The sequence below is a fragment of the Streptomyces sp. B15 genome, from assembly GCF_018070605.1.
Taxonomy (GTDB): Bacteria; Actinomycetota; Actinomycetes; order Streptomycetales; family Streptomycetaceae; genus Streptomyces; species Streptomyces smyrnaeus.
In genome coordinates this window covers 1-56,080 of the sequence record NZ_JAGPXJ010000035.1, presented here as the reverse complement: position 1 = coordinate 56,080, position 56,080 = coordinate 1, and the positions used below count along the sequence as shown (strand labels likewise).

51 protein-coding genes and 4 pseudogenes (1 of these 55 cut by a window edge) are annotated in these 56,080 nt (G+C 72.3%); 29 read left to right on the top strand and 26 right to left on the bottom strand.

Features of this window, described 5'->3' with window-relative positions:
• A protein-coding gene (locus KBY19_RS17800) for an electron transfer flavoprotein subunit beta/FixA family protein (protein ID WP_099878038.1) crosses the window boundary here: on the top strand, positions 1-549 show its 3' portion. It extends 243 nt beyond the left edge of the window; 549 of the gene's 792 nt are visible here — the last part of the coding sequence; its start codon lies off the left edge, out of view; the stop codon is at positions 547-549.
• Between the two features lie 87 nt (positions 550-636).
• The gene (locus KBY19_RS17795) at positions 637-1,599 is read left to right on the top strand and encodes an electron transfer flavoprotein subunit alpha/FixB family protein (RefSeq protein ID WP_099878035.1); all 963 of its coding nucleotides are present in this window, start codon (positions 637-639) and stop codon (positions 1,597-1,599) included.
• Between the two features lie 105 nt (positions 1,600-1,704).
• On the opposite strand, the gene KBY19_RS17790 is transcribed toward KBY19_RS17795, so the two are convergent.
• Complete coding sequence (locus tag KBY19_RS17790; RefSeq protein WP_099878032.1) at positions 1,705-2,154, bottom strand: subtilase-type protease inhibitor; 450 nt, start codon at positions 2,152-2,154, stop codon at positions 1,705-1,707.
• Between the two features lie 384 nt (positions 2,155-2,538).
• On the opposite strand from KBY19_RS17790, the gene KBY19_RS17785 reads away from it, so the two are divergent.
• Entirely contained in the window at positions 2,539-3,816 is a 1,278-nt protein-coding gene (locus tag KBY19_RS17785) for an aldolase/citrate lyase family protein (RefSeq protein WP_210966152.1), read from the top strand.
• A gap of 142 nt (positions 3,817-3,958) precedes the next feature.
• Here KBY19_RS17785 and KBY19_RS17780 read toward each other — a convergent pair whose 3' ends face one another.
• On the bottom strand, positions 3,959-4,852 hold the full coding sequence (locus KBY19_RS17780) for an alpha/beta hydrolase (protein ID WP_099878025.1): 894 nt from the start codon (positions 4,850-4,852) through the stop codon (positions 3,959-3,961).
• A 206-nt stretch (positions 4,853-5,058) separates the two neighbouring features.
• On the opposite strand from KBY19_RS17780, the gene KBY19_RS17775 reads away from it, so the two are divergent.
• On the top strand, positions 5,059-5,709 hold the full coding sequence (locus KBY19_RS17775; RefSeq protein WP_185016175.1) for a TetR/AcrR family transcriptional regulator: 651 nt from the start codon (positions 5,059-5,061) through the stop codon (positions 5,707-5,709).
• A gap of 117 nt (positions 5,710-5,826) precedes the next feature.
• Here the strand turns inward: KBY19_RS17775 and KBY19_RS17770 are convergent, their stop codons facing one another.
• Entirely contained in the window at positions 5,827-6,351 is a 525-nt protein-coding gene (locus KBY19_RS17770) for a MarR family winged helix-turn-helix transcriptional regulator (protein WP_210966151.1), read from the bottom strand.
• 292 nt (positions 6,352-6,643) lie between these two features.
• On the bottom strand, positions 6,644-7,648 hold the full coding sequence (locus tag KBY19_RS17765) for a LacI family DNA-binding transcriptional regulator (RefSeq protein ID WP_099878017.1): 1,005 nt from the start codon (positions 7,646-7,648) through the stop codon (positions 6,644-6,646).
• 289 nt (positions 7,649-7,937) lie between these two features.
• Between KBY19_RS17765 and KBY19_RS17760 the strand changes: the two genes are divergently transcribed.
• Positions 7,938-8,882, top strand: coding sequence for an ROK family protein (locus tag KBY19_RS17760; protein WP_099878013.1), 945 nt, complete (start codon positions 7,938-7,940; stop codon positions 8,880-8,882).
• Positions 8,883-9,160: 278 nt separating this feature from the next.
• On the opposite strand, the gene KBY19_RS17755 is transcribed toward KBY19_RS17760, so the two are convergent.
• Both KBY19_RS17755 and KBY19_RS17750 read right to left on the bottom strand, forming a co-directional pair.
• On the bottom strand, positions 9,161-9,487 hold the full coding sequence (locus tag KBY19_RS17755; protein WP_099878010.1) for a hypothetical protein: 327 nt from the start codon (positions 9,485-9,487) through the stop codon (positions 9,161-9,163).
• A 241-nt stretch (positions 9,488-9,728) separates the two neighbouring features.
• Entirely contained in the window at positions 9,729-10,604 is an 876-nt protein-coding gene (locus tag KBY19_RS17750) for an AraC family transcriptional regulator (protein ID WP_099878007.1), read from the bottom strand.
• Positions 10,605-10,666: 62 nt separating this feature from the next.
• Between KBY19_RS17750 and KBY19_RS17745 the strand changes: the two genes are divergently transcribed.
• Both KBY19_RS17745 and KBY19_RS17740 read left to right on the top strand, forming a co-directional pair.
• On the top strand, positions 10,667-11,236 hold the full coding sequence (locus tag KBY19_RS17745; protein ID WP_185016171.1) for a TIGR03086 family metal-binding protein: 570 nt from the start codon (positions 10,667-10,669) through the stop codon (positions 11,234-11,236).
• Between the two features lie 248 nt (positions 11,237-11,484).
• The gene (locus KBY19_RS17740) at positions 11,485-12,531 is read left to right on the top strand and encodes an NUDIX hydrolase (RefSeq protein ID WP_185016170.1); all 1,047 of its coding nucleotides are present in this window, start codon (positions 11,485-11,487) and stop codon (positions 12,529-12,531) included.
• 64 nt (positions 12,532-12,595) lie between these two features.
• Here the strand turns inward: KBY19_RS17740 and KBY19_RS17735 are convergent, their stop codons facing one another.
• The gene (locus tag KBY19_RS17735) at positions 12,596-13,954 is read right to left on the bottom strand and encodes a dipeptidase (protein WP_210966150.1); all 1,359 of its coding nucleotides are present in this window, start codon (positions 13,952-13,954) and stop codon (positions 12,596-12,598) included.
• Between the two features lie 405 nt (positions 13,955-14,359).
• Here KBY19_RS17735 and KBY19_RS17730 point away from each other — a divergent pair, with 405 nt between their 5' ends.
• Complete coding sequence (locus tag KBY19_RS17730) at positions 14,360-15,709, top strand: geranylgeranyl reductase family protein (protein WP_185019297.1); 1,350 nt, start codon at positions 14,360-14,362, stop codon at positions 15,707-15,709.
• A 44-nt stretch (positions 15,710-15,753) separates the two neighbouring features.
• On the opposite strand, the gene KBY19_RS17725 is transcribed toward KBY19_RS17730, so the two are convergent.
• Complete coding sequence (locus tag KBY19_RS17725) at positions 15,754-16,209, bottom strand: nitroreductase family deazaflavin-dependent oxidoreductase (protein WP_099877991.1); 456 nt, start codon at positions 16,207-16,209, stop codon at positions 15,754-15,756.
• Between the two features lie 202 nt (positions 16,210-16,411).
• Between KBY19_RS17725 and KBY19_RS17720 the strand changes: the two genes are divergently transcribed.
• The 3 genes from KBY19_RS17720 to KBY19_RS17710 all read left to right on the top strand — a co-directional run bounded on the left by KBY19_RS17720 (position 16,412) and on the right by KBY19_RS17710 (position 19,277).
• Positions 16,412-17,122, top strand: a complete 711-nt coding sequence (locus KBY19_RS17720) for a TetR/AcrR family transcriptional regulator (RefSeq protein WP_210956542.1) — start codon at positions 16,412-16,414, stop codon at positions 17,120-17,122.
• A gap of 252 nt (positions 17,123-17,374) precedes the next feature.
• Positions 17,375-18,571, top strand: coding sequence for a sensor histidine kinase (locus tag KBY19_RS17715; RefSeq protein WP_210966158.1), 1,197 nt, complete (start codon positions 17,375-17,377; stop codon positions 18,569-18,571).
• Positions 18,572-18,611: 40 nt separating this feature from the next.
• Positions 18,612-19,277 (top strand): response regulator transcription factor, encoded by a 666-nt coding sequence (locus tag KBY19_RS17710; protein WP_099877986.1) that lies wholly within the window; start codon positions 18,612-18,614, stop codon positions 19,275-19,277.
• Between the two features lie 42 nt (positions 19,278-19,319).
• On the opposite strand, the gene KBY19_RS17705 is transcribed toward KBY19_RS17710, so the two are convergent.
• From KBY19_RS17705 to KBY19_RS17695, 3 genes are all read right to left on the bottom strand, one after another.
• A complete protein-coding gene (locus KBY19_RS17705; RefSeq protein WP_099877983.1) occupies positions 19,320-19,784 on the bottom strand; it encodes a DUF4442 domain-containing protein in 465 nt (154 codons plus the stop codon).
• 37 nt (positions 19,785-19,821) lie between these two features.
• Complete coding sequence (locus KBY19_RS17700; RefSeq protein WP_210966149.1) at positions 19,822-20,658, bottom strand: alpha/beta fold hydrolase; 837 nt, start codon at positions 20,656-20,658, stop codon at positions 19,822-19,824.
• 139 nt (positions 20,659-20,797) lie between these two features.
• Positions 20,798-22,057: an MFS transporter gene (locus KBY19_RS17695; protein WP_099877977.1), complete on the bottom strand. Its 1,260-nt coding sequence runs from the start codon at positions 22,055-22,057 to the stop codon at positions 20,798-20,800.
• A gap of 17 nt (positions 22,058-22,074) precedes the next feature.
• Here KBY19_RS17695 and KBY19_RS17690 point away from each other — a divergent pair, with 17 nt between their 5' ends.
• From KBY19_RS17690 to KBY19_RS17680, 3 genes are all read left to right on the top strand, one after another.
• On the top strand, positions 22,075-23,307 hold the full coding sequence (locus KBY19_RS17690; protein WP_099877974.1) for an ROK family protein: 1,233 nt from the start codon (positions 22,075-22,077) through the stop codon (positions 23,305-23,307).
• 4 nt (positions 23,308-23,311) lie between these two features.
• A complete protein-coding gene (locus KBY19_RS17685) occupies positions 23,312-23,875 on the top strand; it encodes a GNAT family N-acetyltransferase (RefSeq protein WP_099877971.1) in 564 nt (187 codons plus the stop codon).
• A 172-nt stretch (positions 23,876-24,047) separates the two neighbouring features.
• Positions 24,048-24,362: an SHOCT domain-containing protein gene (locus tag KBY19_RS17680; RefSeq protein ID WP_099877968.1), complete on the top strand. Its 315-nt coding sequence runs from the start codon at positions 24,048-24,050 to the stop codon at positions 24,360-24,362.
• A 28-nt stretch (positions 24,363-24,390) separates the two neighbouring features.
• On the opposite strand, the pseudogene KBY19_RS17675 reads toward KBY19_RS17680, so the two are convergent.
• Positions 24,391-24,549: pseudogene (locus KBY19_RS17675) on the bottom strand (ATP-binding cassette domain-containing protein); the annotation flags it as partial.
• A 74-nt stretch (positions 24,550-24,623) separates the two neighbouring features.
• Here KBY19_RS17675 and KBY19_RS17670 point away from each other — a divergent pair.
• Positions 24,624-24,915, top strand: a pseudogene (locus tag KBY19_RS17670) (ABC transporter substrate-binding protein); the annotation flags it as partial.
• 223 nt (positions 24,916-25,138) lie between these two features.
• On the opposite strand, the gene KBY19_RS17665 reads toward KBY19_RS17670, so the two are convergent.
• Together KBY19_RS17665 and KBY19_RS17660 are read right to left on the bottom strand one after the other, a co-directional pair.
• Positions 25,139-25,762, bottom strand: coding sequence for an ATP-binding protein (locus tag KBY19_RS17665; RefSeq protein ID WP_307843540.1), 624 nt, complete (start codon positions 25,760-25,762; stop codon positions 25,139-25,141).
• Positions 25,763-25,904: 142 nt separating this feature from the next.
• Positions 25,905-26,216, bottom strand: a complete 312-nt coding sequence (locus KBY19_RS17660; RefSeq protein ID WP_099877965.1) for a hypothetical protein — start codon at positions 26,214-26,216, stop codon at positions 25,905-25,907.
• 126 nt (positions 26,217-26,342) lie between these two features.
• Here KBY19_RS17660 and KBY19_RS17655 point away from each other — a divergent pair, with 126 nt between their 5' ends.
• Complete coding sequence (locus KBY19_RS17655; protein WP_210966148.1) at positions 26,343-27,494, top strand: PLP-dependent cysteine synthase family protein; 1,152 nt, start codon at positions 26,343-26,345, stop codon at positions 27,492-27,494.
• A gap of 50 nt (positions 27,495-27,544) precedes the next feature.
• Here the strand turns inward: KBY19_RS17655 and KBY19_RS17650 are convergent, their stop codons facing one another.
• Positions 27,545-28,033: an SRPBCC family protein gene (locus KBY19_RS17650; RefSeq protein ID WP_210966147.1), complete on the bottom strand. Its 489-nt coding sequence runs from the start codon at positions 28,031-28,033 to the stop codon at positions 27,545-27,547.
• Between the two features lie 108 nt (positions 28,034-28,141).
• Positions 28,142-28,993: a DeoR/GlpR family DNA-binding transcription regulator gene (locus KBY19_RS17645; protein WP_099877957.1), complete on the bottom strand. Its 852-nt coding sequence runs from the start codon at positions 28,991-28,993 to the stop codon at positions 28,142-28,144.
• Between the two features lie 331 nt (positions 28,994-29,324).
• On the opposite strand from KBY19_RS17645, the gene KBY19_RS17640 reads away from it, so the two are divergent.
• Positions 29,325-31,733: a hypothetical protein gene (locus tag KBY19_RS17640; RefSeq protein ID WP_210966156.1), complete on the top strand. Its 2,409-nt coding sequence runs from the start codon at positions 29,325-29,327 to the stop codon at positions 31,731-31,733.
• Here the strand turns inward: KBY19_RS17640 and KBY19_RS17635 are convergent.
• Together KBY19_RS17635 and KBY19_RS17630 are read right to left on the bottom strand one after the other, a co-directional pair.
• Positions 31,703-34,204, bottom strand: coding sequence for a right-handed parallel beta-helix repeat-containing protein (locus KBY19_RS17635; RefSeq protein ID WP_185016163.1), 2,502 nt, complete (start codon positions 34,202-34,204; stop codon positions 31,703-31,705). The two genes, KBY19_RS17640 and KBY19_RS17635, sit on opposite strands and share 31 nt — an antisense overlap.
• A gap of 182 nt (positions 34,205-34,386) precedes the next feature.
• The gene (locus KBY19_RS17630) at positions 34,387-34,983 is read right to left on the bottom strand and encodes a hypothetical protein (protein ID WP_221506183.1); all 597 of its coding nucleotides are present in this window, start codon (positions 34,981-34,983) and stop codon (positions 34,387-34,389) included.
• A gap of 529 nt (positions 34,984-35,512) precedes the next feature.
• Here KBY19_RS17630 and KBY19_RS17625 point away from each other — a divergent pair.
• The gene (locus KBY19_RS17625) at positions 35,513-36,925 is read left to right on the top strand and encodes a family 2B encapsulin nanocompartment shell protein (RefSeq protein WP_099877948.1); all 1,413 of its coding nucleotides are present in this window, start codon (positions 35,513-35,515) and stop codon (positions 36,923-36,925) included.
• Positions 36,926-37,012: 87 nt separating this feature from the next.
• The gene (locus tag KBY19_RS17620; RefSeq protein WP_099877945.1) at positions 37,013-38,398 is read left to right on the top strand and encodes a family 2B encapsulin nanocompartment shell protein; all 1,386 of its coding nucleotides are present in this window, start codon (positions 37,013-37,015) and stop codon (positions 38,396-38,398) included.
• Between the two features lie 99 nt (positions 38,399-38,497).
• Here the strand turns inward: KBY19_RS17620 and KBY19_RS17615 are convergent, their stop codons facing one another.
• A complete protein-coding gene (locus KBY19_RS17615; RefSeq protein ID WP_210966146.1) occupies positions 38,498-40,888 on the bottom strand; it encodes a phosphoketolase in 2,391 nt (796 codons plus the stop codon).
• A gap of 149 nt (positions 40,889-41,037) precedes the next feature.
• Between KBY19_RS17615 and KBY19_RS17610 the strand changes: the two genes are divergently transcribed.
• The 3 genes from KBY19_RS17610 (at position 41,038) to KBY19_RS17600 (ending at position 44,366) form a co-directional block, all read left to right on the top strand.
• Complete coding sequence (locus tag KBY19_RS17610; protein WP_185016158.1) at positions 41,038-42,384, top strand: helix-turn-helix domain-containing protein; 1,347 nt, start codon at positions 41,038-41,040, stop codon at positions 42,382-42,384.
• Between the two features lie 96 nt (positions 42,385-42,480).
• Positions 42,481-44,004: an aldehyde dehydrogenase family protein gene (locus KBY19_RS17605; protein ID WP_185016157.1), complete on the top strand. Its 1,524-nt coding sequence runs from the start codon at positions 42,481-42,483 to the stop codon at positions 44,002-44,004.
• The gene (locus KBY19_RS17600) at positions 44,004-44,366 is read left to right on the top strand and encodes a DUF779 domain-containing protein (RefSeq protein WP_185016156.1); all 363 of its coding nucleotides are present in this window, start codon (positions 44,004-44,006) and stop codon (positions 44,364-44,366) included. The genes KBY19_RS17605 and KBY19_RS17600 overlap by 1 nt, the downstream gene beginning before the upstream one ends.
• A 136-nt stretch (positions 44,367-44,502) precedes the next feature.
• Here the strand turns inward: KBY19_RS17600 and KBY19_RS17595 are convergent, their stop codons facing one another.
• Positions 44,503-45,177, bottom strand: coding sequence for a DUF6643 family protein (locus KBY19_RS17595; protein ID WP_099886279.1), 675 nt, complete (start codon positions 45,175-45,177; stop codon positions 44,503-44,505).
• Between the two features lie 423 nt (positions 45,178-45,600).
• On the opposite strand from KBY19_RS17595, the gene KBY19_RS17590 reads away from it, so the two are divergent.
• Positions 45,601-47,028 (top strand): TerD family protein, encoded by a 1,428-nt coding sequence (locus tag KBY19_RS17590; RefSeq protein ID WP_210966145.1) that lies wholly within the window; start codon positions 45,601-45,603, stop codon positions 47,026-47,028.
• Positions 47,029-47,068: 40 nt separating this feature from the next.
• Here the strand turns inward: KBY19_RS17590 and KBY19_RS17585 are convergent, their stop codons facing one another.
• Positions 47,069-48,220 (bottom strand): glycosyltransferase, encoded by a 1,152-nt coding sequence (locus tag KBY19_RS17585; protein ID WP_099877926.1) that lies wholly within the window; start codon positions 48,218-48,220, stop codon positions 47,069-47,071.
• 200 nt (positions 48,221-48,420) lie between these two features.
• On the opposite strand from KBY19_RS17585, the gene KBY19_RS17580 reads away from it, so the two are divergent.
• The 5 genes and pseudogenes from KBY19_RS17580 to KBY19_RS17565 all read left to right on the top strand — a co-directional run bounded on the left by KBY19_RS17580 (position 48,421) and on the right by KBY19_RS17565 (position 51,933).
• Positions 48,421-49,221, top strand: coding sequence for a glutamate racemase (locus KBY19_RS17580; RefSeq protein WP_210966144.1), 801 nt, complete (start codon positions 48,421-48,423; stop codon positions 49,219-49,221).
• 100 nt (positions 49,222-49,321) lie between these two features.
• Positions 49,322-49,939, top strand: coding sequence for a hypothetical protein (locus tag KBY19_RS17575; RefSeq protein WP_099877920.1), 618 nt, complete (start codon positions 49,322-49,324; stop codon positions 49,937-49,939).
• Between the two features lie 221 nt (positions 49,940-50,160).
• Positions 50,161-50,521 (top strand): annotated as a pseudogene (locus KBY19_RS17570) (ATP-binding cassette domain-containing protein); the annotation flags it as partial.
• Between the two features lie 252 nt (positions 50,522-50,773).
• Entirely contained in the window at positions 50,774-51,580 is an 807-nt protein-coding gene (locus KBY19_RS37525; protein WP_307843539.1) for a hypothetical protein, read from the top strand.
• Entirely contained in the window at positions 51,463-51,933 is a 471-nt protein-coding gene (locus tag KBY19_RS17565) for an NUDIX domain-containing protein (RefSeq protein ID WP_307842594.1), read from the top strand. Before KBY19_RS37525 ends, KBY19_RS17565 begins: the two co-directional genes overlap by 118 nt.
• A gap of 88 nt (positions 51,934-52,021) precedes the next feature.
• On the opposite strand, the gene KBY19_RS17560 is transcribed toward KBY19_RS17565, so the two are convergent.
• The 3 genes from KBY19_RS17560 to dhaK all read right to left on the bottom strand — a co-directional run bounded on the left by KBY19_RS17560 (position 52,022) and on the right by dhaK (position 54,341).
• On the bottom strand, positions 52,022-52,438 hold the full coding sequence (locus tag KBY19_RS17560; RefSeq protein ID WP_210966143.1) for a PTS-dependent dihydroxyacetone kinase phosphotransferase subunit DhaM: 417 nt from the start codon (positions 52,436-52,438) through the stop codon (positions 52,022-52,024).
• A gap of 2 nt (positions 52,439-52,440) precedes the next feature.
• Complete coding sequence (dhaL, locus tag KBY19_RS17555) at positions 52,441-53,058, bottom strand: dihydroxyacetone kinase subunit DhaL (RefSeq protein ID WP_247691100.1); 618 nt, start codon at positions 53,056-53,058, stop codon at positions 52,441-52,443.
• 290 nt (positions 53,059-53,348) lie between these two features.
• Complete coding sequence (dhaK, locus tag KBY19_RS17550; protein WP_099877908.1) at positions 53,349-54,341, bottom strand: dihydroxyacetone kinase subunit DhaK; 993 nt, start codon at positions 54,339-54,341, stop codon at positions 53,349-53,351.
• Positions 54,342-54,865: 524 nt separating this feature from the next.
• Here dhaK and KBY19_RS17545 point away from each other — a divergent pair.
• Positions 54,866-55,456: a dihydrofolate reductase family protein gene (locus KBY19_RS17545; protein ID WP_099877905.1), complete on the top strand. Its 591-nt coding sequence runs from the start codon at positions 54,866-54,868 to the stop codon at positions 55,454-55,456.
• 236 nt (positions 55,457-55,692) lie between these two features.
• On the opposite strand, the pseudogene KBY19_RS36555 reads toward KBY19_RS17545, so the two are convergent.
• Together KBY19_RS36555 and KBY19_RS17540 are read right to left on the bottom strand one after the other, a co-directional pair.
• Positions 55,693-55,848: pseudogene (locus KBY19_RS36555) on the bottom strand (cupin domain-containing protein); the annotation flags it as partial.
• Positions 55,849-55,878: 30 nt separating this feature from the next.
• On the bottom strand, positions 55,879-56,080 hold a 202-nt coding region (locus KBY19_RS17540), incomplete at its 5' end, for a cold-shock protein (protein ID WP_282107089.1).

Genomic DNA, 56,080 nt, shown 5'->3' with positions numbered 1-56,080 from the left:
GGCGCGGACAAGGCGGTGCACGTCGAGGACGACGATCTGCACGGCACCGACGCGCTCGGCTCCTCCTACGTCCTGGCCAAGGCCATCGAGAAGACCGGATACGACCTGGTCGTGTGCGGTATGGCCTCCACCGACGGCACGATGGGCGTGCTGCCCGCGATGCTCGCCGAGCGGCTGGGCGTGCCGCAGGTGACGCTGCTGTCGGAGGTCTCCGTGGCGGACGGCAAGGTGACCGGGCGCCGCGACGGCGACGCCGCCACCGAGCAGCTGGAGGCCCAGCTCCCGGCCGTCGTCTCCGTCACCGACCAGTCGGGCGAGGCGCGTTACCCGTCCTTCAAGGGCATCATGGCCGCCAAGAAGAAGCCCGTCGAGTCGCTGGACCTCGACGACCTGGACATCGAGGCCGAAGAGGTCGGCCTGGAGGGCGCCTGGACCAAGGTCGAGGACGTGGCCGAGCGCCCGGCGCGCACCGCGGGCACCGTCGTCAAGGACGAGGGCGACGGCGGCAAGCAGCTGGCCGCCTTCCTCGCGGAGCGCAAGTTCGTCTAAGGCGGCCCGGCGCGCCGCGGTTCCCCGCGCGCCCGGTCGCGCACCTTCCCTCCGACCTCCCTTTGATCTTCCGCAGGAGAGCACCCCATGGCTGAAGTCCTTGTCTACGTCGACCACGTGGACGGCGCCGTCCGCAAGCCCACCCTCGAACTGCTGACCCTCGCCCGCCGGCTGGGCGACCCGGTCGCCGTGCACCTCGGCCCGAACGCAGAGGACGCCGCCAAGACGCTCGGCGAGTACGGCGCCACCCGTGTACTGGCCGCCGACGCGCCGGAGTTCGCCGACTACCTTGTCGTCCCCAAGGTGGACGCCCTGCAGGCCGCCTACGAGTCCGTCTCGCCCGCCGCCGTGCTGGTCCCCTCCTCCGCCGAGGGCAAGGAGATCGCCGCACGTCTCGCGGTGCGCCTCGGCTCCGGCATCGTCACCGACGCGGTCGACCTGGAGGCCGGTGACGAGGGCCCGGTGACCACGCAGTCGGTCTTCGCCGCCGCGTTCACCACCAAGTCCCGGATCACCAAGGGCACCCCGGTCATCACCGTCAAGCCGAACTCGGCCACCCCGGAGGCCTCCTCCGCCGCCGGTACGGTCGAGCAGCTGTCGGTGAGCTTCGGCGAAGCGGCCACCGGTACCAAGGTCACCTCGCGCACCCCGCGTGAGTCCACCGGCCGCCCCGAGCTGACCGAGGCCGCCATCGTGGTCTCCGGCGGCCGCGGCCTCAACGGCGCCGAGAACTTCCCGCTGATCGAGGGCCTGGCCGACTCGCTGGGCGCCGCGGTGGGCGCCTCCCGCGCCGCGGTCGACGCCGGCTGGTACCCGCACTCGCACCAGGTGGGCCAGACCGGTAAGACCGTCTCCCCGCAGCTCTACATCGCCACCGGCATCTCCGGCGCCATCCAGCACCGCGCCGGTATGCAGACCTCGAAGACGATCGTGGCCATCAACAAGGACTCCGAGGCCCCGATCTTCGACCTGGTCGACTACGGCGTGGTCGGCGACCTGTTCGAGGTCGTCCCCCAGCTGACCGAGGAGATCAAGACCCGCAAGGGCTGACGCCTTTCGAGCGCTCCAAGCCCTTCGAGAGTTCGCACAGGAGCCCCGCACCGATCGTTCGGTGCGGGGCTCCTCGGCGTTTGTCGGAGACGCGGGCCTGCCCGGTCAGAAGGCGAAGACGGAGGCGCCCTCGGCCCGCTTCATGCAGTTGTTGCCGTAGACGCGCTCGTGGTCGACGCGCTTGCCCTCCCACACGCCCTGGGCGGTCACGACGACGGGGCGCCACTCCTTGGTGCAGAAGGTGCTTCCGGTGTCGTCGGCCAGTGCTTCGAAGTCCCCGCCGGACGCCCGCAGCTGGGCGCAGGCGTTCGCGGCGGCGGGGTGGGTCCCGGACGGGCCGGGCGTGCAGCTGAGCGTGACGGCACGCTGTGGTGCCGCTGTGGCGGCGCTCTCACCGTCCGCGATGGTGAGCACCAGGGCCGAGGGTGCGTAGAGCGAGGAGGCCTTCGCAGGCGCGGCCTCGGCAGGTGCTGCCGTGAGCGCGAGGGCGCTGACGGCCCCCGTGACAGCAGCCGCCGTGGTGAGGACGGTGCGCCAGGGTGCGGTCTTCCGCATTGTGTGCTTCCTTCCGCTTTGAGGTAAGTGCCGGATCTATCGGCGAAAGTGAGTTTGCCGAGTCCGTGGGAATAAAGCACATCGACCCCATATGTTTCAGTAACGTTTCGCATTGAATCAGTGGCGGAAAGTGACACCTCCGAGGCTGTCGCAACCTGCGGCAACATCCTTTCGCGCCACGCCTGTTCGGCCCGGATGGCTTGTTACCCGGTGCTCCACGACGACCGGAAACCATGGCCGGGTCCGGTCGGCACCCCTTCGCGGCCCTGCGGGCGCGGTCGGCCAGGGCGACCCTTGACTGGCTGCTCAGGCCGCCATTAGCGTCACGGCACTGGCTTCAACGTTTTGTTGATGCCTGGTCGGTGTGCGGGAGAGGGAGTACAGATGGCGCAGGGCGGGACGGTCGGTACGAGCTTGGACAGCGGCGTGCTGGAGGGGGTCTCCCGGCTGCTCGAACCGGTGGACGCCGAACTCGCCCGGCGCTACCCGGGGGACCCGGGCACCCGGCAGCCGGTGCACACCGTGTACGTGCCCGCCGACGTCGTGACGCCCGGCACCGTGCGGGAGTGGGGCGAGGCCGCCGGTGCGCTGCTGGACGCACACGCCCCCGACGCCGCAACCCTCGCCGCGGTACTCGGCATGGACGAGGAGCTGGCCGGTCCCGTCCATGCCCGGCTCCGGGACAAGCTGCGCCGTGAGCCCGTCGAGGACCTGCGCATCGACTTCGAGGACGGCTACGGGATCCGGTCCGACGACGAGGAGGACGCCGCCGCCGTCCGGGCCGCCGAACTGATCGCCGCGGCCTTCGCGGAGGGTGCCGAGGGACCCGCGCCGTTCCGCGCCGGTATCCGGATGAAGTGCATGGAGGCGGCCGTCCGCGACCGCGGCATCCGCACCCTCGACCTCTTCCTCACCGGACTGCTGGAAGCGGGCGGGCTGCCCGACGGGCTGGTGCTGACGCTGCCCAAGGTGACCTACCCCGAGCAGGTCACCGCGATGGCCCGGCTGTGCGAGGAGTTCGAGAAGGCCCGCGGCCTGGACGCCGGCCGTATCGGCTTCGAGATCCAGATCGAGACCACCCAGTCGATCCTCGGCGCCGACGGCCGGGCCACCGTCGCCCGGCTGATCGACGCCGCGGAGGGCCGCGCCACCTCGCTGCACTACGGCACCTTCGACTACAGCGCCTCCTGCGGGGTCTCCGCCGCCTATCAGGCGATGGACCACCCGGCCGCCGACCACGCCAAGGCCGTGATGCAGGTCGCCGCCGCCGGCACCGGCGTGCGGCTCTCCGACGGATCCACCAACATCGTGCCCACCGGCGACCGGGCACAGGTGCACGACGCCTGGCGGCTCCACCACTCCCTGGTACGGCGCTCGCTCGCCCGCGCCTACTACCAGGGCTGGGACATGCACCCCGGCCACCTGCCCACCCGCTACGCCGCCGTCTACGCCTTCTACCGCGAGGGCATGCGGCGCGCGGGCGAACGGCTCGCCGCCTATGTGGGCCAGGCAGGCGGCGAGGTGATGGACGAGCCCGCGACAGCGCGCGCCCTCAGCGGCTATCTGCTGCGCGGCCTCGACTGCGGCGCGCTGGACGCCGCCGAGGTCGCCGAGGTCTCCGGACTCGACCGTGCCGAACTCGACCGGCTCGCGGGTCGCTGAAGGCGCGATGTCCCTGTTCCCCGGGCGGCCGCCCAGGTCTCGCGCGGTCGCCCGGCTCCGTCCCGCCCCGCCTTCCCGCCCTGGATCACCCCGCTGAAGCGGCCCGCGGCAGGCGGAGCCGGCCGGTCTCCGTCACGTTCGGTCAACTCCGCTGCGGGTTCAGGAAGTCGAGGGCGCTGTCGACCGTCAGCGGTGCGCCGAGAATGCGGCGATGGCTGAGACCGGTGGTGACGAGGAGTTCGGCCCGCGCGTCATGAGCCGATACGAGCCGATGGGCCTGCTGGAGGGGCACCGTCCGGTCGCCCTCGTCGTGGACGATCAGCATCGGGAGGTCGAAGTCGGCGGGCCGGTGCGTCGCGTCGAAGCGCTCCCAGACGTTCTCGACCTCCGGGAACAGCCGGGTCTCCACCTTGCGCCGCAGAACGGCACGGAGGGCGGGGTCCAGCCGGAGGAGCCGGCTGAACTCGTCGACCAGGAAGCCGAAGTCGCTCACCCCGGCGACAGCGACCAGCCGTTCCGCCTTGATCCGTTCGCGGAGTGCGAGGAAGGCGCAGAGGACGCCGAAGGAGTGCGCGAGGACGGCGTGGAAGGGACCGTACCGGTCCTGGAGGCGCCCGGCGATCTCGGCGTTCTCCAAGACGGTCGTCGTACGCCCTCCTGAGTCGCCGTGCCCCGGCGCGTCGAACGCGACCGGGCTCAGCCCCAGTGCCTCCAGCCGGGGTATGAACGCGGCGAAGCGGGAAGCGCGGGACTGCCATCCGTGCAGCATGAGTACGGGCCGCTCGCCGTCGCCCCACTGATAGGTGATCACGCGTCGGCTGCCTGAGACGAGTTCGTCGGTTCTCGCCCGTATGTGCGCCTCACGTTCGCCCGGCAGGACCTTGCCCCGCCTGAGGGGCGCACGGAAGACGGCGTACGCCATCCGTCCCGCGAGCGCCGGCGAGAGTGCCGCGCTCGCGTTGAGGGCCGACCCCAGAACCGCCTCAGCGCCGCGACTTCGTCGTCCTCCGCCGAGCTGTGTCTGCTGCGTCCGCATGCTGCCCCTCCCATGTTCTTCAGCAGAAATGTGACCGTACGGTCGTGCTGTTAGTTGCCGCAGTCTGGCACATGACCGAACGGTCGTCCACTGACTAGACTTCGGCCGCGCGACCACGGCTCGGCTGTCGCCCGGACGGCAGCCGTACGACAGGTGGCGACAACCGGAGAAGCCGCAGAAGAGGGAACGAACGGGACGGAGGGGCTGTGAAGCGCTCAGACGGACGTGTCGAACGCGGCAATCAGACCCGGCGGCTGGTCCTGGACCGAGCCGTGCGGGTCGCCTCCTGCGAAGGGCTCGACGGCCTTTCGCTGGGCCGCCTCGCCGGGGAGCTCCAGCTGAGCAAGAGCGGTGTCTTCACCTTGTTCGGCTCCAAGGAGGAGCTTCAGCTGGCGACCGTGCGGGCCGCCACCAGGATCTACACCGAACACGTCGTGCGGCCGGCCCAGGAGGCACCGGCCGGGCTCCATCGAGTGGTGCGTCTGTACGAGAGTTGGCTGAGCTACTCGCGGGAGCGGGTCTTTCCCGGCGGCTGCTTCTTCTTCTCCGTCTCCGCCGAGTTCGACGCGCGCGAGGGCCGCGTCCACGACAGCATCGCCCAGGCCCGCGCCGACTGGACCGCCTTCGTCGAACGCACCCTCGACGAAGCCCGGCAGACCGGAGAGCTCGCCGAGGACACCGACGTCCCACAGCTCGCCTTCGAGATCATCGCTCTGCTGGAGGCCGGCAACGCCGAGTCGGTACTGCACGGCGACGCCTCGGTGGACGCGAAGCCGTACGAGCGCGCCCGGCGCGGGATCCGCCACCGGCTGGCGGCCGCCGCCACCGATCCGGCGGCCCTGCCCGCCGGCGACTGACACCGCAGGTGGTGCCTACGGGTGCAGCGCGCCGCCGACGGCTGCCGCTCTCCGCCGCCGCGGGCACCGACCGTCGCCGCAACGCCCCGCCACGTCCGGCCGCTCCCTCGGACCGGCTCAGGAGTCGACGCTCAGCCGCTCCCAGTCGTCGGCGAGGGCGGTCAGTTCCCGCAGGAGCCGGTCGCGGTCCGCCGAGTCGTACCGTTCGAGGAGCCGCTCGTCCAGCTTCCGTGCCCGGGCGTCGGCCGTCTGAAGCGCCCGCTCGCCCTCCGGGGTGAGGAAGAGCAGTTTGCGGCGGCCGTCCGCCGCGGCGGTTCTCCGCTCCAGCAGCCCGCGGTCCTCCAGCCGCCGGGCAAGATCCGCCATGGTGGAGCTGTCCAGCGCCACGGCGCAGGCGAGCGAGGTCTGGTCGTTGCCCGGGTTGGCCCCCACCGTCGTCAGAACGGCGAACTGCGGTCCGGTCAGTGTCTGGCCGACAGCACGCAACCACGCCCCTGCATACGCCTGATACAGGCGCCGCACCTGGTAGCCGGCCGCGGTCCGCAGTACGTCAGGGGCGGCCAGGGCGGTCGGCGCGGCCTCGGAGGGGCTCGTCGCCGCGGGTTGGGCAGGAGAGGTCGATTCCGGGGTCTTGTCAGCCATGACCCCACTTAAGCACGGGAGTTGGACCCTCCCGCGGGCACGGTTGACGGGGCGGATTCCTCGGGGGTAGCCGGTGCCCGAGGGCGTCGTCGCCATCGCGCGGGCGCCGAGGGCGACACAGCCCGAGAAGGTGCGCCGGCGCTCCGCTGCCGCCCGTCCACGGCGCCTACCGCATGGTGCCGAGGTGGAATCAGTCCTCGTCAGGTGCCGTCCTCTCCGGCTTCTCGGGTATCACAGAGGTCTGTGATGCCCTTGGTGCTCCGGACGGCGTCTCGTCCAAACCCGGGCGGTCTCAGTCGCCGGGCGGGATCTCGCCCGAGCCGCGGGCGATCAGGGTCGTGGGGCGCGAGACGGTACGGGGCTCGTCGTCGGCGCCGTCCAGCCGCCTGAACAGCAACTCGGCTGCGCTGCGGCCGAGATCCGCCGGGTCCTGGGCGACGACCGTGACCGGGGGCGAGAGCAGATCGGCGAGCTCGAAATCGTCGAAGCCGACCAGCGCCACGGGCCGTTCCCGCCGCTCGGGCGCCGCCAACTCCCGCACCAGCGTGACCGTCACCCGGTTGTTGCCGGAGAAGAACGCGGTCACCGGCTCGGTACCGTCGGTGCCGTCCAGCATGCGGGCGGCATCGGCCCGTACCCGGTCGGAGTCCGTGCTGCCGGGCGCCACCCAGGAGTCGGCCACCGGCAGCCCCGCCTCCGCCATCGCGGCCCGATAGCCCCGCAGCCGCTCCTTGGCGGTGTGGATGCCGGGCCGGTCGCCGATGAAGCCGATACGCCGGTGCCCGTGCGCGATCAGGTGGGCGACGCCGGTCCGAGCGCCCTCGAAGTTGTCGGAGAGCACCAGGTCGGCCGCTATCCGCCCCGGTGGCCGGTCGACGAAGACGGTGGCGACCCCCGCGGCGATCTCCGGCGCCAGATAGCGGTGGTCGTCGCTGGCCGGCACGATCACCAGCCCGTCGACACGGCGGGCGCACAGCGCCAGCGCCAGCTCCTGCTCCCGCTCCGGGTCCTCCGCGCTCGATCCGTTGATCAGCAGCGCGCCGTGGGCCCGCGCGACCTCCTCCACCGCCCGGCTGAGCGGCGAGTAGAACGGGTCGGCCAGGTCCTCCAGCACCAGACCGACGCTGGCCGTGGTGCCCTTGCGCAGTACCCGGGCGCTGTCGTTGCGCCGGAAGCCGAGCGAGGTGATGGCCTCCTGCACCCGCCGCTCGGTGTCGCTGGAGACTCCCGCCTCGCCGTTGACGACCCGGGAGACGGTCTTGAGACCCACGCCTGCCCGCGCCGCCACGTCCTTCATGGTCGGGCGACCCGCATGGCGGCGTCCCCCTCGGCGCGCCACGGCCGCCCGGGAGCCCGCGGGGGCCGGGTCCGCGGGCAACGGGGGACGTGCGGGGTCGGCGGTGTGAGAGGCGTCGGCGGCCACAGGTCATGTCCTTGTCGTTGATCGCGATTACGCAGCAGCATAGCGGCGGTACCGGCAGCGGTCTGGACAACGTTGTCAGATCACGTAAGTCTTGCCAGACTGAGGCGGTCCGCCCCGCGCACCGTGCGGGTCCGTCCCACCGCACGCGCAGGAGTCGACCGCCATGCCCAACGACCTCGTCGCCGCGCTCGACATCGGCGGTACCAAGATCGCGGGTGCGCTGGTGGACAGCGGCGGCGGACTGCTGGCCCGCGTCCAGCGGCCCACCCCGGCGCAGGAGAGCGCGGAGCGGCTGCGTGCGACCGTCGACGAGGTGGTCGGCGAACTGGCCGCCACCGCGCACTGGCACCGCGTCGGCGCCGTCGGTATCGGCAGTGCGGGACCCGTGGACGCCAAGGCCGGCACCGTCAGCCCGGTCAACATCCCCGCTTGGCGCGACCACCCGCTGGTCGCCGACGTACGCGCACGGGCGGGCGGCCTCCCCGTCTCGCTGATCGGCGACGGCCCGGCCATCGCCGCGGCCGAGCACTGGCAGGGCGCCGCCAAAGGCCGCACCGACGCCCTGTGCATGGTTGTCTCCACGGGCGTCGGCGGGGGTCTGATCCTGGGCGGTACCCTCCACTCCGGGCCCACCGGAAACGCCGGTCACATCGGGCACATCAGCGTCGACATGGACGGCGACCCGTGCCCCTGCGGCTCGCGCGGCTGCGTCGAAACCATCGCCAGCGGCACCAACATCGCCCGCCGCGCCCTGGAGTCGGGCTGGCGGCCCGGTCCTGACCAGGACGCCACAGCGGCGGGAGTCGCCGCGTCCGCCCGCGCCGGCGACCCGGTGGCCCGTGCCGCCTTCGGCCGCGCCGCGCGCGCACTGGCCGCCTCCATCGCGGCCACCGCCGCCCTGGTCGAACTCGACATCGCGGTCATCGGCGGCGGGGTCGCCCGCGCCGGCGAGGTCCTCTTCGCCCCGCTCCGCGCGGAACTGGAGCGCTACGCGACCCTGCCCTACATCCAGCACCTCGAACTGACCCCCGCCGCCACCGGCACCGACGCCGGACTGATCGGCGCCGCAGCAGCGGGCTGGCGACTGCTGGGCGAACGCGTGGCATAGGGGCCGGGTCGGCAGTCCGGGCGAAGCAGCGCCGCTCCGGCGAGCGGCGCTGATCCGGCGAAGTGGTGCTGATCCTGCGAGAGGGTGGCTGATCCGTCGGGGGAAGCGGCGCTCATCCGGTGAAGCGGCGCTCCGGTGGAAGAGCACCGCTCCAGTGGAAGAGCGGCGCCCCGGCCGAAGAACAGCGCCCCGGCCGAAGAACAGCGCTCCGGGGGAAGAGCGGCGCTCTCGGAGCGGAGCGCCGTTCTGTCCGGCGCGCCGGGGGGGACCCGGTGGGCCTACAGTTCGTGCTTGCCGTGCCGGAGGGGTTCTTCCGGTTCGGCCGCACTGGCCGGGGAGACGGGGGAGGAGCCGGGGGTGTCGGGCGGGATGTCGGGTCCCGCGGCACGGGGGTCGCCGCCGGAGGGCTCGGCGCCGGACGCGAGCTGGTCAAGGCGCGCGGTCAGGGTCTGCTTGACCTGCGGCCGGTCGGCGTGTGCCTGCTCGTACTCCAGGAGCTGCCGCACCTCGTCACTTCCCAGCGACCTGATCCGGTGCTCCACACTCCCCGCCGGCAACTGGTCGTAGTCGGGCAACGGCAGGGAGTTCGGCTGCTGTGCTGACATCAGGTTCCGGCCTCCTATGTGGCAGGGATTCCGGTTTCTTCGGCGCCGACTCGTCGGTCACTTCGCCAGCCGGCGCCGTGGTCTCCAGGCTGCGGCCTCTTCGGGTACGCCGCAGCCCAGCGGGTATCCAGCTCCGGCGTGCGGCACACGTCCCTGCCGGCGGCCTCGTGCGCTGCTCCGTCGCCGTCCGCCGCACCGCCCCGGTTGCGTCCGAGTACATCGCGCACCTGGGACGGCAGGTTCAGCCGGTGGCCGACGGGGCCTGCGCCGCGGCGCGGGCGTACGCGGACGGGGTGACGCCCACGGCGGCGGTGAAGTCGCGCACCAGGTGGGCCTGATCGCTGTACCCGAGGTCGGCGGCCAGCCGGGCCCAGTCCGTCTCGGGGTGGGTGGTGGCGTGCTCCATGGCCTCATGGACGCGGTACCGCAGGATCGTCCACTTCGGAGTCACCCCGACGTAGGTGGCGAACAGTCGCTGAAGGGTACGCACGGACATGCCCGAGTCCGCGGCGAGACGTTCGACGCGCAGTACGGAGCGGTCCGTACGCACCCGGTGTGCCAGCGCCATGGCCCGCTCGGCGGCCGGGTCCCGGGCGGGGGAGAGGGAGAGCAGGAAGGTGTCGAGCGCCGTCACCCGCTCGTCCTCCCGGTCCGGGGCCAGGATCCGGGACGGTACGTCCTCGGTGGAACCGAACGCCTCTTCGAGGGGTAGTTGGCGGCCGGTCAGCGCGGAGAGCGGGCGGGGCGGCGTGAGGAAGGGGCGGAAGCCGCCGGGCCGGAACTGCACCCCGCACACCCGGCCGACCTCCTCCAATTTGGTCGAGAACACGCCGGTGCCCACCCCGGCGACCAGTCCGGTCCAGGGAGCGAGGTCCGCCGGCCCGCGCCGCTCGAAGACCACGTTGACGCACGGGTGCGGCACCACCTGGGAGACATACGGTTCCTCCAGGTCCCAGTCGATCAGCCAGTAGTGCTCGACCCATCGACGGAGCGGTTCGGCAGGGAGTCTGCGGCGGAACCGGACCCGGGCCAGCAGACCGGGAGCCAGCACGATGCCCCGGGTGTCCCGGCGGGGACCGGGGCCTGGGACCTCGTCATCGTCGCTTCGGGCTGCCATGGCGGAAATACTATGTCGTGTTTCTTCAAGTGCCTGGGGACCGCCGGGCATAGCGTGACGGTATGGCGAACGCACTCTCTCCCCTCATCGACAGCGCCGCGCGCGCGACCGATCCGGTGATCAGCGGTATCAAGGATGAACAGCTCACCTGGCCCACGCCCTGCTCCGAGTACGACGTGCGGGCACTGCTGAACCACCTCTTCCACGTCGTCGTCAGCTTCCAGGCGCTCGCCGCCAGGGGAACCGCCGACTTCAGCACCACGCCCGACTATCTCGAAGGGGACTGGCGCAGCCGATTCGGCGACGAGACGGTCAAACTGGCCGAGGCGTGGTCGGCGCCCGACGCGCTGGAGGGCGTCTCCCAGGGCATGGGGCTGCCACAGCGCACGGTTGCGTTCATGGTGATGGGCGATCTGGTCATCCACGGCTGGGACCTGGCGCGGGCCACCGGACAGGACTACCGGCCCGATCCGGCCGCGCTCGGTGAAGTCGGACCCGAGTTCGAGGAGATGGCTCCCATGGCCCGGAAGGCCGGGGTGTTCGGCGAGGAGATCCCCCCGCCGCCCGAGGCCACCCCGCTCGAGCGGCTGCTCATGCTCACCGGGCGTGACCCCGGCTGGTCCCCCAGCTGACCGGTGCCCCCGTCCGTCCGGCAGTAGCTTCCGTCCGGCGGCACCCCTTCGTCCGGCAGCAGCCCTCCATCCGCCGGCGACCGGCGTCCGGCCGTGCCCGGCCCCTCCCGCGGGGTCGCACGCGCCTGCCGTACGCGCCGGGGCGCGGGCGCCGTGCCTCTTCCGGCGCCGGGAGAGCCGCCCCGGCGCGTTTCCCGCACCGGGTGATGCGGGCAACTGAACGGGGAAACGGATGAGGGGGGAACACCGTGATCGTCTGGCTGAACGGAGCGTTCGGCGCGGGCAAGACCACCGCGGCGTACGAACTCCTGGACCTGCTCCCGGGCAGCACGCTCTACGATCCCGAAGTCATCGGCGCCCAGTTGCGCTGGATGCTGCCGAAGGAGCAACTGGCGCAGATAGGGGACTTCCAGGACCTGCGCTCATGGCGGCGGCTCGTGGTGGACACGGCCGCCGCTCTGCTGTGCGAGGTTCCAGGACCGCTGATCACCCCGCTGACGCTGCTGCGTCGTGAGTACCGGGACGAGATGTTCGGCGCCTTCGCCGCGCGCCGCATACCCGTACGTCACCTTCTGCTGCACGCCGAGGAGCCCGTGCTGCGCGAGCGTATCGACACCCGTGCCGCCGCGGACGGCGGCGCTACCCGGGCCTGGGCCCTGAGCCATCTGCGCCCCTACCGGGAGGCGCTGCCCTGGATCACCGCGGAAGCGGGCACCGTCGACACCACGCACCTCACCCCCCGCCGCACCGCCGAACGCCTCGCCGAGGCGATCAGCGCGGGGGAGGGTGCCGTGGACATCGTGCAGACGCCCGAGCCGACGGCGGAGACGGTCGCCGCCGGGATCCTGCTCTTCGACGACCGTGACCGGGTACTGCTCGTCGACCCCACCTACAAGCCCGGCTGGGAGTTCCCCGGCGGCGTCGTCGAGAAGGGCGAGGCCCCCAGCGCCGCCGGTGTGCGGGAGGTGTTCGAGGAGTTGGGGCTGCGGCTGGCCGGCGAGCTCGCGCTGCTCGTCGTCGACTGGGAGCCGCCGCACCCGCCGGGGTTCGGCGGGATGCGGCTGCTCTTCGACGGTGGACGGCTGGCGACCGAGGACGCCGCGACGCTCCTGCTGCCCAGCGCCGAACTCCGCGGCTGGCGCTTCGTCACGGAGGAGGAAGCCGCGGAACTGCTGCCTCCGGTGCGCCTGGAGCGGCTGCGCTGCGCCCTGCGGGCCCGGCGGGCGGGGCACCCGCTCTACCTGGAGGGCGGCGTGCCGACCGGCGCCACCCGCTCGGGCAACCTGCTGCGCTGACGTCCGGGCCACCGGCCGACCGCGTGCCGAACCCGCTCCCGTACGAGCACGTCGCGCCCCGCGCTCAGGCGGCCCCGGCTGCCTGCTCCGCGTAGCCGCGCAGGAACAGCGCCTCGGCAACAGCCAGCCGCTCCAGTTCGCGCGGGTCCACGCTCTCGTTCACGGCGTGGATCTGCGCCTCGGGCTCGCTCAGCCCGATCAGCAGGATCTCGGCGTCCGGGTAGAGCGCGTCCAGGGCGTTGCACAGCGGGATCGAGCCGCCCATCCCCGCGATCTGCATCTCCTGCCCGTCGTACGCCGTGCTCAGTGCCGCGGCCATCGCGGTGTACGCCGGGCTGGAGGTGTCGGCGCTGAACGGCTGGCCCTTGCCGATCACTTCGGTCGACACCCGCGCCTGCCACGGGACGTGCGATTCGACGTGCGCGACCAGCAGCTCGATGGCCTTCTCGACATCGGTGCCCGGCGGGATCCGCAGCGAGATCAGCGCGCGGGCCGAGGCGTGCACCGAGGGCGTCGCGCCGACGACTGGTGGGCAGTCGATACCCAGCACGGTCACGGCGGGGCGCGCCCACAGCCGGTCGGCGACGGCGCCGTCACCGAGCAGGCCGACCCCGTCCAGCACCTTGGCGTCGCGCCGGAAGTCCTCCTCGGGGTACGGCATGCCCTCCCAGCGCGCTTCCGACTCCAGCCCGTCGACCACGGTGTTGCCCTCGGCGTCCCGCAGCGAGTCCAGGGTGCGCAGCAGCGCTGCCAGCGCGTCGGGGGCCGCGCCGCCGAACAGGCCCGAGTGCAGGTTGCCTTCCAGAGTGTCCACCTGCACGCGCAGCAGCGTCATACCTCGCAGCGTGGCGGTGACGGTCGGCAGCCCGCAGCGGAAGTTGCCCGCGTCCCCGATGACGATGGTGTCCGCGGCCAGCAACTCGGGGTGCTGCCGCGCGTACTGCTCCAGCCCTCCGGTGCCCTGTTCCTCCGAACCCTCCACGATCATCTTCACCGAGACGGGCAGTCCGCCGTTCTCCTTGACGGCGCGCAGGGCGAGCAGGTGCATGAGGAACCCGCCCTTGCAGTCGGCCGCGCCGCGTCCGTACCAGCGGCCGTCCGCGCCGTCGGTCAGCTCGAACGGCGGGGTGCGCCAAGCCGCTTCGTCCAGCGGCGGCTGTACGTCGTAGTGCGCGTACAGCAGCACCGTGGGAGCCCCGGCAGGGCCGGGTAGAAGCCCGTAGACGGACTGGGTGCCGTCCGGGGTGTCCAGCGTTGCCACGTTCTGGAAGCCCTCCGCGCGCAGTGCCTGAGCGACCCAGGCGGCCGCGTCCTCGCACTCGCTCCTGGGGAACTGCTCCGGGTCCGCCACCGAGCGGAACGCCACCAGTTCGGCGAGTTCGGTCCGTGCCCGCGGCATCAGCGAGGCGACGGTAGCGGCCACCCCCGACGCGTAGCCGGCGTCCGGCCCCTGGCCGGCCTCCGAGGTGGCAGGAGCAGTGGAGGCAGCGGAGGCAGGGGATGCCGACGATCCGGAGGACGCGGAGGAAGTGGACGAAGCGGGCGAGGGAGGCATAGCCGTCGGGTCGGACGAAGGCTGCTGCATGGGGAACGCTCCTTGTGGGCGCGACGTTGGCACACGTGTACGGAGACATGTGTATCGCACATGGGCGGGCCCGTAGGATGCGGTGGGCCATCCGTAAGCCGAGGTCAAGCGGGAGCACAACACATCGTGAGCAGCGAGCACGCAGCCGGGAACGAGGACGTCGAGCCCGCGGAGAACGCCGGCACGGGCCAGGCGGGTGGGTCCGGTGAGGAGCACCCCGTCGAGCGCCCCGCCGAGGGACCCGTGGCGGACGGGGGAGAGGACCGCCCCGTCTGGGACGTCGTCGTGGTGGGCGCCGGACCCGCCGGGGCTTCGGCCGCCTACGCGGCCGCCGTCGCGGGCCGCAGCGTTCTGCTCCTGGAGAAGGCCGAACTGCCCCGCTACAAGACCTGCGGCGGCGGCATCATCGGCCCCTCCCGCGACGCGCTGCCCCCCGGCTTCGACCTGCCCCTGCGCGAGCGTGTGCACGCCGTGACCTTCGCCCTCAACGGCAAGCTCACCCGCACCCGTCGCTCCCGCAACATGCTCTTCGGGCTCGTCAACCGGGACGAGTTCGACAACGGCCTGGTCGAGTACGCCGTCAAGGCCGGAGCCGAGGTACGCACCGGGGTCACGGTCTCCCGGGTCGAACAGCACGGTCCGGCCGTGCCCGACCGCCGCACGGTCGCCGTCGTCCTGACGGGCGAGGAACGACCCGTCCTCGCCCGGGCAGTCGTCGGCGCCGACGGCAGCGCCAGTCGGATAGGGGCCCATGTCGGGGTCAAGATGGACCAGGTCGATCTGGGGCTGGAGGCCGAGATCCCGGTCCCGCAGAGCGTCGCCGAGGACTGGGCCGGGCGCGTACTGGTGGACTGGGGCCCGCTGCCGGGCAGTTACGGCTGGGTCTTCCCCAAGGGCGACACCCTCACCGTCGGCGTCATCTCGGCGCGCGGCGAGGGCGCGGCCACCAAGCGCTATCTGGACGACTTCATCGGCCGCCTCGGCCTGGCCGGATTCGAGCCCCGCGTCTCCTCGGGTCATCTGACCCGCTGCCGTGCCGACGACTCGCCCCTCTCCCGCGGCCGGGTACTGGTCTGCGGTGACGCGGCCGGGCTGCTGGAGCCCTGGACCCGCGAGGGCATCTCCTTCGCGCTCCGCTCGGGACGTCTGGCGGGGGAGTGGGCCGTACGGATCGCCGAGGCGCACGACGCGGTGGACGCCCGGCGGCAGGCCCTCAACTACGCCTTCGCCGTCAAGGCGGGGCTCGGCGTCGAGATGGGCGTGGGGCGGCGGCTGCTGCGGATCTTCTCCCGCCGCCCGGGGCTCTTCCACGCCGCGCTCACCGGGTTCCGCCCCGCCTGGAACGTCTTCGCCCGCTTCACCCGTGGCGCCACCTCGCTCGCCGAGGTCGTCCGCGTTCACCCCGTGGCCCGCCGCGCGCTGGACACCCTCGACCGTCGCGAGGCCGCACAACGGGAGGCGGAGGCTGTGCAGGGCACGGGCGCAACCGGGGCCGACGGCGGTGCCGGGACCGGCAGCGGCGGCGCACAGCGTGACGGCGGCGACGGCGGGGAAGGCGGCGGCGACCAGGCGACGTCCCGGCGTCCCGCGTGAACCGGGTGATCCACGTCGATCCGCGTTGATCCGCGCGGGAGGCGTCAGTCGACGTAGGTGAGCCGGAAGACGGGGTGGCGGACCGCCGCCGCCCTCAGTTCCTCGTCGGAGGAGTCCGGGCCCACGCCCTCGAAGAATGCCCCGACCTCCCACTTCCACTTGCGCAGATACGCCCGCAGGATCTCCGGCTTCTCCGCGTCCGGTACCTCGGCCGCGGTGAAGCGCCGCCCCCGTCTGCCGTGGAACATCTCGCCGCCGCCGGCCGCGCGCATGTTGTGCGTCCACTGCACGTGTCCGCGAGCCGCTACCAGGTAGGTCCCGCCCTCGTGGGTGAGTGGGTTGACGGGTGTACGGCGCCACTCGCCGCTCTTGCGGCCCTTGACCGCGAGCACATTCGACCCTGCCAGGCTGATGCCTCGCCGGGAGAACCAGGCGACGGTGCGGTTCAGCACGTTGTTGGTGAACCAGCCGGGGCGCTTGACGTACGGCGTGGGCGGCATCGGATTCCTCCGTCGAGGGTGGACACGGTGTGGAGGTGTGAACTAGTGCTCCACTTCGAGAGCGGTGCTCTCGATGTAGAGCAGTGTTGCACTCCTGGGGCGGATGGGCAAGAGCGGTGCTCTCGCGGCAGGGCGGTGCTCACGCTGGTGAACACCGATCGCTTTGTTGAGCGCTGCTCTCACACCTGCGACACTGCTCGCCATGAGCAGCAGGATTCAGGGCGCCCGGCAGCGGGCCCGAGGGGAGATCACCACCGCGATCAAGGACGAGGCGCGCCGCCACCTCGCGGAGGAGGGCGCCTCACGGCTCTCCCTCCGCGCCGTCGCCCGTGGCCTCGGCATGGTCTCGTCGGCCCTCTACCGGTACTTCCCCAGCCGCGACGATCTGCTGACGGCGCTGATCACGGACGCCTACGACGCGGTCGGAGCAGCGGCCGAAGCGGCGCTCGCCGACGCCGAGTCGGTGGGGGACTCGCATCTCGTCCGCTGGCGGGCCGTCTGCCGGGCGGTACGCGGGTGGGGGCTGGCGCACCCGCACGAGTACGCGCTGATCTACGGTTCGCCCGTTCCCGGGTACTCCGCGCCGTCCAGCACCACGCAGTCGGCCGCCCGGGTCGGGCTCGCCCTGTTCGCCGTTCTGCGCGACGCGTACGCCTGCGGTGCGCTGCGCGAGCCCCCACGCGGGGCTGCGGCGCCGGATGCGGTACTGAAGGATGCCGAACGGCTGATCGGGGTCATCGGTGTGGAGCTGCCCCCGGCGGTCGCCGCGGAGGCCGTCGCGGCGTGGTCCCAGCTCTTCGGACTGGTCGGCTTCGAGCTGTTCGGGCACTTCACCGGAGTCGTCGACGCCCGGGACGCGTTCTTCGACCACGCCGTCGAGCGTCTTGCCGACCAGGTGGGGCTGCGCCGCTGAGGCGAGCACCCGGGTCCGCGTCGCGCCGCGTCGCGGCAGGTCCGGGGCCCGTGTACTCCGCGGGGAGTAGTCGTGCTGACCGCGCTCGGCCGACGCCGCGGTGTGCGCCCCGGGGCTAGCGTGAAGGACGTGACCAGCACTCCGCCCTCCGCCGACCCGCCCGGCGCCCCCACACCCCCGGTTTCCGCGAGCCGGGCCGCTCCCGGCAGCCGGTCCGCTTCCGCGAGCCGGGCCGCAGCGGGGGCGTCATGGTTGCCGCTGCCGTGGCGGCGCCGGTTCGGGCCGGGGCGGGGGCGAGGGCACATCCCGTGGCTCTCCTCGCTCGCGGTGCTCGTCTTCCAGCAGGTCGGTACGGGCTTCGCGGCGCACAATCAGCGGGCGGACACCGTGGGCCTGGATGTCGCGGCCCGAGTACTGCTGGCGCTCGGGCCGGTTCTGCTGCTGCTGCGGCACCGGTTTCCGCGTACGACGGTGTTCGGGGCCTCGGCGGTGACGCTGACGTATCTGGCGGCCGGTTATCCCTACGGGCCGGTGCTGTTCAGTGTCGTGGTCGCCGGGTTCGCCGCGCTCGTCGCGGGGTACCGGTACGCGACCTGGGGCGCGCTGGGGATGCTGTGGCTGGGGCATCTGCTGGCGTTCCACGCCTTCTACCGCCGGCTGCCGCCGGAGGGGGAGGGGCCGGGACCGTGGGGGACCGACCTGTTCATGGCCGTATGGATGGTCGCGCTGTGCACGGCCGGAGAGCTGGCCCGGGTACGCCTCGCCGAGCGGGAGCGCCGGGAGCGGGAGGAAGAGGAGGCCGCCGCGCGCCGTGCGGACGAGGAGCGGCTGCGGATCGCCCGCGAACTGCACGACGTACTGGCGCACAGCATCTCCGTGATCAATGTGCAGGCGGGCGTCGGGCTCGCACTGCTGGACTCCGACCCGGCGCAGGCCCGCGCGGCGCTCACCACCATCAAGGCGGCCAGCAAGGAGGCGCTCGGCGAGGTCCGGCAGGTGCTGGCCACCTTGCGGGCGCCGGGGGACGCGCCCCGCGCGCCGGCGCCGGGGCTCGACAGGCTCGGGGAACTCACCGAACAGGCGGCGAGCGCGGGGCTCCGGGTCACCACCCGCGCCGAGGGCACGCCCGTACCGCTGCCGCCGGGCGCCGACCTCGCGGCGTTCCGCGTCGTCCAGGAGGCGCTCACCAACATCGTGCGGCACTCCGGCTCCCGTACCGCCGACGTCCGTATCCGCTACGGCACCGATGTGCTGGAACTGCTGGTCGACGACGAGGGGCCGGCGACCGGCACCGGGCCGACGGGTGGCGGCAACGGGCTGACGGGGATGCGCGAGCGGGCCGCGGCGTTCGGCGGGACCGTCGAGGCGGGGCGGCGCACGGACGGTGGCTTCCGGGTCCGGGCGACGATCCCGCTGCGTTCCGGCGAGAACAGGGCGCCGCTACAGTGAACGCCCCGGCCGCAGAGCCGCCGGGACGAGGGGGCGGAGTGTGATCCGTGTACTGCTGGCCGACGACCAGCTTCTGGTGCGCGCCGGATTCCGTGCGCTGCTGGACGCGCAGCCGGACATCGAGGTGGTGGGGGAGGCGGCCGACGGCGAGGAGGCGGTCGCGTCGGTACGCGAACTCGCCCCCGACCTCACCTTGATGGACATCCGGATGCCGCTCGTCGACGGCTTGGCCGCCACCCGCCGCATCACCTCCGATCCTCAGCTGCGAGCGGTGCGGGTGGTCATGCTGACCACCTTCGAGCTGGACGAGTACGTCTTCGAGGCGCTGCGCTCGGGCGCGTCGGGCTTTCTCGTCAAGGACACCGAGCCGGACGAGTTGGTGCGCGCCGTGCGTGCCGTGGTCGCCGGGGACGCACTGCTGTCGCCGGGTGTCACGCGGCGGCTCATCGAGGAGTTCGCGGCCCGGTCCAAGGAGCCCACCGGGATCGAGGGGCTGGCCGAACTCACCGAGCGGGAGCGGGAGGTGATGGCGCTGGTGGGGATAGGGCTCTCCAACGAGGAGATCGCCCGTCGGCTGGTCGTCTCGCCGCTGACCGCCAAGACCCATGTGAGCCGTACGATGGTCAAGCTGGGCGCCCGCGACCGCGCCCAACTTGTCGTTTTCGCCTACGAGTCGGGCCTGGTGCGGCCGGGCTGGCTCGGCTGAGAGCCAGGGGCGGAGGGCAGGCGGTGGAGGGCCGCCTGTCGGTCAGCTGTCCCGCTTGCGGCGGACGTAGAGCTGTTTGCGGACGCGGGCGACGAGGGTGCCGTCGGCCGCCGTGACCGTCGACTCGAACCAGGGCAGCGCCTTGGAGCCGTCGGCCGTGGCGGCGCGGATCTCCTCCAGCCGGTCCTCGGTCAGCTTGAACTCGGTGTAGACATCGCCCCGTCCGGGGGAGACGAACTCGATCTCGGCCGCCTTGTCCCACACCACGTACTCCCGGCCGAGGCTGTTGACCGTCAGCAGCGCCCAGAACGGGTCGCTCATCGAGTAGAGCGAGCCGCCGAACTGGGTGCCGAAGTAGTTCCGGTTCAGCCGGCTGAGCCTTAGCCGTACCCGGGCGCTGCTCCAGTCGTCGGCGATCTCCAGTACGCGGATGCCCGCGAAGCGGTACGGCGGATACCAGTTCAGGGCTCGCAGCAGCCCCTTCGGTGTGCGCAGCACGTTTGCCATGGACGCGACGCTAGCACCGGCTTTTGCCGGGGGACGCTCACTTTCCGTCCAGGAACCGGACCAGGGCCGCGGTCAGTTCGGCCGGAGCGTCCTCCTGCACGAGGTGACCCGCGCCTTCGATCATGTGCAGCCGAGCCGACGGGATACGGTCGACGAGCCGCTGCGCGTTGTCGGCCGGGATCCACGCGTCGTCGCTGCCCCAGCAGACGAGGACGGGCACCGACGTCTCGCCGTACCTCTCCTCCGCCTCGTGGGTCCAGCGCCGGTCGTTCTGGGAGATCTGACGGAAGAAGGCGGGCTGTCCCGCCGCGCTCAGCCAGGGCCGGGCCAGCTCGTCGAGCACGTCCGGGTGCAGGCCCCGCGCGCTGGCGGAGGAGATGTACTCACGGACCATGGCGCCGTGCAGATCGGGCGGCAGCTGCGCGAAGACGTCCGGGTGCCCACCCATCAGTTTGTAGGTGGGCGAGCCCCAGGAGCCGAAGGCCACCACGACGTCCACCAGCGCGAGCCGTTCGTAGAGCGCGCCGTGCAGCAGATGCGCGCGCATGGCCACCGTGCCGCCGAAGTCGTGCGCGATCACGGCGGGCCGCTCCAGCCCCCAGTGCTCGAGCAGCTGGGTGAACACTCGGGCCTGCGACCCCAGCGTGACGTCCTGTCCCTCGTACTGTGCCGAGGTGCCGTAGCCCGGCATGTCCCACACGTACACGCGGTGGTCGGCCGAGAGAGCGCGGGCGACGTTCCGCCAGGTGTAGGAGGACCAGGGCGTGCCGTGCAGCAGCACCACGGGAGGCTGCGCCGGGTCGCCGAGGGTGGCCCAGCGCACCGTTCCGGCGGCGCTTTCGAATGTGCGGTCCAGTGTCCAAGTGGTGTTCATGGGTTCCACTGTGCGAGCAGTTGGCCCGTCGTAACACTGGCCTGAGTGACGGCAAACGAAAGATTCTGGCCAGCAGGAGCAGGAGCAGGAGCAGGAGCAGGAGGAGAAGGCCCTGCTCCCGGTCGTCTCCCGGTCCTGCTCACCCTTCCGGCAGCACCCTCTTGCGCGTCGCCGCCGCCGTCACCGAGGCGAACGCCGCGAGAAGTGCGACCGTCAGCAGCGCGGACCGCAGCGAGAACCAGTCCGCGAGGAAACCGATGGCGACCGGGCCGAGCAGTATTCCGCCGTAGCCGAAGGTGGAGGCGGCCGCGACCCCGCTGGGGCCCGCGAGATCACCGGCGCGCCCGATGGCGATGGGGAAGACGTTGGCCAGGCCGAGGCCGGTGAGGACGAAGCCGCCCAGGACCAGCCACACCGACGGTGCGAGGGAGCCCAGCAGCATGCCGCAGCAGCCCAGCACGCCGCCGCCGATCAGTACCTTGCCGGGGCCCAGCCGCTCGACGAGCGTGGTGCCCGAGAGCCGGCCCAGCGTCATGGCTCCGGCGAACACCGAGTAGCCGGAGGCGGCCAGGGCCGCGCCGGCGCCCAGATCGTCCGTCAGATGCAGCGCGCTCCAGTCCGCCAGGGCGCCTTCGCCGTACGCCGTGCACAGCGCGATCAGGCCCAGTACGGCGACCGGTCGGCGGCTGCGCCCGGCCGGCCGCGGGGGTCCGGCGGTACCGGGTGTGCCGTCGTGATGCTCCCCGCCCGGGCGTCGCGCGCCCGGCAGCTGGAAGCGCAGCAGCGGTCGGGCGGCGAGTGCGGCGACGACCAGCCCCGCGGCGGTGAGCAGCAGCAGGTGCCGGGTGGCGGTCAACTGCCCAGCGAGCAGCCCGCCGAGGCCCGCGCCGACCATGCCGCCGAGGCTGAAGGCGGCGTGGAAGCCCGGCATCACCGGGCGGCGCAGCGCGGTGATCAGCTCCACCGCGGTGCTGTTGAGGGCGACGTTCATCCCGCCGTAGGCGGCGCCGAAGACCAGCAGCACCAGCCCCAGTGCGAGTGCCGAGCGGGTGAGCGGCGGCAGTGCGACGCTGAGCGGCAGCAGGAATCCGCAGGTGAGGAGGACGGGTTGGTTGCCGAAGCGGGCGCACAGCCGTCCGGTCACCATCATGGTGGCCACGGCCCCCGCCGACACGCCGAGCAGTGCGAGGCCCAGCGTGCTGGCGGAGGCGCCTGTCTGGGCCTTGACTGCGGGAATCCTCACGACCCAACCGGCGAAGAGGAATCCGTCGAGAGCGAAGAGAGCGGTCAGGGCGTAGCGGAAGCGGCGCAGGTCCGGGCGGTGGGGAGCGGCCATGGACCGGCCGCCGTGCCCCGTTGCACCGGCGAGCGCCGACCGTATTTTGTTTAGTGTCGGCACAAAGAGAGAATAGAGGGGTGACCCAGACGCGTACAACAAGGTTGGACAGAGGGCGTTCGGCGCTCGGGCCCGCACTGGAGCTGGTCCACACCGGGCAGGCGCCCACCCGCGCCGTGCTCACCGCCGAACTGGGCGTGACCCGTGCCACCGCCGGAGCTGTCGCCGCCGAGCTGGAAGCCCTCGGGCTCATCACCGTCGACGCCCACCCCACCGCTCCCGTCGGCAGCCAGGGCCGCCCCTCGCACCGGCTCGCCATCGACCCCGCCGGACCCGTGGCGCTGGCCGTGCAGATCCACGCGGACGGCTACCGCGCCGCCCTCGTCGGCCTCGGTGGGCGCATCGTCGCCACCGCCCCCGGTTGCGGCATCGTGGACGCCGACCCGGCGCAGGTCATCAGCGAAGTCGTCGAGGTGGGCGCCGAGTTGCTGCGCACCACCGGGCGGCGCTGTGTGGGCGCGGGGCTCGCCGTGCCCTCGGCCGTCGCCGAGCCGGAAGGCACCGCGCTCAACCCGCTGCACCTCGCCTGGGAGGCGGGCGCCCCGGTACGCGACACCTTCCGCGCCTGCCTCGCCGAAACCGGCGTCACCGACCAGGTGCACGGCGCCGCGGTCGCCGGCTTCGCCGCCAACGACCTCAACGTCGCGGCGCTGGCCGAGCACCGGCACGGTGCCGGGCGCGGAGCCCGCCATCTGCTCGTCGTCGGCACCGGACACCACGGCGTGGGCGGGGCGCTGGTGCTCGACGGACGTCTGCACACCGGGAGTTCGGGTCTCGCCCTGGAGGTCGGCCATCTGACGGTCGACCCCGAGGGCCGCCCCTGCCACTGCGGCAGCCGCGGCTGCCTGGACGTGGAGACCGACCCGGTGGCGCTCTTCGACGCCGCCGGGCGTACGGCCGACTCCGGCACCTCCCTGCTGACGCAGGCCGCGGAACTGGTCGGTACCCGGTACGCCGACGACCCCGGGGTCCGGGAGGCGGCCGGCCGGCTCATCGACCGGCTCGGGCTGGGCCTCGCCGGCCTCGTCAACATCCTCAACCCCGACCGCATCGTGCTCGCCGGACTGCACCGCGCCCTGGTGGAGGCCGACGGCGAACGGCTGCGCGGCGTCGTCGCGGACCGCAGCCTGTGGGGACGCAGCGGCAGTGTGCCCGTCCTGCCCAGCGAACTGGAGCACAATTCCCTGGTCGGCGCCGCCGAACTGGCCTGGCAGCCGGTACTCGATGACCCGATCGGGACGCTGGGAGGATAGCCCCATGCGCATCCGAGCGGGGACCGCCCGCGAACTCGGCAGGCTCCAGGAGATCGAGCGGGCAGCGGGCCGGTGGTTCCGCGACCTCGGTATGGACGAGATAGCCGACGACGAGCCACCCTCGCTGGAGATCCTGCGCGAGTTCGCGGACACCGGCGGACTGTGGGTCGCCGCGGTCGAGGACGGCCCGCCCGCCGCCTACGCGCTCGCCGAACCGGTCGACGGCTGCCTGCACGTCGAGCAGGTCTCCGTCCACCCGGACCGCGCCCGGCGCGGCATCGGGCGAGCCCTCCTGGACCACCTGGCCTCGCGGGCAGCCGCCGACCGGATGCCCGCGCTCACCCTCACCACCTTCGCCGAGGTCCCCTGGAACGCGCCCTACTACGCGCGCCTCGGCTTCCGCACCCTCGCGGCGCACGAACTGACGCCCGGGCTGCGGGAGATCCGCGCCAGGGAGAGCAAGGCGGGGCTGGACCGCTGGCCCCGTGTGTGCATGCGCCGCGAGACCGGCCAACGGCCGTCCCAGGAGCCGCGACCCGCGTCGCCGGGACTTCTCCCGGCGGAGTAGCCCGTCCCGCCGCCGGGCGGCACAAGGCCGTCGCGGAGCAGCGCGCGCCCCTCGTGGTACTCCTCGGGAGGTATCGGTACTGCCGCCGGCCGTACGACGCCCCGGCCCCCGGTCGGCGCGCACTCTCGGTAGCGAGAACGCACCGTCGACCGCTACCGAGGAGTTGAGGGCCGTGCAGACCCTGGCGCAATGGCACAACGACGGGGGCCCGGGGCCCTGGATCCTGTTCTTCCCGCTCATCTGGGCCGCCGTCATCGCGGGCGGCGTCTTCCTGCTGCGCACCGTCCGGCGCGGCCACCGCGGCCCCCGCGCCGCCTGGGGAGCGCAGCCGCACATGGCACAGGACGGCACCGGCAGCCCGCTCGACCTGCTCGACCGGCGCTTCGCCCAGGGCGAGATCGACGAGGACGAGTACTGGCGCCGCGCCTCCGTACTGCACGAGAGCACCCGCGAGCGGCACGGCGGGCCCACGGGCGGCAAGCGGTGAGCGGCACCTTTGCCGTACGCGTCACCGGCCCGGAGGTGAGGGTGTCCAGCCCGGCGGCGCAGTGCATGAGGGTGGACTTGCCGGAGCCGGAGGGGCCCATGATGGCGGTGAAGCGGCCCGTCCCGAAGCCGAGCGTCACGCCGTCGAGTGCGCGGACCTCCGCGTCACCGCTGCCGTAGACCTTCACGGCAGGAGGACGCCATGGGCACCCGCAGTCCGCTGCGTACCGAGGAGAACCTGCGAGCCGTACGCGGCACCTCCGGCGTCGCCGCGGCCGAACCCGGCGTCGAGGGCGCCGGACAGCTCGTGGGCTCCGACGGCGAACCCGTCGGCGGTCGGTCAGGGTCCGCCCACGACCGCCGGCAACTGGATCGGCGACAAGCAACTCAACCCCTACGAGCTCTCCCGGGGCCGTGCGCCCCGCGCCTTCGGTGAGGTCGTGGTCAACGAGGGTGCCGCCGCCTCCGGCAAGCTCGAAATCGGCGACGTGACGACCCTGCGCACCCCCGATCCCCTACGGGTGAAGATTGTCGGCCTGGTCACCTTCGGCGGGCTCGGACTCGGCGGGTTCCTGGGCTGGGCGCTGGTACGGGCCACCGACAGCAGGGGACTGAGCGTCTTCAGCCCGCCGCCGCTCCAGTTGGCAGTGGTCGCCCTCGTCGGGATCGCCGCCGGTCTGCTGGCCGGCCGGCGCCCGGCCCGCAGGGCGGCCCGCCTCGATGTGCTGCGCGCCGTCGCCACCGAGTAGCCCTTCGGGCGGGGCGGTCGAGGCCGCCTCAGCCCGTTGCGGCAGGCTCCGCCTCGGCAGGGGGCGGTACGGGGGCGGGAGGAGTGGAACCCGGCGGCGTCTCGCGTGCCGTGCCGCCCTCCCGGCCCCGGCTCCGGCCCTTGCCCTTGCCCTGGCCCTGGTGCCGGTCCGCCGTATCCGGTGCGGGGGCGGGGAGGGAGAACCAGACGATCTTCCCGGAACCGTCGGTCTGGGCGCGCATGCCCCAGCTCTCGCTGATGGAGGCCACCAGTGCCAGGCCGCGCCCGCTGGTGGACAGCGGCTCACGGGACGCGGAGCCGCGCACCTGCGGCAGCCGGGGGTCGTGGTCGCGCACCGAGACCGTGAGCCGGTTCCACATGAAGGAGAGCTCCACGGTGCAGTGCTTGTCGGCGGGCGCCGGGCCCTCCGCGTCGCTTCGCCCCTCGGGCTCGGCGTGCCGATGGACGTTGGCCAGCAGCTCGGTCAACCCGAGGGCGGTGGCGTCGATGAGGGCGTCCAGGCGCCAGTACCGCAGCTGTGCGGAGACGATCCTGCGCACCTGGCCTATGCGCGAGGGCAGCGCCTGGAACTCCACGGCACAGTGCCGCGCCGGGGTGGTGTGTTTGCTCGTGCTGCTCGGTGGACTGATCACGACTGTGACTCCCTCACGAGGGGCCGCCCGGGGGCGGGGACGGATCACATGTGACGTGCGCTACAGAGCCAGGATGAGAGCGGACGAGCGGAGGTGCAAACGCTCAGCGACGATTCAGTCACACAGTGGTCTCGACGCCTGGTCATCTGCCGAGTACGCCGCGCTCGGCGGCGGCCTTCGCCCGCGCCGTACGCACGGCCGACAGCAGCTCCTCCCGATGGCCCAGGCCGAACCGCAGCAGATAGCTTCTGCCCCGCAGGGTCGCCAGCGCCTGGTCCCGCAGCCCGTAGCCGCTGACCCGCACCTCGTCGACCGGCGCGCTGTCGATCTCACTGCCGTAGCTGGTCAGCAACACCAGCTCGCCGTCCCGCACCAGCACATGGCCGGCCCGGGTGAGTGAGCGAAGCATCCGGCTGATCCCAACCCCAGTCGCGTCGAACTCCGGCTCCGCCACTACACACCGCCTCCCACCGGATTCTGCCAAGCAGGGGTACCCCCGAGCGGTGTCCGTACACCCGGAGAAACTCCACCCCTCGCCGTGAGCATGCCCACGTCCGCGCCTGTCTACCGGCCCCCCTTTATGATCGGCCTCGTGAGCGCCACCGAACCCGCCCCTCCCGTCGCCGACCTGCCCACCGAGGACGTCGACCGCAGCGACCCGGACCAGCGAGGCTGGCTGAAGGAGGCGGTACGCAAGGTGCGCGCCGAGAGCGGACGCAGCGCCGACACCCATCTGCTCGCCTTCCCGCTCCCCGAGGAGTGGGGTATCGACCTGTACCTCAAGGACGAGTCGACCCACCCGACCGGAAGCCTCAAACACCGCCTGGCGCGCTCGCTGTTCCTCTACGCGCTGTGCAACGGCTGGATCCGCCCCGGCCGTCCCGTCATCGAGGCGTCCAGCGGCTCCACCGCGCTGAGCGAGGCGTACTTCGCCAAACTGATCGGGGTGCCGTTCATCGCGGTGATGCCCCGCACGACGAGCGGCGAGAAGACCCGGCTGATCGAGTTCCAGGGCGGCACCTGCCATCTGGTGGACGATCCGCGCACCGTCTACGAGGTCTCCGCCCGGCTCGCCGCCGAGAGCGGCGGACACTTCATGGACCAGTTCACCTACGCCGAGCGGGCCACCGACTGGCGCGGGAACAACAACATCGCCGAGAGCGTCTACGGGCAGTTGAGCCGCGAGCGCCACCCGGAGCCCGCCTGGATCGTGGCCACCGCGGGCACCGGCGGCACCTCGGCGACCTTCGCGCGCTACATCCGCTACATGCAGTACGACACCCGCGTATGCGTCCCCGATCCGGAGAACTCCTGCTTCTTCGAAGGGTGGACGCGCGGCGACCCGGAGGCCACCAGTGCGACCGGGTCCCGTATCGAGGGCATCGGGCGGCCCCGTATGGAGCCCAGCTTCGTGCCCGGCGCCATCGACCGCATGATGAAGGTCCCGGACGCCGCCAGCGTGGCCGCCGTACGCACCCTCGACCGGGTGCTGGGGCGCAAGGCGGGCGGCTCCACCGGCACCGGACTGTGGAGCAGCCTGCGGATCGTCGCCGAGATGCTGGCGGCGGGCGTGCAGGGCAGCGTCGTCACCCTGCTGTGCGACCCGGGTGAGAGGTATCTGGACAAGTACTACTCGGACGCCTGGCTCGCCGAGCAGGGGCTGGACATCGGTCCCTACGTACGCACCCTGGAGCGGTTCCTGGCCACCGGCGCGTGGACGGAGCGCCCCTAGGCACGCTGCCGCAGACGGCACCCCGCCATCCCCCCGCTGCCGGCCGCCGCTCAGGGGCGCAGCCTGTGCTCCAGCTTGCGCATGGCGTCCCGGAACGAGGCGCCGAGCCCGGGCTTGCCCAGCCGCAGCACGGCCCGCAGCGCCGGGGTGCCCTCCACGGCCATCGTCCAGCGCACCCGGGTGCCGCCGGCCGGTGAGGGGGCCAGATTCCAGTCCTCCAGCATCGCGCGGATGCCGGGCGCGTTGGTGCGGTCGATCCGGTAGGTGTACCGCTCGCAGGGATGCGCCGCCAGCACCGTCTCGTCGAAGAAGCCCCCGCCCTTCAGCCGGACCTCGCGGCCCTTGCCGCCGGCGGTCGGCCGCACCTCGGTGACCGCCGTGAACCAGCGCGGCCACGCCTCCAACTCGTCGGCCAGCGCCGTGTACACGCGTTCGGGAGCAACTCCCAGGTCCGCGGTGAAGGGCAGCCGCAGCGGTGCGGTGTCGGCGAAGTCCAGTTCGACGGGACGCAGTTGCCGTGCCGACAGTTGACGTGCCATACGAACGACCCCCAGCGGTACGCGAACGGACGTGCGGAGCCCCACCACCCTAGCCGTGGCCGGGCGGTCCGGCAGCCCGGCCGCGGGCAGCCGGAGCGGATCCCGCCGTCACAGCGCGCCCGCGGCCCCCTCGACGTCCTGCTCCCCGGCCACCACCAGCTCCGGCAGCCGCTCCCGGATCTCCTCCCGCACCGCGGGCGGCATCCCGCTGTCCGTCACCAGCGCGTCCACCTGATCCAAGGAAGCGAACGAACTCAGCCCCACCGTCCCCCACTTGGTGTGGTCCGCGACGACGATCACCCGGCGCGCCGAGCCGACGAAATGCCGGTTCGTCTCGGCCTCCGCCAGGTTCGGTGTGGACAGCCCCGCCTCCACCGATATGCCGTGCACCCCCAGGAACAGCGCATCGAAATGCAGCGCACGGATCGCCGCGTCCGCGACCGAACCGACCAGCGAGTCCGAGGGGGTACGCACCCCGCCCGTCAGCACCACCGTCGCCGCACCCGGACGGCTCCCGGCGCCTCCGGCACCCGAACGCTGCGCGGAATGGAAGACATCGGCGACCCGCACCGAGTTGGTGACCACCGTCAGATTCGGAACGTCCAGCAGATGCCGGGCCAGCGCGAACGTCGTGGTACCCCCGGAGAGCGCGATCGCGGTACCCGGCTGCGCCATGGTGGCCGCCGCACGCGCGATGTCCTCCTTCGCGCTCAGTTCCAGGGAGGACTTCGCCTCGAACCCCGGCTCGTGGGTGCTCGCCTCCGCGACCGGCACCGCGCCGCCGTGCACCTTCTCCAGGGCGCCCTGCCGGGCCAACGCGTCCAGGTCGCGCCGCACCGTCATGTCCGAGACCGACAGCTTCCGGGTCAGTTCGTTGACCCGCGCCCCGCCCCGTCGCCGTACCTCCTCCAGGATCAGCGCGCGCCGCTGCTCGGCGAGGAGGTTCTGGTTGTCGCTCACTGCCGCTGTCTCCATTCCTTCCTGACCGACCTGTCGGGGCTGTGGGGGAGGCCGCCGGTGGAGCCATCCTCCCACGCGCACAACGGGGGCGCTCCTGCCCGGATCCGGCACTCCCCACTCCACCTTCACTCTTGAGGGGCTGGCACACCGCAGGGCCCGGCGGTGATGCTGTCACCCGTAGCCGACACAGCTGACACACCGTTCGGGGGACTCGGGGGAAGCCACAGTGCCGTCAGACCACGCACGCAACGGCAACGGGGCGCGCGGGAACACGCCGGGCCTCGCGCTCGAACTGCTCGTCCACGGGGTGGGGGGCACCACCCCCGCCGAGATGCTCGGCGACCCGCGCACCGCGCGCGTCACCGGAGACAGCACGGCGGCGATACACCGCCGCACCGACGACAAGGACGCCGAGCGCCGCCCCCAGGACTACGCGGGCAAGCCGGTCCCGGAGGCGTACTGCTGGTCGAACCTCACCTCGGGCAACGGCGCGCGCGCCCTGTGGCTCATTCTGCTGCCGTTCATGGTGGCCAACCTTGCGCACTGGACCCGGCCCGCGGCGCACGGCCGCCACCGCACCGTGCGGCTGCACGGCCTCCTGGTCCGGCTGATCGCCCTCTCACTGACCGTGCTGCTGGTCGCCGCCGTGTGCGAGGTCGCGCTGGACCTGATCGCCTGGCAGTGCGCGGGAGCCGCCCGCTGCGCCGAGGAGCGGTCCTGGCTCGCCTTCATGGCCGCGCCGCAGGAGGCCGGCGACCCCGGCGGCTGGTGGAGCCAGCCCGGCCGCAGGCTCGCACTGGCCGCCGTCCTGCCCACCGCGGTGACGGTGCTGCTGTGGTGGCTCTCGCACCGCACCTGGAGCGCTTACGAGTCCCAGCCGCCGCTGGAGCGCACCGTCCCGGAGGATCATCCGGCAGCCGATGGACGCCCGCCGCTGTCGCTGCCCGGCTTCTGGTACGGCAAGCGCCTCGTCTCCCGGCTGCGGGCCGCGCACACCGCCGCCGGGTTCCTGACCGTCGCCGCCGCGCTCACCGCCGCCACCACCCGCCACGACCGCGCACCCGGCGGCAACGCCGTGCTCGACGTGTGCGGATGGCTGCTGGCCGGGCTGGTGCTCGCCGGTGCGGCGTGGGTACTGCTCGTCGTCTGCCGCAAGGGCCGCAAGGAGAGCGAACCGGACCGCGAGACCGACTCGCTCGCCGTGCACGGCCTTCCCGGTGCCTCGCTGGCCGTCCTGCTGCTCGCCGTCGTGCACAGCAGCTGGAGCCGCCCCGGCTGGACCTCCGGCGGAACACTCCCGGGCGACCAGGCGTTCAGCGTCCTCGCGGTGCTGCAGGGCGCGCTCGTGGTCGTCCTCGGTGTCCTCGGACTGTCACTGCACCGCGTCACGCGGGTGCCCCGTACCGCGCTGGGCGGACTGGCCTCCGGTTCCGTCGGCATGCTCGCCTGCGCGCTGGGCGGCCTGCTCTCCGGCGGCGTCTGCCAGCGGGTCGGGGACTGGCTGGACGGGCCCGGCACCCCGGGCCGGACCGGCGGCCACATCGACGGCCCGCCCACCGTGCTCACCTGGCAGGCGTCCATCATCCCGGTGCTGCTCGCGCTGGTGCTGCTGCTCGCTTGCTGGTTCGTCTTCCGGGTGTGGCGTGACTCGCGGCGGCTCACCGACGACGTGGCGGCCGGCTATCCCGGCTTCCTGCCGGATGAGACCCGGTCACGGCACATCGCGTCGGCCATCGCCCGGGCCGGACTCACCGACCAGGCACCCTGGCTGGTGGCCACCGTCGCCGCCGCCACGCTCGTGCTGGGCGGCGTGGCGGTGGCCGGCACCATGGCGACCGGCCAGGTGCCCGGCGAGGCGGCCGAGGGCGCCCCCGACGTCGTCGCGGGGTTCGCCGACACCGTGCAGGCCCTCGGCTCCTGGCTGGTCGGCTTCGCTTTCGTCCTGCTGCTCGCCTGGAGCCGCCGCGCCTACAAGGACGCCTCGGCCCGCCGCACCATCGGCATCCTGTGGGACGTGGGCACCTTCTGGCCGCGCTGCGCCCACCCGTTCGCACCGCCCTGCTACGCGGAGCGCGCCGTGCCCGACCTGGCCTGGCGGATGGCGATGTGGACCGACCAGCAGCCCGAACGGCGCCTGGTGATCTCCGGCCACTCCCAGGGCAGTGTGCTGGCCGCCGCCGCCGTCTGGCAGCTGGATCCCGAAACCCGCCGCCAGATCGCGCTGCTCACCTACGGCTCACCGCTGGAGCGGCTGTACGGCCGCTGGTTCCCCGCCTACTTCGGACCGCACCGGCTCGCGGCGCTGCACGGCGGCCTGGAGTGCTGGCGCAACCTGTGGCGGCTGACGGATCCCATCGGGGGACCCGTGCGGCCCGAGCGGGCCGACAGTCCCGAACCCGGCCCGCCCGAGGAGTGCCGCGGCGTGGACCGCGGCCCGCTCCGCGACCCCCTCGTCTACGGCCGCACTCGCGAGTTGCCGCTGCCCGAGCCGATCCTGGCGCACGGCGACTACCAGGCGGACCCGGCTTTCGCCCAGGAGCGCGCCGGGCTGCTCAAGCGCCTCCGGGCCCGTTTCCGGGCGTTCCACGAGCGAACCGAGGGTGTGCCGCGCCAGCCCGAGCCCCAGCCCGAGTCAGGCCCGTCCGAGCCGGTCCCCGAGCCGGCCGACGCAGCCGACGCGGCCGGAGCCGGAGCCGGGGCCGGGACGGTTCAGGCGGAGTCGGGCAGGTCAGAGGGGTAGAGCAGGGTGAGATCGTCGGTGCTCGGGTCGGGCAGCTGCGCCACCCGGCCCGCGTGCCGCTCGACCATCGCCTCGAACGTCTGACGTGCCGTGCGCCCGTTGCCGAACGAGGGACCCTTGGGCAGCCGGGCGAAGTAGCCGAGCAGCGCCTGCCGCGCGCCCTCACCCAGGTGGTACTCATGCTCTTCGGCCTGCTGCTCGACGATGCGCAGCAGTTGCTCCGGTGCGTAGTCGCCGAAGGTGATCGTACGGGAGAAACGGGAGGCGACGCCCGGGTTGGCGGCCAGGAAGTGCTCCATCTCGGTGGTGTAGCCCGCCACGATGACCACCACGTCGTCGCGGTGATCCTCCATCAGCTTCACCAGCGTGTCGATGGCCTCCCGGCCGAAGTCGCGGCCCGAGTCCTGCGGCGCGAGCGCGTACGCCTCGTCGATGAACAGCACCCCGCCCTTGGCCCGCTCGAACGCCTCCTGGGTGCGGATCGCTGTCGACCCGATGTGCTCGCCCACCAGATCGACGCGGGAGACCTCCACCAGATGGCCGCGCCGCAGCACGCCGAGGGAGCGCAGGATCTCGCCGTAGAGGCGGGCCACCGTGGTCTTGCCGGTGCCGGGTGAGCCGGTGAAGACCAGATGCCGCCGCGCGGAGGCCGCCTTGAGCCCCGCGCGCTGCCGCCTGCGGCCGACCTCGATCATGTCGGTGAGCGCCCTGACCTCACGCTTGACGCTCTCCAGCCCGACCAGCGCGTCGAGTTCGCCCAGCACCTCCTTGGCCGGACGGGCCGCGTCCTCGCCGTCCGGGCCGCCGTCCGCGGCGGGATCGGCCGCCGGCGCGGCCGCCGCGGTCTTCGTCGACGACGAGCTCCCCGAACGCTGCCGGGGGAGCGCGGCCTGCGCGGTCAGCAGCCCTGCCGAGCCCTCGGCGGGGGCGGTGGAAGCGGCGGAGGGCGTGGAGGAGGCCGCACCGCTCGTCGCCGCGGCGGACGGCGCGACGACGGCCGCCGCGCTCTCGTCGCTGGTGCAGTCCTCGACGGTCGGGCCCTCCTCGGCGAACTCGTACCCCCCGCGCGTGCACCGCTCCGTGCGGCAGCGGCGCAGTGTGGTGCGACAGCCGTCGATGACGTGGAACCCGTAGCCGCGCGAGCCGGTCACCCGGCAGTTGTGGAAGGTCCCGCGCCCTTCGGCCGACACATAGAACCCGGCCTCGCCGGAGCCGCTGACCGTGCAGCGCTCGATGGTGGGGTCCGCGCCCTTGGTGACGATGACGCCGGTCGCCGCCTGGTCGATGGTGCAGCCGTTGAGCACCCCGCCGCTGCCGTGGTCGCGGAACCAGGCACCGGTGGCGGCCTTGCTGATCCGGCAGTCGTCCAGCTGCACGACGGCACCGTCGCTCACCGAGACGGCGGTGCCGCGCACCTGGGACAGGTCGCTGTCCAGCACGTCGGCGCGCGAACCCCGGTCGAGGACGAACAGCGCGTCGGGCACCGAATGCACCCGGCAGGTGTCCAGCACCGCTGTCGCACCGTCGCTGACCCACACCGCCGGATAGTCGCCCGTACTCTCGTGTATCTCGCAGCCGTTGGCGTCCGCGCGGGTGCCCGGATCCCACACCGACAGGCCGTTTCGGCCGAAGCGGCGCACCTTGGAGCGGGTCAGCGTCAAAACGGAGCGGGAGCGCAGATCGACCGCGTTCTCGGGGATGTCGTGGATGTCGCAGTCCGCGAGGGTGAGCACCGCGTCGGTGTCGAGGGTGACGCCGTCGGCGGAGGTGCGGTGCACCTGGCAGTCGGTGAAGTGCCCGCTGGCGCGCGCGGCGACGCGCAGCCCACTGCCCTTGATCTCGTACACCTCGCAGCCGACCGCTTCCAGCGTGCTGCCCTCGCCCTGCAGCGCGATACCGGCCCCGGAGGCCAGATGCACCCTGCAGTGGGCGATGCGGGGACGCGCGCCGTCGCGCACCAGGACACCGGACTGGCCGGCGGCCACCACCTCGCACTCCTCGTACACGCCGCTCGCCCCGCCGGTGATGCTGAGACCGATCCCGGCCGGGTTGTCCACCGTGCAGCGCCGCACCGTGGGCCGGGCACCGCCGCGCACCTCGATCCCGGCGGCGGAGCGGGTCATCACCCGCAGCCCGGCCAGCTCCGGCGCCGAGTCCTCCACCAGCACGGCGGGCACGGCCGAGTCCTGCCCCTCGATCTGGAGGTCCTGGACCAGCGCGGCGGAGCGCACGGTCAGGGCCACCCCTTCCGTCGGTGCGATACGGACGGGCCCGGCGCCGCCGCGCTCCGGGCCGCGCAAGGTCACCATGCGTTCGATGACGAGGTTCTCCCGGTAGGTTCCCGGTGCCACGGTGAGTACGTCGCCGTCGCCCGCGGCCTCCAGCGCGGCGGACAACGACGTGTACTCGCCCGTGCGCCGCCGCCATCGCGACGTACCGCTGTGCGTGACCTGGACCGAGCCCTGTGCCATGGAGTGCTGTGCCCCAACCTCGTGCGTACCAAGATGCGTTAAGCCTGTCGCACGGAATGCCGAGTGCGCCGTCCGTGCCGGCCGCACCACCGTAGCGTGCGCTGTTGGTCCGCGGTGACGGGTCCAACCGAGTGACCGGCACGGATGCGCTTTCGAAACCGCTGCGGGACCGTGCGGGCCCGTCAGTTGCCGGCGCCGGTGCGGCCCCAGTCGGGACCGATGCGCACCCACTCCTCGTCCCAGCGCGCGTACCGGCGCCGCAGCAGCAGCCGTACGGTCACCCGCCGTCCGCCCTCCAGCGCTCCGGCGGCGAAGGCGGCGGCGGCCAGTCCGGCCAGCAGCGAGTACGAACGGGCGCTGCGGGCGCTCATCGGGCGGGAGGTGAGCCGGCCCTGCGCGTCGGTCCACACATGGAAGCGGCTGCCCGGCTCCACCGGATGGCGCAGCATGACGGTTCCGGTGTGCGTATTGCCCTCGGGGCCCGTCCAGCGTGCCGTGACCCGGTTGCGGTTCTGTGCCCCGGCGGCCGTCTCCGTCTCGGAGTCCAGCGGCGGCAGCACGGTGACGTGCTGGACCGTCGCCTGGATCCGCTGTCTTTCGTGCTGCTGCTTGTGGGCCGTACGCAGCAGCGCCTCGTGGGCGGCGTCCGCGGCGGCCCAGCCTGCCAGCGGGACTCCCAGGGCGATCAGCAGCGCGGCCCACAGGGACAGCCAAGCCTCTCGGCGGTCGGTGCCGCGGCACAACGGGTTCTCGCGCCAGCGCCACAGACCGACGATCATGCGCACCGCCGCTCACCCCCTTCTCGCCGTCCCTTACGTACCTCATCGGGCGCGGTACATGCACGAGAAGGGCCGAAGAGCCCTGAGTCGCCGTTCTGTGACCTTCTGCCGTTCCTCGGGCTGTCGGTCCTTCGGGGCCGTCGGTTCCCTTTCCGTTCTCGGGTTCTTCCTGGGCTCGCTTCGTTCCCCTCGTGATCCGCCGAGTTTACTGAGTGGGTCGTCGGCATCGGACAGCGGGCGCGGATCGGATGTACGCGCGCCCCCTGGTGCGCCCGCGCACCCTCCGGAGATTTCCCAAGCGGAAAGACGGTGCTTCGCGAAGGCGGAGTCGCAAGCAGTGAGAATTTCCCGCGTTTCGTCACTGTGGGTGAGCGGTTCGGGAGGAAGGCGGCGGCTTTACCCCAGGAATCGCGCGGGCATTCGGAGTGCGGCGTCATCTTTCGAGCGATTGCCGCCGCTCCCGCGCCTCGCATAACTTCGGCCCGCAGCGTGTGAATTGACGGATCATCACGAGGATTGGCGGTGTCGGATGACGACTGCGGCGGAGCGGAATTCCGGAAACGAGAGTGCCGAGCAGGCCCAGCAGAGCCTGGCCACAGCAGCGGCCCGGAATCTCGCGACCACCACGAAGACACCCCCGCAGATGCAGGGGATCACCTCGCGGTGGCTGCTGCGGGTCCTGCCCTGGGTGCAGGTGACCGGCGGCACCTTCCGGGTGAACCGGCGGTTGAGCCACACCCTCGGTGACGGCCGCGTGGAGTTCGTGTCCACCGGCTCCGAAGTACGGGTCATCCCTCTGGAGCTGACCGAGCTGCCGGCGCTGCGCGGCTTCGACGACCAGGAGGTGCTGGAAGCCCTCGCCGGCCGCTGTGAGCAGCGCGACTTCCGCCCCGGCGAAGTGCTCGTCGAGGAGGGCCGGCCCGCCGATCAGCTGGTGCTGATCGCGCACGGCAAGCTGCGCCGCAGCGTCCGCGGCCGGTACGACGAGGACATCACCCAGGGCGTGCTCGCGGACGGCGACTTCGTCGGCGACGACCGGCTGACCGGCCAGGCCGGCACCTGGGACCACACCCTCACCGCGCTGACCAGCGGCACCGTCCTCACTCTGGAGCGGCGCGCCTTCGACGCCGTCCTGGCCGACTCCGCGTCGCTCCGCTCCCACCTGGCCGCGACCCGCGCCCGGATCCCGTCCCAGCGCACGGAGAACGGCGAATCCGCGATCGAGCTGGCCTCCGGACACGTGGGCGAGGCGGCGCTGCCGGGCACCTACGTCGACTACGAGCTGAGCCCCCGCGAGTACGAGCTGGAAGTCGCCCAGACCGTGCTGCGCGTCCACACCAGGGTCGCCGACCTGTACAACCACCCGATGAACCAGCTCGAGGAGCAGCTGCGGCTCACCATCGAGGCGCTGCGCGAACGCCAGGAGCACGACCTGATCAACAACAGCCGGGTCGGGCTGCTGCACAACGCGGAGATGAAGCAGCGCATCCACACCCGCTCCGGGCCGCCCACCCCGGACGACCTGGACGAGCTGCTGGCCACCGTCTGGAAGGACCCCAGCGTCATCCTGGCCCATCCCAAGGCGATCGCCGCGATCGGCCGCGAGTGCAGCAAGCGCGGCCTGTACCCGCAGTCCGTCGACTACGAGGGCCACTCCGTGCCCGCCTGGCGCGGCGTCCCCATCCTGCCCTGCAACAAGATCCCGGTCAGTCCGCAGGGCAGCACCTCCGTCCTGGCGATGCGTACCGGCGAGAAGGCACAGGGAGTCGTCGGACTCCACCAGACGGGAATTCCCGACGAGTACAGCCCGAGCCTTTCGGTCCGCTTCATGGGCATCAACGAAACGGCCGTCATGTCCTACCTGGTGAGCGCCTACTACTCCGCTGCCGTACTCGTGCCCGACGCGCTCGGAATCCTCGAGGACGTCGAACTCGGGCACTGACAGCAACCCTCAAGCGGGCACGGCGGAAAACCGCCATCGGCGACACCAGGTAAACAGGCAGCCGGAAACACCAGGAACTGGGCACAGATGACGACGCATCCCGAAGAAGTCCAGCAGGACCGCTCCAGCCTCTCCACAGCGGCCGCGCGGAAGCTCACCACCACGACCAAGACGCCGCCGCAGATGCAGGGGATCTCTCCCCGCTGGCTGTTGCGCGTACTGCCCTGGACGGAGACCACCGGCGGCACCTACCGCGTCAACAGGCGACTCACCCACACCCTGGGTGACGGCAGGATCGAGTTCGTCTCCACCGGCACGGATGTCAGCGTCATCCCGGCCGAGCTGCGGGAGATCCCGCTGCTGCGCGGTCTGGAGGACGAGTCGGCACTGCGCGCCCTGGCCGAGGGTTTCACCCAGCGCGAGTACGCGCCCGGTGAGGCACTGGCCGTCCGCGGCGAACCCGCCGACGAACTGCTGCTGATCGCGCACGGGCGCGTCGTCAAGCGGGCGGCGGGGCAGTACGACGACGAGATCGAGCTCGGCGTCATCGCCGACGGCGACCACGCCGGCGACCAGATCCTCACCCCGGAGCCGGGCAGCTGGGAGCACACCCTCCGCGCCGCCACGCGCTGCACGGTGCTCGCCCTGCCCCGAAGCACCTTCCAGCAGACCGTGGACGCCTCCCAACCGCTGCGCGATCACCTCGCCACGCTGCTCTCCCGCTCCGTCCCCGCCCAGAACCGGCGGGGGGAGGCCGATATCGCCCTGGCTTCCGGGCACGCCGGCGAGCAGCCGCTGCCGGGCACGTTCGTCGACTACGAACTCAATCCGCGCGAGTACGAACTGGCCGTTGCGCAGACCGTGCTCAGGGTGCACAGCCGCGTCGCCGACCTCTACAACGACCCGATGAACCAGGTGCAGGAGCAGCTGCGGCTCACCATCGAGGCGCTGCGCGAACGCCAGGAGAACGAACTGGTCAACAACCGCGAGTTCGGGCTGCTCTACAACGCCGATCTCAGCCAGCGCATCCGCACCCGGTCGGGTCCGCCCGCCCCGGAGGACCTGGACGAGCTGATCTCGCGCCGCCGCAAGACCCGCTATCTGCTGGCCCACCCCCGCGCCATCGCCGCCATCGGCCGGGAGTGCAGCAAGCGGGGTATCTACCCGGAACGCACCGAGGTGGAGGGCAGCAGGGCGCACGCCTGGCGCGGCATCCCGCTGCTGCCCTGCGACAAGATCCCGGTACGTGAGGACGGCACCACCTCGGTGCTGGCCATGCGCACCGGCCTGGAGGACCAGGGCGTGATCGGACTGCACCAGTCCGGCATCCCGGACGAGATCCAGCCCTCCCTCAACGTCCGCTTCATGGGCATCGACGAGAAGGCGCTGATCTCCTACCTGGTGAGCGTCTACTTCTCCGCCGCCGTACTGGTGCCCGACGCGCTCGGCATCCTGGAGGACGTCGAGGTCTGAGCCCCTCGGGCAGTCACCGGCCCCCAGGACAACGGCCACCACGCCGCAAGACAGGGGTCGCCCCCAGGTGGCAGGGGGCGACCCCGAGGGTGCCGGAGGTCACCGGCCGGGCCAGCGCCAGTCGGTGACCTCCGGCATGTCCGTGCCGTGCTCGACGACGTACCGCCGGTGCCGCTCGCGCATGTCGGCCGCCCGCTGCCATACGCCCGCCGCCCGCGCGCCGAGCCCCGGCGTCCGGTCGACGACGTCCATCACCAGGTGGTAACGGTCCATGCCGTTGCGCACCACCATGTCGAACGGTGTCGTCGTCGAACCCGACTCGCGGTAGCCGCGTACCGCCAGCTGTCCGTGCACCGCGCGGGAGTAGGTCAACCGGTGCACCAGCCACGGATAGCCGTGGTACGCGAAGATCACCGGCCGGTCCCGGGTGAAGACGGTGTCGAACTCCGCGTCGTCCAGCCCGTGCGGATGCTCGGTGGGGCTCATCAGCCGCGCCATGTCCACCACGTTGACCACCCGCACCGCCAGTTGGGGCAGCCACTCGCGCAGCAGCGAGGCCGCCGCCAGCGTCTCGTGGGTGGGCACGTCCCCCGCGCAGGCGAGCACCACATCGGGTCCGGCATCGCCGCGTTCGGTCCCGGCCCACTCCCACACCCCCAGGCCGCGCGCACAGTGTGTACGTGCCTGTTCGAGGTCCAGCCAGTCGAAGCACGGATGCTTACCGGCCACCACCACGTTCACGGTGTCCCTGGCCCGCAGCGCGTGATCGGCCACGCACAGCAGCGTATTGGTGTCCGGCGGCAGCTGGACCCGCACCACGTCCGGGCTCTTGCTCAGCACGTGGTCGATGAAGCCGGGGTCCTGGTGGGAGAAGCCGTTGTGGTCCTGACGCCAGGCGTGCGAGGTCAGCAGGTAGTTGAGCGCGGCGACCGGCCGCCGCCATGCGACCTCCCGCGCGCTGTGCACCCACTTCACATGCTGCGACGCCATGCTCGCGACCAGGTTGGCGAACGCCTCGTAGGAGGCGAACAGCCCGTTCCTGCCGGTCAGCACATACCCCTCCAGCCAGCCCTGGCACAGGTGCTCGGAGAGCACCTCCAGCACCCGCCCGTGCCGGCCCAGATGTGTGTCCGTGCCCAGCAGCTCGGCCTGCCAGCCGCGGTCCGAGGCACCGTAGACCGCGGAGAGGTGGTTGGAGTCCGTCTCGTCCGGGCCGAACAGCCGGAAGTCCCGGCGTTCCTCGGTGGCCTCCAGCAGCCCCTTCAGCAGCTCACCGAGCACCCGTGTGGGCTCGTGCGCCCCGGCCCCGGGCCGCTCCACGGGCACCGCGTACGACTCCAGCGGGGGCAGCGGCAGCTCGCGCAGCAGCCGGCCGCCGTTCGCCTCCGGGACGGCGCCCAGCCGCAGGTCGCCCTCCGGTACGCACTTCAGCACCTCGGGCCGCGGCCTGCCGTCCTGGTCGAACAGCTCGTCGGGCCGGTAGGAGCGCAGCCACCGCTCCAGTTGCCGCAGCCGCTCCGGATCGTCCCGCACCCCGGGCAGCGGCACCTGATGGGAGCGCCAGGTGTCCTCCACCGGTTCCCCGTCCAGCTCGCGGGGGCCCGACCAGCCCTTGGGCGTGCGCAGTACCACCATCGGCCAGCGGGGCCGCCCGCCGGTGGTGTCGGCGTCCCCCGAGCGGGCCGCGCGCTGGATGGCGCCGATCCGGTCGGCCGCCGCGTCGAACGCTCCGGCCAGCGCCCGGTGCGCCTCCAACGGCGGCGTGTCGGGCCGCGCCGTGACGAACAGCGGGTCGTAGCCGTAACCGCGCATCAGTGAGCCCAGCTCGTCCTCGGGCAGCCGGGACAGTACCGTGGGGTTCGCGATCTTGTAGCCGTTCAGATGCAGCACCGGCAGTACGGCGCCGTCGTGCACCGGGTCCAGGAACTTGTTCGCGTGCCAGGAGGTGGCCAGCGGCCCCGTCTCCGCCTCGCCGTCCCCGACGACCGCGCACACCAGCAGGTCCGGCCTGTCGAATGCGGCGCCGTAGGCGTGCGCCAGCGCGTAACCCAGCTCGCCGCCCTCCTGGATCGAGCCGGGCACGCTCGGCGACGTATGGCTGGGAACACCGCCCGGCTGAGAGAACTCCGCGAACAGCCGCTCCATACCGGGCTCGTCCCTGGACACCTCGGGCCGCAGCTCCTCGTAGCTGCCCTCCAGCCAGGCACCCGAGAGCACGGCGGCGGCGCCGTGACCCGGTCCCCACACCCCCAGCGCACGTTGTCCGCGCCTGCTGACCAGCCGGTTGAGGTGCGTGTAGACCAGGGAGAGCCCGGGGCAGGTGCCCCAGTGGCCCAGCAACCTCGGCTTGATGTGCTCGGGCCGCAGCGGCTCCCGCAGCAAGGGGTTGGCACGCAGATACAGCTGGCAGGCCGTGAGGTAGTTGAGGGCTCGCCAGTGCGCGTCCAGCGCCTCGGCCTCGCGGTCGGTGAGGGACTCGTGTTCCGGCATGCCCGATGGGTACCAGGCCGGACCCGTTCCGACACCCGATGATCCCCGGTCAGGGGCCGTTACCCAGTCAGGTGGCCGAACCGTGGTCAGCGGGGCGACAGTGTGCCGCAGCCGTTGTCTGCCGCCCGCGCACCCTGCACGATGACGGGGTGCGCAATCCATGGCTGGCGCTCGAAGCGGGCGCTGACGCGGCCCAACGGGCCGGGCAGCTGCGCCGCGCTCACGAACGGTTCCTGACCGCGGGCCGCATCGCCGCGCCCGTCCGCGACGTGGTGGCCGACTCCTGGCGCCGCTGTGCCGGGGCGCGGCTGGGCCCCGAGAGCATGGCCAGGGTCGAGATGGACGACTCCGGGCTCGCCCTGCGCCGTGCGACCCACCCCCTCGCCCGTGCGATGCCGGTCTTCCGCGAGCTGCTGGGCACCATCGCCGACGACGGCGCCCACCTGCTGTCCGTCTGCGACGAGCGCGGCACGATGCTGTGGGTGGAAGGCCACCCGCAGGTGCTGCGCCGTGCCGAGCGGATGAACTTCGTGCCCGGCTCCCGGTGGGCCGAGCGTGCCAGCGGCACCAACGCGCCCGGCACCGCGCTCGCCCTCGACCACGCCGTCCAGATCTTCGCCGCCGAGCACTACTGCCGCCCCGTGCAGTCCTGGACCTGCGCGGCGGCACCTGTGCACGATCCGCAGACCGGGCGCGTCATCGGCGCCGTCGACCTCACCGGCGGCAACCATCTCGCCTCGCCGCACAGCCTCGCGCTCGTCCAGGCCACCGCCCGCGCCGCCGAGGCGCGGCTGGCCGCACTGGAACCCCCGCCCGCCACCACCGGCGCGTCCGTGCCGCCGGACGGCTGCACGCTCGCCGTCCTCGGCCGGGACGAGGCGCTGCTGCACACCCCGGAAACCCGCGCCACCGGTGAACCGCTGCGGCTCGGGCGGCGGCACAGCGAGATCCTGCTGCTCCTCGCGGCCCATCCCGACGGCCTCAGCGGCGAGGAGCTGGCCCGCGAACTGTACGGGGAGCGAGACGTCCACCCCGTCACCCTGCGCGCCGAACTCTCCCGGTTGCGGCATCTGCTGGGCCCGCTGCTGGACTCCCGCCCCTATCGGCTGCGGGACCGACCGCACACCGACTACGAGACCGTCACCGACGCGCTCGCCGCCGAGGACCCGGCCGCGGCTCTCGACGCTTACAGCGGCTCGCTGCTGCCCGGCTCCCAGGCCCCCGGGGTCGTACGGCTGCGCAGGCTGCTGGAGCAGCGGTTGCGCCGCCACCTGCTCACCCGGCCGGACGCACGGCTGCTGGAGAGCTGGCTGTGCACGGTGGCCGGGGAGGAGGACCTGGAGGTGTGGGAGGCCCTGCACGCCGTACGTCCCACTCCGGACACGGCCGCACGCGTACGCGAACTGCGCACCGTCTACGGTCTGTTGCCGCCCGATGTGCCGTCCGGCCGGGGCGGCGAACGGTGCGCAACGTATCCGCAACGTTCCCGGCACTAGCCTCCCGGAAACCGCGCCCGCCCACCCCGGCAGGCGGGCCGAGTACGCCGCGTACCGGCGACATCGCCGAGTACGCCGAGCACAGGGAGGCAGAGCATGAGCCGCTACGCCGCACCCGGAACCGATGGCGCGCTGATGAGCTACCAGCCGCGCTACGACCACTGGATCGGCGGCAGCTATGTCGCCCCGAAACAGGGCGGATACTTCGAGAACCCCACCCCGGTGACGGGACAGCCCTTCACCGAGATCGCCCGCGGCACCGCCGATGACGTCGAGCGCGCCATCGACGCGGCCCACGAAGCGGCACCAGCCTGGGGCCGCACCTCACCCGCCGAGCGTGCGCAGCTCCTCAACCAGATCGCGCAGCGCATGGAGGCGCACCTGGAGGAACTGGCGGTCGCCGAGAGCTGGGAGAACGGCAAGCCCGTCCGCGAGACGCTGGCCGCGGACATCCCGCTGGCCATCGACCACTTCCGCTACTTCGCGGCCGCGATCCGCTCCCAGGAGGGCTCGCTCTCCCAGCTCGACGAGGACACCGTCGCCTACCACTTCCATGAGCCGCTGGGCGTCGTCGCACAGATCATCCCGTGGAACTTCCCCATTCTGATGGCGACCTGGAAGCTGGCTCCCGCACTGGCCGCGGGCAACGCCGTCGTCCTCAAGCCCGCCGAGCAGACCCCGGCCTCCATCCACTACTGGATGAGCCTGGTGGCGGACCTGCTGCCGCCCGGCGTCGTCAACATCGTCAACGGCTTCGGCGCCGAGGCGGGAAAGCCGCTGGCGTCCAGCGCCCGGGTGGCCAAGGTCGCCTTCACCGGGGAGACCACCACGGGGCGGCTGATCATGCAGTACGCCTCCGAGAACCTCAAGCCCGTCACCCTGGAGCTGGGCGGCAAGAGCCCCAACATCTTCTTCGAGGACGTCTCCGCCGACGCCGACGACTTCTACGACAAGGCCCTGGAAGGCTTCACCATGTTCGCCCTCAACCAGGGCGAGGTGTGCACCTGTCCCTCGCGCGCGCTGATCCAGCGCAGCCACTACCGCACCTTCCTGGACGCGGGCATCGAGCGCACCGAGGCCATCGTGCAGGGCCACCCGCTGGACACCGACACGATGGTGGGCGCACAGGCGTCCAACGACCAGTTGGAGAAGATCCTCTCCTATCTCGACATCGGCCAGCAGGAGGGCGCCAAGGTGCTCACCGGCGGCACCCGCGCGGAACTCGGCGGCGAACTGGAGGGCGGCTACTACGTGCGGCCCACCATCCTGGAGGGCGGCAACCGGATGCGGGTCTTTCAGGAGGAGATCTTCGGCCCGGTCGTCTCCGTCACCGGGTTCGAGGACTTCGACGACGCCATCCGGCTCGCCAACGACACCCTCTACGGGCTCGGCGCCGGGGTGTGGACGAGGGACGGCTCCCGCGCCTACCGGGCCGGCCGCGCCATCCAGGCCGGCCGGGTGTGGACGAACTGCTACCACGCCTACCCGGCCCACGCTGCCTTCGGTGGCTACAAGCAGTCCGGCATCGGCCGTGAGAACCACCAGATGATGCTCGACCACTACCAGCAGACCAAGAACCTGCTGGTCAGCTACGCCCCGCAGAAAATGGGACTGTTCTGATGGACCTGGCGGGGACCGAACGGGTCGCCGTGACCGAGGCAGCCGCCGAGCTGTTGCGCGAGCTGACCGAGAAGCACGGCCCGCTGATGTTCCACCAGTCCGGCGGCTGTTGCGACGGGAGCAGCCCCATGTGCTACGGACGCGGCGAGTTCCGCACCGGGGCCTCCGATGTCCTCCTCGGCGAGTTGGAGATCGACGGAGTGCCCGAGCCGGTGCCGTTCTGGATGTCGGCCGGCCAGTTCGAGTACTGGAGCCACACCCATCTGACCGTCGATGTCGTCCCGGGCCGAGGCAGCGGTTTCTCCCTGGAGGCCCCCGAAGGAGTGCGCTTCTTGATCAGGTCCCGGCTGCTGGAGAGCTGAGGACCGGCCGGGGCCGGTGACACGCCGGGCACCGCCGTCTCCCCAACGGCGGTGCCCGGCGGCATCGTTCATGGCTGCGTTCCGCCCGCGGTGCGGGCAGCCCGCGGTAGGTGCGGTACGGCTGTCGTACGGGCGCTCAGTAGCCGCGGCCGGGGTACTGCTGGCCGTCGTAGGGCTCCTCGTACGGACCCGGCATCTGACGCGGCGCAGCCGGGCGCGGCGCCACCGGACGCATGTACTGCGTCGCCTGGTTGTGCACGGCCTGCTGCTGGTACTGCTGCACCTGGACCTGCGGCTGCTGCGGCTGCATGGGCGGCTGCTGCTGTGCCGGGCCCCCCGGCCCCGGGTAGCCATAGCCGCGCGGCGGTGCCTGCTGCGGGATGTGCGGTGCAGGAGTGTGCTGCAGCGGTACGGGACCGCCCTGGCCGGCACCGCCGCCGGGCGGCAGCGCTGCGGGCGCCTGGCGTACCGGCTGTTGCCGCATCGGTGCGGCCTGCTGCGGCGCGGGTTGCGGCATCTGCGGCTGGGGCGCGGCGGGCCCCGGGTAGCCGCCGTAGGACGGAGCGGGAGTGTGGTGCAGGGGAGCGGGCTGCTGCATCTGCTGCTGCGGCGCGGAAGGGCCCGAAGGCAGCGCGGGAGGCAGCGCCGCCAGCGCGCTGCCCGTGCCCCCCGTGTCATAGGCCGACGGCACCCGGATGGGAGCGATCTGCGGAGTGCCCCGCTCGGCGACGAGACTGTCGTAGATCGGCGTCTCGGGGTAGGACGGTGCAGCGTAGTAGCCGCCGCTATAAGAGCTGCGGGGGGAGGTCATGCTCATAAGTTAAGCCCAAAATCAGCATCGGCACTAGAGAGGTACAGAAGGAACGCCTGCCCCATCCGCATCAGAGCAGGTAGGAGCCGGTTTTCACCCCATTCGAGGCAGCCGCGTCAGGGGCGCGCGCGGGGGAGCCCGAACAGGGCGAATACCCCCCATGCCGACCACGGTGACGGCTGGTCAGGCACAGGGACATGGCTTGTTCCCGCCTGTCCCTTTTCCGGGCGCGCGGGAGAGGAAGCTGACAGAAGCATAAGCCCACCGGCCAGGACATAGAACGCCCATGCCCCTGCCAACTGTTCGAGTTCGATGAGGTCCGATGAGTCCTGGTGAGTCGTGGTGAAGGGGCTTCGGCGGCAGCGGCACCGTGCAATAGGTTGGGGAACGGCACGCAGGTAACCGAGCCCAGGGGGAGTCGCCATGACGATGCGCAAGGGGACAAATGTCCCCGTACCCGCCACGGCGGTGCGGGTCGAACTGGGCTGGTCCTCCGGCCCTCTCGTACCGGACGTCGACGCTTCGGCGCTGCTGCTCACCGAAGAGGGCAAGGTCCGCTCCGACGCCGACTTCATCTTCTACAACCAGCCGCGGCACTCCTCCGTCGCCGTACGGCACGAGGGGAAGAACCCGACAGGCGCCTCCAGCACCGACGAACTGACCGTCGACCTCGACAGGGTCGAACCGGACATCACCCGCATCGTCATCGCCGCCTCGGCGGACGGCGGCAGCTTCGGCCAGGTGCCGGGCCTGTACGTACGGCTGCTGGACGCGAGCGCCGGTGGTGGTCCGGGCGTCGGCCAGGAGATCGCCCGCTTCGACCCGGCCGACGCGGCAGGCGAGACCGCGTACCTCCTCGGTGAGCTCTACCGCCGCCAGGGCGCCTGGAAGTTCCGCGCGGTGGGCCAGGGCTACGACAGCGGACTGGCGGGCCTGGCGACCGACTTCGGCATCAGCGTCGACGACCCTTCCCCGGCCGCCGGGGCCCCCGCCGCCTCCAGCGCCGCCGTACCGTCGCACCCGCACTCCGTGAGCACCCCGCACGCGCCCACCCCGCCCGGCGTGCAGGCTCCCCGCGTACCGCAGGCACCCACGCCCACGCCCCCGACCGCACCCACACCTCCCACGGCGCCGGCCGCCCCCCCCGCACCCGCCCCCCCCAGCCCCGCTCCCCCCCCCCCCGCCCCGCGCCGCCCACCCCCGGCGCCCCGTCGGCGGAGCCACGGGACGCGCCCCCCGGCGGCGCCCGCCGTCTCGCTCACCAAACAGGGCGGCACCTCCGGCACCATGCGGGTCAACCTCAACTGGACCACCCAGGCACAGCAGCCCAAAGGCCTCGCCGGGCGGCTCACCCGCGCCATGGGCGCGCTCACCGGACCTGACCTGGACCTGTGCGCCCTCTACGAACTCGCCGACGGCCGCAAGGGCGTCGTCCAGGCACTCGGCAACTCCTTCGGTTCGCTGAACCGTCCGCCGTACATCCACCTCGACGGCGACGACCGCACCGGCGCCGTCGAGACCGGTGAGAACCTCACCGTCAACCTGGATCACCGGGCCGATCTGCGCCGCATCCTCATCTTCGTCACCATCTACGAGGGCGCCCGCAGCTTCGCCGGGCTGCACGCGACCGTCACCCTCCGACCACAGCACGGCGCACCCGTCGACTTCTCCCTCGACGAGTGCACCATCCCGTCCACCGTGTGCGCCCTCGCCCTGATCACCAACGACAACGGCGAACTCATGGTCCGCCGCGAAGCGCGCTACCTCGTCCCACGGCGCGGCGTCAGCCCGCAGCGCACCGTCGATGAGGAGTACGGCTGGGGCATGCAGTGGACACCGGGCCGCAAGTGACGCCCCCGCACGGAACGAGCCCCGAAGGCAGGGGGCTCGCTCAGGAGTAGGTGCGGCCCTTCCACGCGGCGCCGCGACCCCGGTAGTGCTGCACCGCCGAGTCGACGGTCATCGCCAGATAGAGAACCGCCGTCACGGGCAGCAGCACCGCCGGCCACAGCGGCTGCCGGTAGTAGCTCAGCATCGGCACGTACGACAGCGTCATCACCAGCCACGCGGCGCCCGCCACCGGCGAGCCCGCACACGCCCACACCGGCGGCACCACATACACCAGCAGCAGCCCCAGCACGGTGCCCACCAGCAGCAGCGGATTGTTGAGCAGCTGCGCATAGGCGCTGCGCGACACCATCCGCCACAGCGGACTCAGCCCCGCATACGGACGCACACTCTCCACCCCGTCCGCGAGCCCCAACCAGATCCGTCCGCCTGACCGCTTGACCGCCCGGCCCAGTGCCACGTCGTCGATGACGGCGTCCCGGATGCTGTCCGGCACCCCGGCCCGCACCGCGGCCCGAGTGCGCAACAGCACGCACCCGCCCGCCGCCGCGGCCGTGCGCGCCCCGGGCTTGTTGACCCAGCGGAACGGATACAGCTGCGCGAAGAAATACACGAAAGCGGGCACGATCAGCCGCTCCCAGCCCGTCCGCACCCGCAACCGCGCCATCTGCGAGACCAGATCGAGCCGCTGACCGAGCGCCCCGCGCACCAGACGACGCAGCGAGTCGGGCCCGTGTGCGATGTCCGCGTCCGTCAGCAGCAGGAACTCCGGCTCCGACGACCCGGAGCGCGCGTGCTCGATGCCGCACCGCACGGCCCACAGCTTGCCCGTCCACCCCGGCTCGGGTTCACCGGGCACCAGCACCGTCAACGGCGGCCCGTCCGGCGCGTCCCGGGCCAGCTCGCGGGCGAGCGCGCCGGTGCCGTCACCGGACCCGTCGTCCACCAGCAGGATCCGGGCATGTCCCGGATAGTCCTGCGCCAGCAGCGTGGGCAGGGTCTTCGGCAGCACATCGGCCTCGTCCCGGGCGGGCACGACGACGGCAACGGAAGGCCAACTGGCCGGTTCACCGTCCGCGGGGGAGGGCGGCATACGCACGTCCGTACGCCAGAAGAGCCCCTGGCCCATCAGCAGCCACGCCCACGCGGCCAGCGAGGCGAGCGGAACGACAGTGGTCCAGGTGAGCGCGCTCATCGATCGGCAGTCTGCCGTATGCCGCCGCCCCACAGCACTCCACGGCGCGCCCGCGAGGCCCGCTTCCCCCGACGGCTCTTGCTTCGTCGTCCTTGTCTTGTCTTGTCATCGCTTGCCGCTCCGTCCTTGCCGCGCCGTCCTTGTCTTCCGGAAGCTCCTTCCGCGAATGCCTCGCTCGGTGTGAAGTACAGTTGCTTCACGTGAAGATCGCGCTGATGGACTCCGGTATCGGTCTGCTGGCCGCGGCAGCTGCGGTACGCCGCGCACGCCCCGACGCGGACCTCGTGCTCTCCTCCGACCCCGACGGCCTGCCCTGGGGTCCCCGCGACAGCGACGACATCACCCGACACGCTCTGCTGTGCGCCCGCGCCGCCGCCGCGCACCGGCCCGACGCGCTGATCGTCGCCTGCAACACCGCCTCCGTGCACGCGCTGCCCGCTCTTCGCGCGGAACTGGAGCCCGCACTGCCGGTCATCGGCACCGTCCCCGCCGTCAAGCCCGCTGCGGCCGCCGCCGTCCGAACCGGTGGCCGTGTCGCGATCTGGGCCACCCCGGCCACCACCGGCAGCCCCTATCAGCGCCGGCTGATCGAAGAGTTCGGCAACGGCGCCGACATCACCGGAGTGCCCTGCCACGGGCTCGCCGACGCCATCGAGAGCGGCGACGAGGACCTCATCACCGCCGCCGTCCGGGCCGCCGCCGAGCGCACTCCCGCCGATGTGGAGACAGTCGTGCTGGGCTGCACCCACTACGAGCTGGTCGGCAACCGCATCCGGGAGGCACTGCGCGGCGCCCGTGGCGAGGGTCCCGCGCTCCAGGGCTCGGCCGCCGCCGTCTGTGCCCAGGCTCTGCGTCGCGCGAACGTCCGGCCCGCCCCGGAGGCGGCACCCGTCGGGGGACTCACCGTTCTGCACAGTGGCAGGGTGGCCGCCCTGCCGGAAGTGGCCCTCACCTACGCCGAGGGCCGTCTGCTGGCCGCCGCTCCCGCCTCCCTCACCTGACGGAGCGTTGCTGCCGGGCACGGAGCGTGCCGCTGCGGCGTCGGCGAGCCCCGGCCTGCGCGAGCTGCCTGCGCGGGCCGCCGGGAGTACTCTGCCGAACATGAGTGACCATCCCTTCGACGGCGCCCCACTCGCCGAGGGTGGCGCCGGACCCCATGACGAAGTCGACCGCACCACCACCCGCCCCACGCCCCTGGAGGACGTCGTCCTGCCGCCGAGCGCGGAGGTGTGGACCGGGAGGGCGACCAGCCGCCTGCAGTGGGCGCTGGCCGCCGTCGGCGCCGGCTGCGTGGCGCTCGGCATCGAGCTCGCCGTGGACGTGACCTGGTCCGGCGGGCTCGCGCCGCTGGTCATGTCCGTCGTCGGCTGCATCGCGGTCGGCCTGCTCATCCTCTTCGGCACCCTCGCCTTCGTCCACGTCGAGGTGAAGGTCGAGGGCGACACGATCGAGGTCCGGTGCGGCCACGCCGGTGTGCCGCGCCGCCGGATCCCTCTGCGGGACGTGGTGGAGGCCGACCACGCACCCAGCGTCACCCCACGGCACTGGGGCGGCTGGGGGTACCGCTGGCGACCCGAGAAGGGCACGGCTGTGGTCATCCGCCGGGGCGAGGGGCTCGTCCTCCGGTTGGGTGACGGGCGGCTGTTCACCGTCACGGTGGACGACGCCGAGGCGGCCGTCGACCACATCCGCACCCGCCTCCACGCGCTGCGGGCCTGATCCGGCCGACGGGGGTGGAGCCCGCTCCACCCCGGGACACCAGCCCGCTCCCTCCCCGCGCCGTTGCCCGCCGCATAGCGTCCACGTGGCACTTCCGCACACGGAAAGGACGCTCATGCCCGGGCGCCGCCGCGCACACCGTCCCGCTCGTCCCACCCCTGCCGTACCTGCCGCCGCTGTCGCCCCGCGGGCTGTGCAGACCCCACAGGTTCTGGCTCCGCGTCAACTGCGCCGCGGGCCTGGACCGGCCCACCGAGGGGACCGTCACCATCGGCGGTACGAACGTGGCGGCGCTGGGTGAACGGGACCGCACCCGGCTGCGCCGGGACCGCGTCGGCTTCGTCTTCCAGGAACTGAATCCGCTGCCCGCGCTCAGCGTCCGGGAGAACGTGGCGCTGCCGCTGCTGCTGGCCGAGGAGCACGGCCGGAACCGGACACGGGAGCGCGACCCGCTCCCGCGCGCCGACCGGGCGCTGGCCCTGGTCGGCTCTCGAAGAGCGTGCCGACGCCCGGCCCGCTCAGCTGTCCGGTGGCCAGCGGCAGCGCGTAGCGGTGGCACGGGCGCTGGTGACCGCACCGGAGGACTCGAGCATCCTTCCCCTGCCGAAGTGCTGAGGGAGCTGGCCCGGTGGTGAGCCCGACGGACCCGTGGCACCGGCGCCGCAGCGGCATCCGGCTGCTCACCCGCCGCGCCGCACGCCACCACCGTTCCGAGTGGTCCACCACCTTCGCCGCACTCGCGCTCACCTCACTCCTGCTGGGCGTCGCCGCGTCCGCCGTCGCCTCCGTGGCGCTGGGCCACCCCCGGGTCACAGCCCGCGCAGCCCGGGCGAGGTGGTGGCCGGAGCCGGGCTGTACGTCGAGCCGGGGCAGCGGCTGGCGGGGCGGCGGGTCGTGGGCGTCGCCGAAGGACCGGCCGTGCTCAACACGACCGCCGCCGAGGCACGCAGACTGGCCGGGCACCCCCGCTCGGTCGACGCCATCGGCGTACTGGCCGCCCCCGGCACGACCGCCGACCAGCTGTCCGCCCGCGTCCGCGACGCTCTCGACCGGGCGCGCCTGCGGGACGCCGGCGCGGGAGCGCGCGCCGCGAGCGACCCGGCCGCCCTGCGGGTGCTGACCGGCGACAGCCGGGGAGCGGCTGAGAACCAGCGCGCGGCACCGGCCCGCTCCGCGCTGCTGGAACTGCTCGGTTCCGTCACCGCGACCCTGGTGCTGGTCGCGCTGCTGGTGATCTGCTCGTTGAGCGCGCAGGCACTCCATCAGCGGGAGCCCGAACTCCAACTGCTGCGCACGGTCGGTGCCACCCCCGGCCAGTTGCGGGCCATGATCGGTCGTGAGCCGTCCTGGAACGCCGTCCGCGCCGCCCTGTGGAGTGTGTCGAGGGCCGTCCCCGCCTTCCTGCGGAGCGGGACTGTGGGTCCTACGGGACCGGCAGGTGCACTGACCTGCCTCTATGTCGCGCGGGACCACCCGCCGGGACGTAGGGTCGGGGCATGGCGACTCCCGACTTCATCCGCGATCTGCGGCGTTCCGCAGGGCACCAACTGCTCTATCTGCCCGGTGTCAGTGCCATCGTCTTCGACGACCAGGGCCGGGTGCTTCTCGGACGGCGAGCCGACAACGGCCGGTGGTCGGTGATCGGCGGTATCCCGGAGCCCGGCGAGCAGCCGGCGGACTGCGCGGTGCGCGAGGTGTTCGAGGAGACCAATGTGCGCTGTGTGCCGGAGCGCGTCGTCCTCGTCCACGGCCTGCACAAGCCTGTCACGTACCCCAACGGCGACATCTGCCAGTTCATGGACATCACCTTCCGCTGCCGCGCCGACGCCGAGGCGGCGAGCGCCGTGCGGGTCAACGACGAGGAGTCCCTGGAGGTCGGCTGGTTCGGGCTGGACGAGCTGCCGACGATGAAGGAGTACGCACACTTCCGCATCAAGCAGGCCGTCCAGGAGGGCCCCGCCTGGTTCTCGACCTCGCCGCACGCGATCAGTTGACAGGGCGGAGCGACGCGGCGCCGCGGGGCCTGCAGACGGCGGTGCGGCGGGGCCCGCAGACGGCCGGGTCCCGCCGCCACACCGCCGCTCAGAGCTTGCGGTAGGTGTACGCCTCCTCGGCGGCAGCGGCCACCGCCGCCAGGTCGCCGCCGCCTGCGGCAGTCACCACAGCGGCGACCGCGCCCTCGACCAGCGGGGCGTCCATCAGCCGCGCCGGCTCGGGCAGCTCGTCGCCCTCGGCCAGCAGCGTCTTGACCGTCAGCACCGCACTGCCCAGATCGACCAGGAGCGCGACACCTGCTCCCTCGTCCATCCGGTGCGCGGCCTCGACGATCAGCTCCTCACTGGTGCCCAGCCCCCCGTCGGGCAGCCCACCGGCACCGGCGACCAACGCGTCCGGCACCCCGGCCAGCCCGGCCGCCAGCCGCGCGACGGAGTCGGCGACCTCCTTGCTGTGCGAGACCAGGACGATCCCTACCCGCTTGCCCTCGTTCGCCTGCGCCATGGTCACTCACTCCCGCCGCTGTCACTCGCTGCCGCTTCCTGCCCGGCGTCCGCTGCCGCCAGTGCGGCCACCAACAGCGCAGCCGAGGTCGCACCGGGGTCCTGGTGCCCGATGCTGCGCTCGCCCAGATAGCTGGCCCGGCCCTTGCGCGCCTGGAGCGGCACCGTCTCCTCAGCGCCGCGCTCGGCCGCCGCCCGCGCCGCCTCGAAGTCCTTGCCGCCGCTGTCGGCCAGCGCTTCGACGGCCGGGTACAGCGCGTCGAGCATCGTCTTGTCACCCGCGGCGGCACCGCCCAGTTGCGCCACCGCCTCGATCCCGGTACGCAGCGCAGCCGCCAGCTCCTCGCGGCCGACCTGCTCCCCGGTGCCGAGTGCCTTGCCGGTACGGCGCAGCAGCGTGCCGTACAGCGGGCCGGAGGCCCCGCCGACCGTCGAGACCAGCTTCCGGCCCGCCGTCATCAGCACGGCACCCGGCGTGCCGGGCACATCCTCGCCCAGCTCCTCGCGTACCGCCTCGAAGCCGCGGCGCATATTGCCGCCGTGGTCCGCGTCGCCGATCGCCGAGTCGAGCTCGGTCAGCCGGTCGGCCTCGCGGGAGACCGCGTCCGCGGCGGCCGTCATCCAGCGTGCGAAGAAGGCGGCGTCCAGCTCTTGCGCGCCCTCGCCACCTTCGCCGGACCCGCCGGCGTCGTTCGTCACCTTGCCGCTCACTCCTGCTCCTTCGCCGCTGTCCCGGTCGTGGTGCTGTTGATCGCACCAGCACTGCGGCGGATGCCCTGCAGTGCCGGTGCCTGCCCTCATGCTGTACCGCGTTGCAGCTGTACCGCGGTGAAGCTGCAACGCGGTACAGCTGCCACACCGTGCTGTCCGCTGTCTGCCGGTGTCGTGCCGTGGCGCCGCTCGGCGAGACCTCAGACGCCCCACCGCAGCCCCGGGGTGCGCACGGGCGCGTCCCACAGCCGCAGCAGTTCCTCGTCGGCCCGGCACAGCGTCACGGAGGCGCCCGCCATGTCCAGCGAGGTCACATAGTTGCCGACGAGGGTACGGGCGACTGGAATCCGTCGCTCAGCCAGGACCCGGTGCACCTCGCCGCAGAACCCGTACAGCTCCAGCAGCGGTGTCGAGCCCATGCCGTTGACCAGTGCCAGCACCGGTTCCTCGGGCCGCAGGTCCTCCAGCACGGCGTCGACGGCGAAGTCCGCGATCTCACCCGCGGTCATCATCGCCCGGCGCTCGCGACCCGGTTCCCCATGGATGCCCACGCCCAACTCCAGCTCGCCCGACGGCAGTTCGAACATGGGGCCGCCCTTGGCAGGCGTGCTGCACGCGCTCAGCGCCACTCCGAAGCTGCGCGCGGAGTCGGCCACCTGGCGCGCGACCGCCTCCACCCGCTCCAGCGGCGCACCCTCGGCGGCGAGCGCGCCCGCGATCTTCTCGACGAACAGTGTGGCGCCGGTTCCCCGGCGTCCGGCGGTGTGCGTGCTGTCGGTGACCGCCACATCGTCCTCGACCAGGACCTTGCCGACGCGTAGCCCCTCGTCCTCGGCCAGTTCCGCGGCCATGTCGAAGTTGAGTACGTCCCCAGTGTAGTTCTTGACGATGAACAGCACACCCTCGCCGCTGTCCACGGCCGCGGCTGCCGCGACCATCTGGTCGGGGACGGGAGAGGTGAAGATCTCGCCCGGGCACGCGGCGTCCAGCATTCCGGGCCCCACGAACCCGCCGTGCAGCGGCTCGTGCCCGGAGCCGCCACCCGAGATCAGCGCCACCTTGCCGGCGACGGGCGCGTCCCTGCGGACCACCACCCGCTTGTCCACGTCCACCGTCAGCTCGGGATGAGCCGCCGCCATCCCGAGCAGCGCGTCGGGCACCACGGACTCGGGAACGTTGATCAGCATTCTCATGTGTACCTCCGGGAGAGGGTAGCAGCTACCGCAGTGACCGGTATCTTCGCAGGTCACAACAGATTTCCGAGGGATCGAGAGTGTGTTGGTCCCGGCGCTCGCGGCGCCTCGGAGCGGGGACTGTCGGGGGATGATACTGAGTGGTCGCCGAGTTTCCTGACGGCACGTCAGTCGAACCTCTGGTCGACATTCGTCCGTATCGGACAGTCTCTCGCGCAGGGCGTGGGCAGTCACGCATCTGTTACGTACGTGATACCGCGAGGCTTGTGTTACCTCTGGGCGGCCGACGGATCGCTGGGCCGGCTGGTGCCCCTCTTGGGCCCGGCCGGATCCCTGACGGCGGCGGCCGGCGCGCATAGCCGTGCGGCAGCGTTCTGCCGTGTGCCGGGTACGGCAGAACGCTCGGAGTCGTGGATGCTCCGCAGCCGAGTATTGTCCCGGTTCGGATGCGCGGTGATCATAGAGCCCCCGTCGGCCGAACCGGTCGGAGGGCGACCGACCTGCCAATCCACAAGGGACGCTCCGTGCGCAAACTCGTGTACTACATCGCCGCTACCCTCGACGGCTTCATCGCCGGGCCCGACGGCGCCGACCCCACAGGACCTGACGGCTTCTGGCCGATCCCCGACGACTATGTGCAGCACCTGGCCACCGAGTACCCCGAGACCCTGCCCGCCCCGGCCAGGAAGGCGCTGTCCATCACAGCAGAGGGCACCCACTTCGACACCGTCCTCGAGGGACGTAAGTCGTACGAGGTCGGCCTGGACGCCGGTATCACCGACGCCTATCCGCACCTGCGGCACCTCGTGTTCTCCACCACCCTGGCGGAGAGCCCCGACCCGGCCGTGGAGTTGGTCACCGGCGACCCGGTGGCGAAGGTGCGGGAGCTGAAGCAGGAGGACGGCAAGGACATCTGGCTGATCGGCGGCGGCGAGTTGGCGGGCGCCCTGTACGGCGAGATCGACCAGCTCATCGTCAAACTGGGTCCGCTGACCACCGGCACCGGCATACCCCTCTTCGGCCGCACGGCCGCCTTCGACCCGCGCGTCTGGAACCTCACGGGCCACACCGTTATGGACAGCGGGGCGGCTTTCCTCACCTACACCCGTGCCTGAAGGCCGGCCCGGTTGCAGCTCAGCCTGGCTCCTGTGACCGGAGCGGCACCAGGGGAGCTTCGACGCGGCGTCGGAACGGCGCACAGCTGCCCCGACGCCGCGTCGCCGGGCCCGCCTTCGGCCTCCGTACTTCGGCGATGCCGGAGATCCCCACTTCCCCAGCCAGCTACGTACGGCCGGACCCGCCCGGGGGACGCCGGGCGGTCTCGTCCCGCCGGGCTCAGGTGAGGTCGGGGGGCGGGCTCGGTCGCGTAGCGGCTCATCACGCGGATGCCGGCCTGCGGCGTCAGCGGTCGGCCGTCGGCCATCTCGCTCTGGAGGTCCCGGAAGTACTGCACATACAGGTCGGGAGTGAAGGTGCTGAGCAGGACGGCGGGTTGCCCGGTCGGGTGTCGCAGCGCCCCGTATCGCGGCGTCAGGCCTCACAGGGGGCGGATGTGCTCCGCCTGGAGTCCCTTTTGTCCTTGGGTGACCTCGAACTCCACCTGCTGCCCCTCCGTCAGCTCCCGATAGCCCTCGACGTCGATGTTCGTCTGGTGGGCGAACACGTCCGGGCCGCCCTCCTCATGATCGATGAATCCGAAGCCCTTGTCCGAGGCGACCGTCATCACGCTTCCGGTAGGC

Coding starts and splice junctions, on each gene's coding strand:
- KBY19_RS17770 (WP_210966151.1), bottom strand. CDS start 6,351: ATGGCTGACAAGACCCCGGAATCGACCTCTCCTGCCCAACCCGCGGCG.
- KBY19_RS17595 (WP_099886279.1), bottom strand. CDS start 45,177: ATGACCTCCCCCCGCAGCTCTTATAGCGGCGGCTACTACGCTGCACCG.
- KBY19_RS17750 (WP_099878007.1), bottom strand. CDS start 10,604: ATGGCAGCCCGAAGCGACGATGACGAGGTCCCAGGCCCCGGTCCCCGC.
- KBY19_RS17620 (WP_099877945.1), top strand. CDS start 37,013: ATGACGACGCATCCCGAAGAAGTCCAGCAGGACCGCTCCAGCCTCTCC.
- KBY19_RS17560 (WP_210966143.1), bottom strand. CDS start 52,438: ATGGCGCAGGCGAACGAGGGCAAGCGGGTAGGGATCGTCCTGGTCTCG.
- KBY19_RS17760 (WP_099878013.1), top strand. CDS start 7,938: ATGCCCAACGACCTCGTCGCCGCGCTCGACATCGGCGGTACCAAGATC.
- KBY19_RS17785 (WP_210966152.1), top strand. CDS start 2,539: ATGGCGCAGGGCGGGACGGTCGGTACGAGCTTGGACAGCGGCGTGCTG.
- KBY19_RS17585 (WP_099877926.1), bottom strand. CDS start 48,220: ATGAGCGCGCTCACCTGGACCACTGTCGTTCCGCTCGCCTCGCTGGCC.
- KBY19_RS17790 (WP_099878032.1), bottom strand. CDS start 2,154: ATGCGGAAGACCGCACCCTGGCGCACCGTCCTCACCACGGCGGCTGCT.
- KBY19_RS17705 (WP_099877983.1), bottom strand. CDS start 19,784: ATGGCAAACGTGCTGCGCACACCGAAGGGGCTGCTGCGAGCCCTGAAC.
- KBY19_RS17630 (WP_221506183.1), bottom strand. CDS start 34,983: ATGATCGTCGGTCTGTGGCGCTGGCGCGAGAACCCGTTGTGCCGCGGC.
- KBY19_RS17795 (WP_099878035.1), top strand. CDS start 637: ATGGCTGAAGTCCTTGTCTACGTCGACCACGTGGACGGCGCCGTCCGC.
- KBY19_RS17655 (WP_210966148.1), top strand. CDS start 26,343: ATGATCGGCCTCGTGAGCGCCACCGAACCCGCCCCTCCCGTCGCCGAC.
- KBY19_RS17640 (WP_210966156.1), top strand. CDS start 29,325: ATGCTCGGCGACCCGCGCACCGCGCGCGTCACCGGAGACAGCACGGCG.
- KBY19_RS17720 (WP_210956542.1), top strand. CDS start 16,412: ATGAGCAGCAGGATTCAGGGCGCCCGGCAGCGGGCCCGAGGGGAGATC.
- KBY19_RS17725 (WP_099877991.1), bottom strand. CDS start 16,209: ATGCCGCCCACGCCGTACGTCAAGCGCCCCGGCTGGTTCACCAACAAC.
- dhaK (WP_099877908.1), bottom strand. CDS start 54,341: ATGAGAATGCTGATCAACGTTCCCGAGTCCGTGGTGCCCGACGCGCTG.
- KBY19_RS17625 (WP_099877948.1), top strand. CDS start 35,513: ATGACGACTGCGGCGGAGCGGAATTCCGGAAACGAGAGTGCCGAGCAG.
- KBY19_RS17765 (WP_099878017.1), bottom strand. CDS start 7,648: ATGAAGGACGTGGCGGCGCGGGCAGGCGTGGGTCTCAAGACCGTCTCC.
- KBY19_RS17685 (WP_099877971.1), top strand. CDS start 23,312: ATGCGCATCCGAGCGGGGACCGCCCGCGAACTCGGCAGGCTCCAGGAG.
- KBY19_RS17650 (WP_210966147.1), bottom strand. CDS start 28,033: ATGGCACGTCAACTGTCGGCACGGCAACTGCGTCCCGTCGAACTGGAC.
- KBY19_RS17605 (WP_185016157.1), top strand. CDS start 42,481: ATGAGCCGCTACGCCGCACCCGGAACCGATGGCGCGCTGATGAGCTAC.
- KBY19_RS17745 (WP_185016171.1), top strand. CDS start 10,667: ATGGCGAACGCACTCTCTCCCCTCATCGACAGCGCCGCGCGCGCGACC.
- KBY19_RS17590 (WP_210966145.1), top strand. CDS start 45,601: ATGACGATGCGCAAGGGGACAAATGTCCCCGTACCCGCCACGGCGGTG.
- KBY19_RS17755 (WP_099878010.1), bottom strand. CDS start 9,487: ATGTCAGCACAGCAGCCGAACTCCCTGCCGTTGCCCGACTACGACCAG.
- KBY19_RS17600 (WP_185016156.1), top strand. CDS start 44,004: ATGGACCTGGCGGGGACCGAACGGGTCGCCGTGACCGAGGCAGCCGCC.
- KBY19_RS17615 (WP_210966146.1), bottom strand. CDS start 40,888: ATGCCGGAACACGAGTCCCTCACCGACCGCGAGGCCGAGGCGCTGGAC.
- dhaL (WP_247691100.1), bottom strand. CDS start 53,058: ATGACGGCCGCCGCGGACGCGGTCTCCCGCGAGGCCGACCGGCTGACC.
- KBY19_RS17635 (WP_185016163.1), bottom strand. CDS start 34,204: ATGGCACAGGGCTCGGTCCAGGTCACGCACAGCGGTACGTCGCGATGG.
- KBY19_RS17700 (WP_210966149.1), bottom strand. CDS start 20,658: ATGAACACCACTTGGACACTGGACCGCACATTCGAAAGCGCCGCCGGA.
- KBY19_RS17780 (WP_099878025.1), bottom strand. CDS start 4,852: ATGCGGACGCAGCAGACACAGCTCGGCGGAGGACGACGAAGTCGCGGC.
- KBY19_RS17575 (WP_099877920.1), top strand. CDS start 49,322: ATGAGTGACCATCCCTTCGACGGCGCCCCACTCGCCGAGGGTGGCGCC.